The following is a 56,734-nucleotide window of genomic DNA, read 5'->3' as shown; positions in this document are numbered from 1 at the left end:
GATCGAGTGGCTCAACGGCAACGGTGGACTCGACTGGGCGGTCAAGCGGACCGCCGACTCGTCGTCGCGCCTGTATTCCTGGGCCGAGGCAAGCGAATTCGCGACGCCGTTCGCAGCGCCGCAGCACCGTTCGCAGGTCGTCGGAACGATCGATTTCGACGAGTCGGTCGACGCCGCAGCGGTAGCCAAGATTTTGCGGGCAAACGGGATCGTCGACACCGAGCCGTACCGCAAGCTCGGCCGGAACCAGCTTCGCGTGGGAATGTTCCCCGCCATCGATCCAGAGGATGTCAGCCAGCTCACTCGCAGCATCGATTGGGTTGTCTCGCAACTCAGTTGAGCACTTCTGCCGTATAACTAGGCCAGATCGGTGCGGAACCGAGCAGCGTAGCGCGTCCGCACCGAACATGCCCGAAACGCCGCGCCGCGTGTCCTCCCTTACCCAAGATCACGGGTGCATTACTGTCGGCGTTACGGGCAGATATCGCAAGGCCGGCACGAAGGAGGTCGAAGTGCGCGAGCTGGAAGTGATCGGACTGCAGCCCGACGGTAAGCACCTCGTCTGTGCTGACAAGGAAACCGGCGAGAAATTTCGGCTACCTGCCAACGACAAACTGCGCGCGGCATCCCGCGGAGACATCGCTCGATTCGGACAGATTGAGATCGAGATGGAAAGCACGCTGAGGCCCCGAGACATCCAGGCCCGTATTCGGTCCGGCGCATCGATCGAGCAAGTTGCTGCCGAATCTGGCATGCCGCTGCACAAAGTCGAGCGCTATGCGTACCCGGTGCTGTTAGAGCGTTCCCGTGCGGCAGACCTTGCTCAGCTCGGCCATCCGGTCCGAGAGAACGGTCCGGCGGTCCACACGTTGGCAGAAGTCGTAGCGCTCGCTTTTCGTACCCGCGGCCATAGCCTCGAAGACGCTGAGTGGGACGCGTGGCGCGACGAGGACGGCCACTGGATCGCGCAACTGCGTTGGCAGACAGGACGCACCGCAAACGCTGCGCATTGGCGTTTTCAGCGCGACGCTCATGGCGGCAATGTTGTGGCACTCGACGACGCCGCAGCCGACATCGTCGACCCCGACTTCGGTAGGCCCCTTCGTGGGCTAGCTCCTGTGGCGGCCGTTCCCGCGGCGCCGAAAGTTCCGGACAACCAACACACTCTCGACGACTACTACTCGACCGTCCCGATCGAGGACGACAACGACAGCGACAACGAACCGGTTGCACCGGTCGCCCCCAAGCAACCTGCGACGCATGCGAACGGCAAAGACAAGCGCGGCAAACCTGCTATGCCGTCGTGGGAGGACGTGCTGCTCGGCATCCGCAGCTCCGGCCGCTAGTCTTGCTATCTACGCGGACGAAAGGTGGGTGCCGGCAGTGGGGGCCAAGGCTTCAACGATTTGGTACGTCGATGCCCCGGATCCGGTAGCTGTTCTGCGCGATCACCGAGAACCCGACGAGGACGCCGCGCGCGCACTCGCGGGCCGGTTGTTCCCGGGCTCTGTGATCGCTCCCCGTGCTGTCGGTCCGCTGTCGTCGAGTGCAGGCGTCGACGGCCGCGGGGTCTTCATCGGCTGCTATCCGGGCATCACGGTCGTCTGCAGTCCGCAGCTGGCAATCCCCCACCCGTCGGCGTTGCCTGAGGAATGGGTCCGGCCGCTGGCGTCCGAGTACACGCATTTGATCGCCATGGATCCCGACCGCGCGTGGGGCGCTTTCGCGACCTGGGTGCGTGGCACGCTCCGCCGCTCGTTCAGCGCGACGACGATCAACATTCTCGAAGACTCGGGCTTGCCGTTGGTGTGGGAACGCACGTTCTGGGCGGGTGAACGGCCCATCGCGCACCCGCCGGGCATCCTTCCCGATCCGCAGTCGCTGCCGTTCGACCCGCAAGATTTCGCCGACGAAGCAAACAGGCGCAGTCTGGGTTTCCGGTACAGCCATACCCCTGAGACGTCCGGCCTCGATCCGGCCGGGATCGTCGTCTGTGGATTCGAGCTGTTTGCCGAGGGCGAGGAGCCGCCTCGCCGAGCCGCAGCACCCCAGACTCCAGACACCAAGAGCCACTCAATGTTTCGCTGGCGGCGTCGCAAGGCCGAGAGCTGATCGCTACAGCGCGGTGAAGAGCAGACCGACCCAGCCGAGGCCGATCCCGACGACTGCACCGTAGACGACCCAGCGGTAGGTCTGCAGATTTCGCCACCCCCACAGCGTCGGCGCGGACCCACCCGCAGCGACGATGTTGATGATGACGGCGAGAATCGGGTGAATTCGAGCGAGCGCGATCCCGAACGCGAAAACGGCGATAGCGGCCAGGGACGCGCTGATCGCGGCCACGATCAAGCCGGTGGCCCATGGGGTCGGCTCGGGCTCCAAGGTCACTCGGCAATCCTGACACGCTCGTAGAACGCCATGGCAGCCGCGGTTGCGACGTTGAGCGAGTCGGTTCCGGGCGCCATCGGTATTCGGGCACGCACATCGCACGACCGCATGGTGTGCTCGGCGAGCCCGGGACCTTCAGCGCCGAGTAGCAGCGCCACCCGCTTCGCTGTCATCGCCTCGGCGAGCAACGGGGCTTTCGGGTCCGGAGTGAGGGCAATCGTCTGAAAACCTTCTTTTCGCAACAGTTCCAGTCCGCGTGGCCACTCCGGAACTCGCGCGAACGGGATGCGCAACACATGACCCATCGATACCCGGACCGCTCGTCGATACAGCGGATCGGCAGTCCGATCGCCGAAGAGGACTGCGTCGGCACCCAACCCAGCGGCGTTGCGGAAAATGGACCCGATGTTCTCGTGGTCGTTGACCCCTTCGAGGACTGCCACGGTCCGGGCACCGTCGATCACGTCGAACAGATCCAAAGCGGGTGGTCGTTGTGCCGCCGCCAGCACGCCTCGGTTCAGATGAAAGCCGACGACCGCCGCCATCACCTCCGCAGACGTCCGATAGAACGGCGCGTCGGTCGCAACCAGGTCCGCCTCCAGTTCGCCGCGGCGGCGTTCGACTCCGAGAAACGAGATCGGCTCGAACCGGGACGCCAGCATCCGCTGCGCGACGAGCACGCCCTCGGCGATGACAAGGCCTTTGCCTTCGGGCAGGTCCGGGCGGCGATCTGAGGAGTTCAGGTCGCGGAAATCGTCCAGCCTCGGGTCGTCGGGGTCATCGATGTCGACTATTTCTGCCACGCGCCCATTTTGCCCGTGCGCGCGCCTCACCCCCGCAGGGGTAAGAATCGCGCACAGTTCGCGGGCGGAGCCGTGAGTGAAATTCACCCCTGGAGGGGTGAGACGCGCGCACGGGTCAGCGGACCTGCAGGACTATCTCCCGATCCGGGAGCGCGGCGATACCGCGCGGGACCGAGCGCGGCGTCCGTTTGCGTCGTTCGTCGTCGGGCATGACCAAGTCCGCGCCGCCCATGATCGTGGCGACGACGATGGCGAGCTCGTAGTTTGCGAAAGACGCCCCGACACAACGCCGATGACCGCCGCCGAAAGGGGTGTAGTCGAAAGGCGTCGCCTTGCGCTCGAGGAATCGTTCCGGATCGAAGCGGTCCGGGTCCGGCCACCGGTCCTCGTTGAAATGGAGTGCAGGCACAGCGATTCCGACGACATCGCCAGGCTTGCGTTCGACGCCGCGAATTGTCAACGGCGCGTTGAGGCGCCGCAGCACGACCGACACGGTCGGGTGCATACGCAACGTTTCCTGGAGCACCGCACTCAGGTACGGCAGCTTCGAAAGCTGTTCCAGTTCAGTCACTTCACCGAGTTCGACAAGCAGTCGCTCACGGACCTGCGGCTCACGGTGGATGTGGTACAACGCCCAGGCGAGCGAGGTAGCCGTGGTCTCGTGCCCGGCAACGAGGAGCGTGCGCAACTCCTGGCGCAGGTCGTCGTCGCTCAGCGACGTGCCGTCCTCGTAAGTGGCCGACAGCAGCAAGCTCAGCACGTCGTCGTAGCCGTCGACTCCGGTGGCTCGTCGTTGCGCGATCTGTTCGGTCAGCAGGTCGTCGAACTCGGTCCGTAGCCGGACGAACCGCGCCCACGGACCGAGTCCCCCGACGGACCGACGAAGCTCAGGCATGAACATCAGCGGCGCAATGTAGGCGCTCATCATCCCGGTGATCACGCGCGTGTATTCCGCGCGCCGATCCGCGTCGTCGACGCCGAACACGGTGCGAATGATGATCTGCAGTGTGATCTCTTGCGCGGCTTCGCGCATCGAGATCCGGTCGCCGGGCTTCCAGCCGTTCATCTCGTCACGCGCGGCCTTCGCCATCACCCCCGCGTAATTGCGCATTCTTTCGCCGTGGAACGACGGCATCAGCAATTGGCGCTCGCGGCGATGGCGATCGCCGGACAGCAGAATGAGCGAGCCGGACCCGACGAGGGGCTCGATGGGGTTGGGTGTCGGCGCCGAGAGTTCCGTCGCGGGTGCGGTCAGGATGTCTCGGACGCCGTCGGCGCTTCCCGTGAACAAGACGTCGCCGAGCCGCGGGATCGGAACTGTGAACGGATCGGCAGCACGTGCACGCCTGCGAAGGTAACCGTCGGAATCGAACGTCGACGCAACTGCCCGCAGCATCGCGAACCTCTCGCTACCCACTGCCCTCGCCATACTTGCCCTTCGCCGGTTCGCTGATCGCTTCACCATTCGATACGGACCGCGGACGCGTTCGGTTCAGCAGCAGGTACACACCGCTGCTCACACCCGCTGCCAGCGAGATCGCCCCGCCGACGACGAGCGGTGCGCGCGGCGACGTGACGTCGGCCAGCCAGCCGAGCAATGGGCTGCCCAGCGGGGTGCCACCAAGGAAGCAGAGCATGTAGATGCCCATCACTCGACCGCGCATGTCCGCCTTCACCGACATCTGCAGAATGTTCATCGCCGACGTGGTGAACGTCAGCACCGCGGCTCCGGTCGGCACGAGCACGATGGCGACGAGCAAGAAGCTGGGCATCAGTCCGACCGCGATTTCGAACACGCCGAACACCGTGGCGGCGACGATAAACAACTTCATCTGGACGGGCCCGGACCGTCGCGCGGCGAGAGTCGCGCCTGCCAGGGTCCCGACCGCGAGGGTCGTCGACAGTAGGCCGTAAGCGTCTGCGTCGCGGTCGAAAGTGTTGCGCGCCAGCACCGCAAGGCTGATCGGAAAGTTCAGGCCGAACGTGGAGACGACGAACACCGTTGCCAGGAGGTCCCGCAAATCGGCTCGCCCCCAGACATATCGGAATCCGGCACGGATCTGCCCGCGGGCTCGCGCAGCATGCGCCGACGGATGCAGCTCGTCCTGATTCATCGCGAGCATCGCCGCCAGGACGCAACCGAACGACACGAAATTGAGTGCGAACACCCAACCGGTCCCGATGACGACGATCAGCACCCCCGATATCGCCGGACCGATGATTCGCGCCAAGTTAAACGTCATCGAGTTCAACGCGATCGCGTTCGACAGCAGCGACCGGCCGACCATTTCGATCGTGAACGACTGCCGCACCGGCGCATCGATCGCCGACGCACAACCCGCGGCGAACGCGATCAGGTAGACCTGCCACAGAGTGACGACGCCGCCGATGTCGAGTGCTGCGAGCAGCAGGCTGGTGACGGCCATCGCCGTCTGCGTCGCGATCAAAATCCGCCGCTTGTCGTAGCGATCGGCGAGGACGCCGCCCCAGACCGACAGAAACAGCGTCGGACCGAACTGCAGCGCCATGACAATGCCCACTGCCAGCGCACTTCCGCCCGACAGGGTGAGTACCAACCAGTCCTGCGCCACCCGCTGCATCCAGGTACCGATGAGCGACACGATCTGACCCGACGCCCACAGCCTGTAGTTGCGCGCCTTCAGCGCGCGGAACATCGAGCTTTTCGGGGCCACGTATCTATCGTGCCCTTAGCTAACGAGTTACTCCGACTTGGCCACGATGTCGGTGATGATGGCCACGGCATCTTGCAGGACGCGCAGTTGCTCGGGATCGAGACCGGACAACTGCTCGGTCATCCACGCCTCCCGCGCACTGGCCTCGTCGGCGATCAGGGCATTTCCGGCAGCCGACAGCGAGACGATGATCTGACGGCCGTCGGTGGGATGCGGACTGCGCTCGACGAGCCCGAGATCGGTCAGCGATGCGATGACCCGCGTCATCGACGGAGGCTGAACGCGCTCCTTGGCGGCCAGCGCCCCCGGTGTCATAGCGCCTTCCCGCAACAATGTGGCAAGCGCCGACAATTGGGTGAGCGACACTTGCGAATCTGCCCGCCGACCGCGCAAATGCCGCGTGAGACGCACGACGGCAAGCGACAGTTCGCTGGCCAGCGTTCGCAGATCTACGGACGTTGTCACAGTGGCTCACACTACGTGACGACTGCCTGGTTAATCGACTAAATGCAGCGGCTGAGAGGGCGGTAGCGTGAGCAACGTGACCGAGACTCCGCACGTGCCCGAAATTCCTGCCCGACTGACCGATCCGCGGCCAGTTCTGGTTGTCGGCACGGTGCTGTTCGCCTTCGCCTCGCTGGTCGTGTCGATCAGCGGCGACACCGCGCGGCAAGCGTTACCGACGTGTCTCGCCGGCCTCGCGGTCGGTGCGTTGGCCACGACGATCTTCTGGATTCAGCGGCGCGCCGCCCGGCGCGGGAGCAAGGGCGCGCAGTCCGGACTTACCTAGTCGCGGACGCCTGCGCGGCGAGGATGTCAGCAATCCTGTCGAGCAGACTCATGACCGTGTCACTGTCCTCGTCGACGAGCCAGCGCAGGACGATTCCGTCGATTATCGACAGCAGCAACCGACTCATCACCTCGACCGGTTGCGTCCAGGTCGTCGCCGTGAGCGCCGTTGCCTTCTGCAGGATCGCCCCGACCGCCGCGTCGTTGAACGCATACTGTTCGCGTGCGATGCCGAGCCGCTCGGGAACCGATTCGCCTTCGCGCAGTGCGTAAGTGGTGATCTCGTAGGTCAGCAGCTGGCGGTTGCGGGTGCGCTCGATGTCGTACCACATCACCCCGAGTGCGACGCGGATGAAGGAGCGGAGTGCCTCGATACCCTTGTCGTGCCACTCGTTGATATTCGGATCTTCGTCGACGGTATCGCGCAAGTCGGCGGTGAGCGTCTTTACGACCTCGGTCATCAACGCGTCTTTGTTGTCGAAGCAGTAATGCACCACGCCAAGGGACACGCCGGCGGCCTGCGCAACGTCTCGCGTCGTCACCGAAGCGACGCCTTTGCGTTCGGCCAGCCCGATGGCCGCCTCGATCAAGTGCGCACGACGTTCTTCGACGGACAACCTTGTAGCCACGGAAGAAGTTAAGCCTGGTCTACGCCAGGGCGTCAATTCGTTGGATTCTTCACAGTCGAAGCGTTCTTCCTGTGAGGAAAGACACGCGCGAGAGTTACTGGGCTGTTGTCCAATTCGCGCGCACATGCGTCACACCGGCGTCGGTCACCCAAAACGGGACCGAGGCGCATCCATCGACCGCGCCAGAGAAGCGCACCGTCAGTTCGTCATGCACAACGACTTCCCCAACGGGGCAGGGCAGGCCCAATCCGACGAAGAAGAGCACCGCAAGCGGCTCTCGATCCCACGAACTGACCGACCCCTCCCCCACGATTTCGCCGGTGATCGATTCCGAAGCGACCGGCAGATCCAACAGCTGTGCGAGCGATGACGACGTCTCGATACTGCCGACGACGAGCCGGTCCAGCGGCACGACTGCAGCGAACCAGGGCTTGTCGAGTACGAGGGCAGTTGCCGGATCGACCACTGCTCCCGACAAGGTCCGCACACCGTCCGGAAGTCCGACTTGCTCGGCATCCACCACACCGGACGCCACTGCCGCTCCGAGCCGACGGTAGATGTCGGCGACGACGGCCGGGGTCGGGGTCCGAGCAGGCTCGGCCAGTTGGTCCACGATCACCTGAACGAGTTCGGCGTCCAGATCGTCCGCAGCAGCGAGGACGCCGCGCAACTCTTCGGCATGCGGGTGCACGAGAGCATCGAGCACACCGTCGAAGGTGGCATCGCCGACGTAGCGCAACGCGCCGAGGCGCTGGCCGTCCACGCTCGCATGACGGCGCAACCACCAGGCGACATACCCGTCCCGGTCGCGCAACAGGGGCGCCGTCACGCTGTCTTGCGCCAGCAGCGACAACGCCTCCGGCCATCGGTGGTCGTCGACCAGGTCGAGATCGCGGACCGCAACCAAGGTATCGGGGTCGCTGGTCAGAGTCGACCACCAAGACACTTCGTCGTCGAGGTCGTGGTCCGGACCTGTCGGCAATTCGTCACGGATGACGGAAAAGGTCCAGCCGACACCGACCGCGCGCAGGGCTTCGCCACCGAATCGCTCCACCAGCGCTTGATCAATGGTGCCGAACGGCGATTCGTCGACGAGCACATCGTGCAGCGGGGCACCCGGTAGCAACAGTTCGTCCGCCGAACGAAGTTCACCGTCGGTGTCCGGCAACGGCAGCAGCCCCAGCCAGGACGGCAGCGTCGACGGGTCGGAAACCTTTGCCGCAAGCGCCAATACAGCGTCGGCAAGCTCGTCTGCCTCGTCGTCGTGAACATCCTCGATCGCGGACTGCAGGGCTGGATCGGCGAGCAGATCCGCTGCGTCGACGTGGCGCGAGCCGAGCCGCCCCAGCAGTGGATGGCTCGCGGCTGGGTGCACGAGCCGGGCCCAATGCACGGGCAACGTTGTGGTGGAGTCGTTTTCGATCAGCTCGAGGCTGTCCGCGGTGACCGTGGTGCGCGGACCGGTGACGGTACGACCGTCGGCCAACGGTACCGCGATGCTGCCGAGTTCTTCTGCCGCAACAGAATCGATCACCAGACCGTCCAGGGCTGCATACAACTCGTGCCACCACCGCGGTGACCGCTGCAATCCGCTGAGCAGCTCGGCGACCCGGGCGAGTCCGATGCGATGCACATCGACCTGTGCGAGAGCAGCGAGTTGATGCTGGCCGGACACTTCAGGCCGGACCAAGTCCGGAATCACTTCGGCAAGAACACTTGCGAGTTCACTGGTGAGGCCCGGAAGCACGGTTGCGCGGGTGGGGATTGCCACCTCGTCGTCGCCGATGACCGGAACCCAGGCGCTCTCGCGCAATTCCGCGATGATGGCCTCGCGAAGAATGGAATCGACGGCGCTGCGTCCGAGGCTCGGAACTGGAACCATGGCGATCCGGTCCGGCGCGGGCAGCGCTCGCACGAATTCCGAGTAGCCAGCGGCCAATTCGGCAATCCGTGCGCCGGGCAGGACACGACGGCGGTCCGGCTGCATCCGGACATCGGCGATCAGGAGCGCAGGGAGCGAGAGTTCCTCGTCGGAGCGAGTGGGGGCGCGCAGCACGTCGGACCCGACTGGGGAAACACGCTCGCCCACAACAGGAACCAGCCAACGAGCCCGCGGGGTCTGATATTGCAGCCAGTTCTGGTCACCGATCGAGATCTCGTCCACACCGGCCGAAAACGTCCGCTGCGTTCGACGAAAGTCGTCATCGCCGATCCGAATCGATTCCAGCGCAGGCAATTCGAGCAAGAGGTCGACCGCCTCGGACCGCATTGCCGCCAGCAAAGCCACCGCGTCCACGCCGTCGCGCAGCCGCAAGACGATCTCGGTGTCGGCGCCCTCGACCGGACGGTCCAGCGTCGGCCACACCAGCCGCAGGACCGGCACCCGCGAAGCAGCGGGTATGTCACTGCGGGCCAACAGCTCTCGCGTCTGCGCAGCCGAGAAACGAATAGCGCCGGACACCGAGCGCAACTCGATCTCGTCACTGACCGCCAGCACTGCAGTGAACCCGACCCCGAACTGGCCGACGCCCGCATCGGCGGATTTGCCCGACGCACGGAGCGCCGCGAGCGCTTGCACTCCTTCGATGTTCAGTGGCGCACCGGTGTTGGACACATGCAGGTCGCGGCCGTCGAGCCAGACGGCGACGCAGCCTGCCACTCCCGCCTGCGTCGCAGCATCTGCCGCGTTCTGCGCAAGCTCGGTGAGCAGGCGGTCGCGATAACCGGCCGTGACCAGGTCGGCCTCGGTTGCCGTGTCCTCACGAAGTCGAGTCGGCGAACTACCCCAGGCGAGCAGTACCGACTCACGTAACGAAGCGGTCCCGAACGGATCGCTCAGGTGGTCGATGCCGGATCCACGATCTCGACGGAGCCGTCGTCGTACGCCTCGAAGGAGGGTGAGCCGGCCCCGGTCGGCAGCGTCGTATCCGAGTGCGCGCCACAGCCGTACGACACGTGCACCACCTGGCCGTCCGCGGACATCTCGTTGCCGCACACGCCGAATTCGCCGTGCAGCGCACCGGCGAGGGGAAGGTAGAAGCCGCACAGCCCGCACGTCGATGGGGCAGCCTTCGCCATCTCCGAATCCGGGCCCCGATCGCCCTCGTGCCAGCGCTGGGCGGCATCGCTGCGCCCTTCGAGACTCATGACCTGGCTTCGACCGAAACCGAGCTCCAATGCCACGTCGTCGATCTCGGGATCGCCGGTTGCGATGTAACCCGGAACGAGCCGGGGATCGTCCGCAGGAGGGGCGAGCAGATCGCCGGGTGCTAGATCGCCTGGCCGAATGCGCTGATCCCACGGAACCCACTCCGGGGCGACCAGCGCGTCGGGACCGGGCAGCAACGCCGATTCACTCACCGTCGCATGGTCGTAGTCAGGATCTGTCGCGACCACCACAGCCCACTGCCAACCGCGGTAGCCGGGGAGCGTGGCTTCGAAATGATGGGTCGCGGTGCAGCCGTCCTCGGCTGTGACGCCGATGTAGGCGCCGACACCACTCTCCTCCAATTCGACCAATGCACCGCGCGCCAGGTCGGCGGCATCGGCGAGGACAGAGCGAATCTCGGACAGTTCAGGGGTCGACGTAACACTCACAGCTTCATTTTGCCGTATAGCAGCGGTTACTGGGTGCAGCGGGCTGAGATGCTGTGACGATGCGCGCCTCTCGAGTCTGGCTTGCAGCCTTGGTGCTCGCGGCTGGATGCTCGCGAAGTCCCGCCGAAGGGCCACCGGCAACGAGTCTGCGCCTCGAGATCGTCCGGGTGCTTCCCCACGATTCGACCGCTTTCACCGAGGGCCTGGAGGTCGTCGACGGCAGCTTGTACGAGAGCACCGGTCGCGTCGGCACCTCGTATCTGATGCTCAGCGATCTGCATACTCGCGAGCCGCGACAGCGGATCGAACTCGACGCGCACCTGTTCGGCGAAGGTATCGGCATCGCCGAAGGCAAGCTGTGGCAGATCACGTGGCGAGACGGCATCGCAATCGAGCGCGACCCGGTCACCCTGGCGGAGAAGCGCCGCGTGCGCTACGACGGCGAAGGCTGGGGACTGTGTGGTCGCGGCGAACGGCTCGTGATGAGCGACGGTAGCGCGACGCTGACCTTCCGCGACCCGGCCACCTTCGACGCCACCGGCACGGTCGAGCTGACCGACTACCGCAACGCGCGGCTCAACGAACTCGACTGTGCCGACGACGGATTCGTCTATGCCAACGACTGGCCGACGTCGACCATTCTGCGGATCGATCCCGACAACGGACAGGTCGCCACCATCGACGCACGCGGGCTCCTGGACAACGTCCAGATCACCGAGGAGCAGCTGGGCCGACTCGATGTACTGAACGGAATTGCACATCTTCCCGGTACCGACCGTTTTCTGATCACGGGAAAGTACTGGCCAGTGCTGTTCGAAGTTCGCTTCGTTCGATAGCGGCACGCCCACACGCTTCCCGGCATCGCTTCCGGTCCAGCAGTACGACAGAATTGGTGACGTGACCGACCGACGTGAGCCGACCGACCCCGACAGGGGCTGGCCCAGCGCGCCGTCGCAGCATCCCGGCTACGACAACTACCCGCCTCGCCATGTTCCGACGCGGCGTCAGCCGCTGCCGCCGCTGCATCCCATCGAAGCGCCGCCGCCGCAACTTCCCTCGGACTCGTTCGCGCCGGGCGAGCCCGAGCGGGTCGCACCGAAGGCGCCGCGCAAGCTGACCGTGACCCGAGTCGCCGCGATGCGTGGTCGTGAGCTGACGGGTCGCGGCATCGCGACTTTCCAGCGTGCCGCAAAGGCGGATGGCGCGGAGAAGTCCGGGCTCACAGCGTTGACGTATGCCGTGATGGCCAACAACGCCGCCGACGCTGCGCTGGTCGTCGCACTGTCCAACACCCTCTTCTTCTCGGCGGCGACCGGCGAGAGCAAGAGCAAGGTCGCGCTCTACCTGCTGATCACGATCGCGCCGTTCGCCGTCATCGCGCCGCTGATCGGTCCGTTGCTCGACCGCATTCAGCACGGTCGTCGCATCGCACTCGCCGCGTCCTTCGGGTCGCGGGCGGTGCTGGCGATCATCCTGGTTTTCAACTTCGGCAGTTGGGGCTTGTATCCCGCGGCGTTGTTGATGTTGGTGCTGAGCAAGTCGTTCGCGGTCCTGAAGAGCGCGGTCACGCCACGAGTGCTCCCGCCTGACATCGACCTGGTGAAGGTCAATTCGAGGCTCACGGTCTTCGGTCTACTCGGCGGCTCGATAGTCGCGGGCGGTATCGCAGGCGTTGTCGCCGTCATCGCGGGATCCAGCGGAGCCCTGTGGTTGACAGCCGCCTTCTGCGTCGGCGGGGCATATCTGTGTCTGCGAATACCGTCGTGGGTCGAAATCACCGAAGGCGAGGTTCCGGCCACCCTCGGCTACCACGGCGACGACAAACATCGAGCCGTACTCGACGGTGATCGCATGGAAACCGTCAAACCCAGCAAGCGACGGCAGCCACTGGGTCGCGCGGTGGTGACCGGGCTCTGGGGCAACGGCACCATCCGCGCCTTGACGGGCTTTCTCACTCTGTTCACGGCTTTCGTAGCGAAGGCGACCGAACACGATGCCGTCCATCAAGCTGCGATGCTCGGCTTGGTCGGCGTCGCGGCTGGGCTTGGAAACTTCGCAGGCAACGCCGCGGGCGCCAGGCTGGAACTGGGCCACCCGTCGCGTCTCGTCCTGGGTTGCACGATCGCCGTGCTCGTCGTCAGCCTTATCGCCGCGTTTGCCGGCAATATCTACGGCGCCGCGATTGTCGGACTGGTCGGCTCGGCCGCGAGCGCGCTGGCGAAGGTGTCGCTCGACGCGTCGATCCAAGACGACCTACCACCCGAATCCGTAGCGTCCGGCTTCGGTCGCTCGGAGACCGTCCTGCAGCTGAGCTGGGTCCTCGGCGGCGCATTGGGCGTGTTGCTGCCGACCCAGTTCTGGCTCGGTTTCACCGTCATATCCGGCGTGCTGGCAATCGGCTTGGTGCAGACGATCGCCAGCTACACCGGTCACTCGCTCCTGCCCGGCCTCGGTGGTAACCGCCCGGACCACGCCGACCAAGAGGTCAAGCGCTACGAACAGACGACGAGGTATCAGTGAGGCTGCAGCCCCGCACGATCAAGATTCTGGCTCTGCTCGCAACGTTGGTCGCCGTGGTGGCCGTCGCGTTCGTCGCGGTCCTTGTCGTCGCAGTCGACAAGGCAGACCCACGCGAGCCCGTCATCTCGGCCTTTGCCGACGGCAAGGCCATCAAGGTCGCGCCGCTGTCCTACTGCTCGGCAGAACTCGACGACTGCACCACCGGGGAGATCGCCCAACTGGACGTTCCGGCCGGGACCGCCCTCCAACTGTCGCTGCCACATGAGATCAGCGACGGGAAGTGGCGGCTCGTCATGACGTTCCAGGGACCGAACGGTCCGGAGTTCTGGCACGTCGAATACGGACCGGGCGAGCGAACCACCGCAACGGTGGAGTCGAAGGCGACCCCACCGCAGCAGCTGCTCGGTATCGAAATTCAGTGGCCGCCCGCGATTCTCGACAACGCTGGCCGACCGATCACGCGCGCGATCTGGTCGATCAAGACGGCGTAGCTCGGCCCGACTAGCTGTCGAGCTCGCGAGCGACGCCTCGAACGACCTCGGAGATGCGCTGCGCCGTCTTGCGGTCCGGGTACTTGCCTTTGCGCAGGTCCGGCTGAACGGTCGCCTCCAGCAGCGTGATCATGTCCTCGATCATGCCGTGCAGCTCGTCGGGCGTGTGCTTGCGCGCGACCGGTTCCTTGCGCTCGGCACCGCGGCCGGCGCTGCGCAGCGTCGGCGCCGGCTCGAGGACCTTCAGGCTCAACGCCTGCGGACCACGACGACCCGCAGCCATGCCGAACTCGACCCGTTGGCCGGGCTTGAGCGCCTCAACGCCTTGCGGCAGCGCAGAGGACCGGACGTAGACGTCCTCCCCCTCGTCCTGGGAAAGGAAGCCGAAGCCCTTCTCGACGTCGTACCACTTCACCTTGCCGGTCGGCACCGCGTTCATCCGTTCGTTAGTCAGTTCGAAAGCAAAAGAACGCGCCCCGCCGATTGCGCAGGACGCGATTAACAAAACTCTACTCGCCAGGCACGGTACATCACACCGGATATTTGCCCCGAGCCGCGCAGTAGGCTCGTAGCGTGCGACTGCTGCTGAACATCATCTGGCTCGTCTTCGGCGGGCTCTGGTTTGCGATCGGCTATTTCCTCGCAGGCATCCTCTGCTTCATCTTCATCATCACCATTCCGTTCGGCTTTGCCGCGTTCCGCATCGGCATCTATGCGCTCTGGCCGTTCGGCAAGACGATTGTCGCGAAGCCCACCTCGGGCGTCGGATCGTTCGTCGGCAACATCATCTGGGTCGTGATCGCAGGAATCTGGCTCGCAATCGGGCATTTGCTGTCCGCCATCGCCATGGCGCTGACCATCATCGGCATCCCGCTCGCGCTGGCCAACCTCAAACTGATCCCGGTTTCCCTGATGCCGCTCGGCAAGGAAATCGTCGATGCCGACGCCGTGAATTTCGGCCGTTGAGCATCGCCGATATCACGTAGAACGTGTCGCAGGCGCGACTGTGATATTCATCACATCACGGCGAGGTCACGTCGGGGTGAGGTCGCGAGACCAATCCGAGACACGCCGATCTAGCTGCGAAGAGCCCGAATGCCCTATTTTCCCGCTCGAAGTTGTGTTAGGCGGCGCGCGGGTTACCAAATAGTGATTTTTGACGCTCGAAGACGTACGGTCGTGACCGGCCGGAAGTTCGGCCAACCTCCGGCCCGCCGCGCCAAACCCCGTCTCGCGGGTACCGGAACCGACGACTTACACGAGAGACGGGGGCGGGGGACCCACGTTCCCCAGAGGAATTACTGGAAGGCCTCGACAGAGACCTTCCTTGGGGTGAAGCCAGAAACGCTCTCACAGAGCGCCGAGGCCGGGCGACCTCTCAGCCCGAACCCGACAGCTGACCTCGTAGGCGCGGGCGGAGAGGATACAAAGATCATGAGTGGACGGCACCGCAAACCCTCAACCACCGGGCGCACCGTTGCAAAGGTCGCAGTTACCGGCGCCATCGTAGGCACCGCGGGCGTCGCTTTCGCTGGCACCGCGCAGGCAGCCCCTGACAGCGACTGGGACCGGCTCGCCTCTTGTGAATCGGGCGGCAACTGGGCCATCAACACCGGCAACGGCTTCCAGGGCGGCCTGCAGTTCTCCCCGAGCACGTGGACCTCGCACGGTGGCGGCCAGTACGCAGCCACCGCCAACCAGGCAACCCGTGAGCAGCAGATCGCAGTTGCAGAGAACGTCCTTGCAACGCAGGGCTGGGGCGCATGGCCGTCCTGCTCGGCGAAGTTCGGACTGAACAGCTCGCCGACGCCACGCACTGCTCCCGAGACGTCGCCGAAGTGGAACACACCGGAACTGCCGGCACTGCCGCAGGTCGACCCGATGGAAGCCACCAGCCAGGTCTTCGAGGGCATCAACAACACCATCGAAGCCGTCCAGCAGCAGGGCACGAACATTCCCGCCCCGGTTCTCGACGCATTTGCCGCCGTCCAGAACTCCGGCCTGAAGCTCGATCCCGCGATCGTCAACTTCTACCAGGCGAACAGCGGCCTGCTCCCCCACTGAGCAGCAGCAGACAACAAAAAGAGCGGGCCCGAGAGGGCCCGCTCTTTTGGTGCTGGGGTGGACGGGTTAGCGGTTGATCACCGTGTACGGATGAACGTAGGGAAGTGACTCTGCGGGCAGGGGGAACTCGAGGCTCTCACCGAAAGGTGACAAGCCACCGGAACGGGTCGAGGACAGTTCTGTGACGGCTTCCTCGCCGTACGGAATGTCCGGCCAACCTGGATCCACATATTTCTTCGATTTGTTAACCACGCGCTCATTTTGACACCGAGCGTGCACTGCGTACAGCCCGAATCTCTAATCTTGTAAGCGATGACTGCCACAGACAGTGCCGAGCGCAATTCCGACACCGAGAGCTTGGCCCAGTGGCTGACCTCCCGGAGCGACGATGCGCTCGTGGAACTGCTCGCCCTCAGGCCCGATCTGACCGTCCCTTTGCCGAGTTCGATGAACGTGTTGGCAAACCGGGCGCAGCAACGTGCATCGGTCATGCGGGCGGCAGACGATCTCGACACGCTCGCGCTCGCAGTGATCGAAGCGCTTGCCATGGCAGGCGCCCAGAACGCAGCGGTCCGCCGGGAAGTGGTGACCGACACGATCGGCGACCGCGCGCCTGCGAAGGCCGTCGACGCCGCCTTGGAGCAGTTGCGCCTACGCGGCCTGGTGTGGGGCGACAAGGTGCTGCGAATGCTCCCTGCAGCGGTAGACGCCGTGCCATGGCCGATCGGCCGGTCCATCGAGCCGATCGAGTCGCTCACCCCTGAGCAGATCACGGCAGCGCTCGCCGATCTCCGACCCGCCGAGCGCGCGTTGCTCGACCGACTGTCCACGACCGCGCCGATCGGCCGGACCAAGGACGCCGCGCCCGGCACCCCCAGCGACCGACCGGTCCAGCGGCTGCTGGCGGCCGGACTTCTCACCTGGGTCGACGAACAGACGGTCGAACTCCCGCACCAGGTCGGCCAGGTGTTGCGTGGCGAGCCCGTGACCGATCCCTCGTCGCTTGCCCCTCCGGTCCTGCGGGCCAACAAGATCAAGTTGGCCGAGATCAACGGCGTCGCCGCCGGTGAAGCGCTCGAATTGCTCAGGCACTGTGCCGATGTCATCGTCGCACTTGGCGACCTTCCTGCACCGGCCCTCAAGGCAGGCGGCATGGGTGTCCGCGAAATTCGCCGAATCGCGAAGCGACTCGGCGTCGACGAGGACCGCGCGAGTTTGATCGTCGAATTACTGGCGGCTGCCGGCCTCCTGACCAGTGGCCGCCCCGAGCCGGCGCCCGTCACCGATATGGCCGACGATTACTGGGCGCCCACCCCGGCGGCGGATGCATGGCTGGAAGCGCCGCCTGCGCGACGCTGGGCGGTACTGGCAGGCGCGTGGCTCGACCTGGCGCGTCGACCGTGGCTTATCGGGATGCGAGACGCGAACGACAAGCCGATCGCGGCGCTGTCGGACGAAGTGCGCAGCGCGTTTGCCGGTCGCGATCGGCGGATCATCCTCGACGGGGTCGCCGAACTCGGCCGCGGCGAATCGATCGACGCCGGCGACCTCGCGCGAATGCTCGCGTGGCGCCGACCCCGGTGGGCGAACCGCTTCACTCTCGGTGCAGTCGACAAAACGTTGACCGAGGCAGAGGCACTCGGCGTGATCGGTCGCGGCGCGCTCAGCTCACCCGGTCGAGCGTTGCTGCACGGCGGCGATGCCGAGGCGGAGATGGAGTCGGCGCTGCCTGCGCCGGTCGACTACGTGCTCCTCCAGGCGGACCTCACGGTCGTCGCTCCCGGCCCACTGACGCCGGACCTGCAGAGCACGCTGGCCCTCGCCGCAGACCTCGAATCCGCAGGCGGTGCAACGGTGTACCGAATCAGCGAGACCAGCATGCGACGGGCGCTCGATGCCGGGATGACGGCGTCCGAGCTGCACTCGTGGTTCGCCACCCGATCGAGAACGCCAGTCCCCCAATCGCTCACGTATCTGATCGACGACATTGCGCGACGGCACGGCCAGCTTCGGGTCGGCGTCGCCGAATCGTTCATTCGCTGCGACGACCCGGCGCTGCTTGCGCAGGTGCTCGCGTCTCCTGCGGCGGCCAATCTTGCGCTGCGGGCACTGGCCTCGACGGTCGCGATCTCGCATGCTCCACTCGCCGACGTGCTGAGCCAGCTACGCGAAGCGGGTTTCGCGCCCGCCGGTGAAGATTCCTCGGGCGTCATCATCGATCTGCGGCCGCATGGAGCCAGGATCGGGGGGCGGCGCGTGCGATCGCAGCTTCGCGTGCCCGCGACCCCGACGGAAGAGCAGTTGCTCGGTTTGGTGCGCGAACTCCGGGCCGGCGATCGAGCGTCGCGGACGGACAAGACCAACGGCGTCCGTTCGGACGGAACCCGCGCGACAGGAGCTGCGACGATGGCGCTGCTGCAACTGGCGGTCCGGGTCGGGCGAAGCGTGAACATCGGTTACGTCGATGCCTCGGGCGTCGCCACTCAGCGAATTGTGGAACCGGTGAAAGTCGGTGGCGGACAACTCGATGCGATCGATCCCGCAACCGGAGTGGTCCGCCATTTCACCTTGCACCGAGTCTCCTCGGTGGCATTGGTCGACTAACCCTTGTGAGTCTTTTCGGAGTCCCTGGACTCCGAAAAGACTCACAGCAGTGGGTTATGCCGTGGGGTCGCCGAAGCAGTAGGTGAGCTTCGGGTCGGAGAAGGCGAGCGCGTTGGCTTCACCCTCGGGGCACACTGTCGGGTCGTCGGAACCATCGATCTTCTGCGTCACCTTGAACTTGGCGGAAGGATCGGTGCAGGCGATGTGTTCGAAAACGTTCGTAGCGGCGTCCTGCTTGTAGCAGTTGTCCTGCTTCAGGTTCTCGTACAAGCACAGGTAGGCGACGGTGTCTTTACCCGAGGTCTCGGTGTACGTCGTGTACTGCTCCGACGGGCAGTCCGTCTTCTTGTCGTTGGTCGAGTAGATCTTGTAGACAGCTTCGTCCTTCGAGCAATCGATCGGCTCGGTGTCCGCGTTGGTCGCGGATGCTTTGTTGATCTTGATGCACGTTCCGGCTTCCGCTTTTGCAGTGTCCGACTTGGTCGAACAGCCGATCGCAAAAAACGCGATCGCCAGCAACGACAGAGTCGCGACGACGAGCCGCTTGAGAAGCCCGGATCCCTGATGTGACATGTGAGCCCTTCGCTGAGTTGGACAAATGATCGAACGCTCGGCGGCAGAATATCGCGGCAGGGGCTCATATGCGATCGCGAAGTGCCGTTTACGTCCCCACGAGGCGCTGTTTAGGTTGGCGATGTCGGCAACTACCTGGAGAATGGGTTGATTAACCACCTACAGGAGGCCGCGTGACCGACGGACCGCTCATCGTCCAGTCCGACAAAACCCTCCTTTTGGAGGTCGATCACGAGTCCGCACCGGCAGCACGGGCTGCGATCGCACCTTTCGCCGAGCTCGAACGCGCACCGGAACACGTCCATACCTACCGCGTGACGCCGTTGGCGTTGTGGAATGCGCGAGCCGCCGGGCACGACGCCGAACAGGTCGTCGATGCGCTGGTCAATTTCTCGCGCTACGCGGTCCCGCAGCCGCTGCTGGTCGATATCGTCGACACGATGGCCCGCTACGGCCGGCTGCAGCTGGTCAAGAACCCCGCGCACGGTCTCACCTTGGTCAGCCTCGACCGCGCGGTGCTCGAAGAAGTGTTGCGACACAAGAAGATCGCGCCGATGCTCGGTGCGCGGATCGATCCCGATACCGTCCTCGTGCATCCGAGCGAGCGCGGCAGGCTCAAGCAGATGCTGCTCAAGATCGGCTGGCCCGCCGAGGACCTCGCAGGTTATGTCGACGGCGAAGCGCACCAGATCGACCTCGACTTCACTACGCACGCGTGGCACCTCCGCGACTACCAGGAGATGGCGGCCGACTCGTTCTGGGCCGGAGGGTCCGGCGTGATCGTGCTCCCCTGCGGCGCTGGCAAGACCATGGTCGGCGCGGCCGCGATGGCCAAAGCGAAAGCGACGACGCTGATTCTGGTGACCAACACCGTCGCAGGCCGCCAGTGGAAGCGCGAACTCCTCGCCCGAACCTCCCTCACGGAGGAAGAGATCGGCGAGTACTCCGGCGAGCGCAAAGAAGTGCGTCCGGTCACTATCGCGACCTATCAGGTCATCACCCGGCGCACCAAAGGCGAATACAAGCACCTCGAGCTGTTCGATTCCCGTGACTGGGGCCTGGTGATCTACGACGAGGTGCATCTGCTGCCCGCGCCGGTGTTCCGCATGACAGCGGACCTCCAGTCCCGGCGTCGGCTCGGGCTCACGGCAACCTTGGTTCGCGAGGACGGCCGGGAAGGCGACGTGTTCTCGCTCATCGGCCCCAAGCGGTACGACGCACCGTGGAAGGACATCGAAGCCCAAGGCTGGATCGCACCGGCCGAGTGCGTCGAGGTCCGGGTGACGTTGACCGACAACGAACGCATGACGTACGCGGTCGCCGAACCCGAGGAGCGCTACAAACTCTGCTCGACGGCGCATACGAAAATCGCCGTGGTCAAGTCGATCCTCGCTCGTCACCCGGACGCACCGTCCCTCGTGATCGGCGCCTATCTCGACCAGCTCGACGAGCTCGGGACCGCGTTGAACGCGCCCGTGATTCAGGGTTCGACGAAGACGAAGGAGCGCGAGGAGCTGTTCGAGGCGTTCCGCAAGGGTGAGATCCCGGTGCTCGTGGTCAGCAAGGTGGCGAACTTCTCGATCGACCTTCCCGAGGCCTCTGTTGCGGTCCAGGTGTCCGGGACGTTCGGGTCACGGCAAGAGGAAGCGCAGCGGCTCGGGCGGCTGTTGCGGCCGAAACATGATGGCGGGCAAGCGCACTTCTATTCGGTGGTCTCCCGCGACACCCTCGACGCCGAGTACGCGGCCCACCGGCAGCGTTTTCTCGCCGAACAGGGCTACGCGTACCGCATCACCGACGCAGACGACCTCTTGGGCCCCACGATCGCCTAGAGCAGGGCTGTCTGTTCCCCGTGCTAGGAATGAAGTGTGCGACGCTTCGAATTCCCTGTGGATCGGGCACACGCCAAAGCGGTGAACGAGACAATCGCCGACCTACGCCGCGTAGCCGTGACGTCGATCGTGCTTGCGCTCGTACTCGGTGGGGGTGCGGTGTGGTTGATATCTGTGATGCATCCGTGGGCTTACATTCTCGCGGTTGTTCTGGCTCTCGGTGCCGCGACGGCGTTGTGGGTGGCAATCTGGGCGCCGCGTCGGCTCGGCGGAATAGAGCAGCTCTACACCGATGGCGCACTCGTGCCGGCGGTGGTTACCGGAACGCGTAAGCGCGGACTGATCTTGCTCGCGTTGATCGACGTCGGCAAGCCAGGCACGGCGCCGCAGTTTGCGCTAGTCACTCGCAAGGTCAAGAGCCTGCCGGGCCACAAGACCGAACCGGGCGAACGGGTGCCGTCGGTGTCGGTCCGGGCCGATCGGTCGCCGCGCCCGTCCACGGACTCGCCGCAGCAGTTCATTCCGATGCCGATTGCCTGGGCGACGACGGACGCTGACGTCCTCGCTCGCGCAGTCGCAGCGATCGCCGAATCCGAATGGAAACTGCTCAGCGACAACATCGCCTTGGCGGATCGGGTTCGCCAAGCCACCAACAAGCGAGTGATTCTGGATCCGAAGACGTTGCCGCGTAACCTTCAGTAGATGGTCTCCACTGGTCATCTGCTGGCATTCGCAGCCGCCTCGTTCGTGATCATCGTGATCCCGGGTCCGAGCGTGCTGTTCGCTGTCGGCCGTGCACTCGCGCTCGGTCGTCGGCCTGCGCTGCTGACGGTTCTGGGTAACACGGCAGGCTCCGCGGTCCCGCTCGCCGGCGTCGCGGTCGGGCTGGGCGCGGTCCTCGCGGCGTCGGCGGTCGCATTGACGATCATCAAGCTGGCCGGTGCTGCATATCTGATTTATCTTGGCGTACAAGCATTTCGCGAGCGGCGGTCGCTCGTCACAGCATTGGGTGCCGAGGTCACAGCCACGTCGGGTCGTCGCGCCTTCCGGCAAGGATTCATCGTCGGCATGACCAACCCCAAGACCATCGTCTTCTTCGCCGCGGTCCTCCCCCAGTTCGCCGATCCGGAGTCCGGCGCCGTGCCGCCACAACTGCTCATCCTCGGCGCGATCTTCCTGGCTATCGCGGTCTTGTCCGATGCAACGTGGGCGATGCTGGCGGGAACGGTCCGCGAGTGGTTCGCCCGCTCCCCTAAGCGGCTCGAAGCAGTCGGCGGCACGGGTGGCGTGATGATCATCGGTGTCGGCGCTGCTCTCGCATTCAGCGGCACCACCGACTAACCCGTGCGCGCGTCTCACCCACCCAGGGGTGAAATTCACGCACGGTTTCGAGAAGGCAAGGTCCGCCGAGCCTGCCACATCAAACCCGGCACTGTTCTCGCCAAATCCGGTCGGCTCCCTGCATGTTCGCGCATAGCGCGATAACGGAACTGATCGACTTCTCGTCTGTTGCGCGCCCACAGTGCGACGTGGTTGATGCCAGTCGCCTGCTCGGTGTGCGCCAACTTCTGCCCGCTACGGGCGGGCTGGATGCCAATGTAACTGTGCGCGTTAATGAACCGCGTCATGTAGTAGTCCGCGAACTCCACATGGCTAACGCCGCGCGAACGCATCATGGCCCCCTCAGGATCGATTACTACACAATGTAGTACTAGTCAGTCCAGGTCGTCCAGAATCCGCTTGACCTTCGTCTCCCAGGCGACCGCGCGTTCGAGATCACGCTCGGCCCGCTTGACCGATTCGGCGGTGGCTTTGGCTGCGCTGCGGGCAAATTGGCGCTCCTGCTCTGCCGACTCGAGTTCGGCACGGAGGTCCGCGATCCGCGCTTCGACGTCCTCGACCGCCGAGGTCGCGTCTTCCGCCTCGGACTTGGCCGCCTCGGCAGCACTCTCTGCCTCCCGAACCGCGGCCGTCGCCTCGGCCAGCTCCTCCCGGGCGGCCGCGGCCAGTGCACCTTGGTCGCGCTTCTTCGGCGCGGGCTCGGCTCGCTCCGGGGCCTTCCCGCCGACGACCGAGAGGCCTGCCGGACCGAAGCCACTGTAGGACGCGGCCGTCACGATCCGCCCCAGCCGGACCTGCTCGCCGATCTCCGGGTCGGCCATCGCCGCGTTGAGGGTCTGAGCGACTTCGGTGATCGCCGACTCCGGGACCTCCCGGCCGCGATCGGCTGCCAGTTCACCGGCGCGGCGCGCAAGCGCCCGGACCACTTGCTGTCGTTGCCGGGTCAGCCTGCGCAGGTCCTCGCCGGACAGGTGGCGTTGCGCGTCGCGCAACGCATCACCGAGTTTCAAGACCGATTCGACCTCGTCCGGCATCTCCCGCGCCAGCAGGTTGACCAGCCACCCGACGACTGTCGGTTTGCGGAGCTTTGCAATCTCCGCCGCGAGTGGCCGGTTGCCAGAGGTGCGCGCTTCGGTCACCCGAGCCTTGCGCACCTCGATGAACTCGCCCGGATCGACGCTATACAGTTCGTCTGCAATTTCGTCGAGGTCCACAGCCCAATCCTGTCAGCGCAGTTCGCGCAGCACCGCTCGTTCGAAAAGTTCGATTCCAGAGGTGTCGTAGGCAGCTTCCGGGAAGTAGCAGATCGCATAGCGAAGCCCCAGATCGCCCAACGCCGCGATGTTGTCGCGGACCCGCTCAGCAGTACCGACCCCGGCGGATTCCCTGATCTGATTCATCGCTCGCTCGGCAAGGTCGGCGGGCACGTGCTTGTGCAGGCGCTCGTCGATCCGGGCCAGGCGGTCGGCGACGTCGGATTCCGAGGACCCGACAACGACCGTGTAGTTCAACGACCGAACGATCGCGTCGAAATCGGTTCCGAGATCGGCGCAGTGCTGCTGCAGGACCTGGGACTTCCGGACGAACACATCGGGCTCGCCGCCGAAGTTCGTGTACTGCGCATATTGGGCAGCGATTTTCAGCGTGACCTTCTCGCCGCCGCCGGCGATCCAGATCGGAATCCCACCGTCCTGCAACGGAAGTGGTCGAACGATCGCGCCATCGACCTGGTAGTACTTGCCGTCCAGCGTCGCCGACCCGGTCGTCCAGGCCTGCCGAAAGATCTCGACGCCTTCCCTGAGCCGACCCAAACGCTCACTCGCAGGCGGGAATCCGTAGCCGTACGCGCGCCACTCGTGCTCGTACCAGCCTGCGCCGATCCCCATCTCGACGCGGCCACCGGAGATCACATCAACTGTCGCAGCGACTTTGGCGAGATAGGGCGGGTTGCGATAGCTCATCGCCGTACACATCTGACCGAGCCGCACACGGTGTGTCGATGCCGCAAGGGCCGACATGAGCGTCCAAGCCTCGTGCGTCGCTTCGTCGGTCGGCCCTGGGTCGGTGTGGAAGTGGTCGTACACCCACACCGATTCCCAGTCGTCACCCGCATCGGCGCGCTCGGCGAGACCACGCATCACCGACCACTGCCGCTCAGGCTCGATTCCTACGAGATCCAAACGCCAGCCCTGCGGAATGAACATTCCGAATCGCATGGCATTCAGCCTACTTTGGCGACCGATCGTTCGTCGCTGCCCTCGAACCGATTGGCCGGTGCCGCCAGGCCGTAATGTCCGCGCAGCGTCGTCGCGGTGTAGTTCGTCCGGAAAAGGCCGCGCCGCTGCAAAATCGGCACTACATGGGCGACGAAATCCTCGAGACCACCCGGCAGATACGGCGGCATGACGTTGAATCCGTCGGCAGCGCCCGCGGTGAACCACGACTCGAGTTCGTCGGCGATCTGGTCCGGCGTTCCCGCGAACGTGCGGTGCCCGCGACCGCCACCTAGGCGCCCGATCAACGACCGAACTGTCAGGTCTTCCTTCGCCGCCAGCTCCTTGACCAGGCGATATCGGCTCTTGTTGCCCTGAATCTCGGCTTCGGGCGGAAGCGGTGGCAGTGGCGCGTCCAGTGCATGCGCCGTCAGATCTATGCCGAGCATGTTCGACAGCTGACGCAAGGCATAGTCGGGCGAAATGAGGTCGGTGAACTCCTGCTCCAACGCCTGAGCCTCGGCTTCGGTCGATCCGATGAACGGGACGATTCCCGGGAGCACCTTGAGCTCGTCCGGCCTGCGACCGTACCGAGCGAGCCTGCCCTTGAGGTCGGTGTAGAACGCCTTGCCCTCATCGAGAGTCCGCTGCGCGGTGAACACGGCCTCGGCGTAGCGCGCTGCGAAGTCCTTCCCACTTTCCGACGAGCCGGCCTGCACCAGCAGGGGTCGTCCCTGCGACGAGCGTGGCGTGTTCAACGGTCCGCGGACGGTGAAGTGCTCGCCGCTGTGATCGATCCGGTGCACCTTCGTCGGGTCCGCGAAAACGCCCGTACCGGAATCCAATACGACGGCCTCATCCTCCCAGCTGTCCCACAGCGCCAGCGCCACCTCGAGGTACTCGGTTGCGCGTTCGTAGCGGCCGCTGTGCAACGGGATGCCGTCCAGACCGAAATTCGCGGCCTCGTCGGCGCCTGCGGAGGTGACGATGTTCCAACCCGCGCGACCCTTGCTGATGTGATCGAGCGAGGCGAACTTGCGGGCTGTGTTGTAGGGATCCGAATACGTCGTCGATGCCGTGGCGATGAGGCCGACATGCTCGGTGGCGACGGCCATGGCCGACAACAGCGTGACTGGTTCGAAAATCGACTGCGTGTTTCGCTCGACGCGCGGTCCGACTGCGAGCCCGTCGGCGAAGAACACCGAATCGAGTTTGCCTCGCTCGGCAATTCGGGCCAGCTCCTGAAAGTGACCGACGTCGAGGATGCGACGCGCATCGGTTCTCGGGTGACGCCACGCAGCTTCGTGGTGACCGACGCCCATGAGGAACGCATTGAGATGGAGTTGCTTCGATGACACGGAGGTCCTTAGTTGGTTGGGCGCCAGCGCGACAACCGGCGCTCGATGAGGACGAGGACGCCGTTGAAGGTGAGACCGAGCAGCGCGATCGCCACGATGCCTGCGTACATGTTCGGGATCTGAAAGCTCAGCTGCGACGCGGTGATGAGATAGCCGAGTCCAGCTCTCGCCCCTACCATTTCCGCGGCAATGAGCACCAAGATCGACGACGCCGCAGCCATGCGGATACCGGTGAAGATGGTCGGCACCGCCGACGGCAGGACCACCTTCTGGAACAGCCGAATGGGCGAAAGACCCAGCGATGCAGCCGACTTGATCAGCAGCGGGTCGACGGTCCGTACGCCTGAAATGGTGTTCAGCAGAATCGGGAAGGTGCTCGCGTAGACCACGAGTGCCACCTTCGATTCTTCGCCGATGCCGAGAATCAACACGAAGACCGGAAGCAAAGCCAACGCCGCCGTGTTGCGCGCCAACTCCAGAATCGGACCGAGGAATTCGGCGACAGGCCGATACCACGCGATGGCCAGACCGAGCGGGATCGCGACGACGATGGCGATCGAGAACCCGGTCAGCGAGCGGTCCAGGCTGGCAGAAACGTGGTTCCACATTTCGCCCGACTGCACGAGTTTGCCGAACGCGCGGGCTACCTCGGAGAACGGTGGCAGGAAGACTCGGTCCACCAATCCGAGGCGGGGTGCTGCCTCCCAGATCGCAAGGAACAGCCCGATTGCCAATGACGGCTTGACGATTCGCCACGCCACGCGAGCAAGCACGGTGGCGACGCCGCCGAACCTCGCGTAGACAGGCTCTATCGCAGCCGGACGGGCGAGGACGACGCTAGACATGAGCTGCCTCCAACTCCTGGTCCTGCGCTCGAGCAACCTCGGTGCGCAGCTGTGTCCAGATGAAGTGGCGATACTGACGGAAGCGCGCATCCGAGCGGGGATCCTCGATCTCGTCGACGTTGATATCGATGTCGACGATGGTCTTGATCCTGCCGGGCCGCGACGTGAGGATTGCGGCTCGCTGCCCGAGATACACCGCTTCGTCGATGCCGTGCGTGATGAACAGGATCGTCTTGCCGGTCGCGCGCCAGATTCGAAGTAGTTCGTCCTGCAACGACTCCCGCGTCTGCGCGTCGAGCGCCGCAAACGGCTCGTCCATCAACAGCACCTCGGGATCGAAGGCGAGGCTGCGCGCAATCGCAACTCGTTGCTTCATCCCACCGGACAGTTCGTGCGGATACCGATCACCGAACCCCTGCAACCCGACAAGTTCGAGGTACTCGTCGGCAAGCGCGCGACGTTCTTTGCGCCGCAAACCTTTCTCTTCGAGTCCGAATTCGATGTTCCGCCGTGCGGTGCGCCACGGCAGCAGCGCGTACTGCTGGAAGACGATGCCGCGGTCGAGACCTGGTCCACTGATCGGCTTGCCGTCCAACAGGATCCGGCCGGACGTCGGCTTGGTCAGTCCGCCGAGCAGGTCGAGCAGGGTCGACTTGCCGCAGCCACTCGGCCCGACGATGACGACGAACTCACCGTCGGCGACATCGAGCGAGATATTCTCCAGCGCAACGAAGTCCGCCTTGGACCCACGGATCGCGAACCGCTTGCTGACGTTCTCCACCCGCAACTTCGGTTCGGCACTCACTTCGCCGGCCCCAGCGCTTGGCCGTTCGAACCACTGTCGCTCGGATAGGTCCCGTTGGAGTACGGATTGAATTCGTTCGTGTAGAGGTCCGTCGACTTCAACGCACCCTGTGCGAGCTCACCGTTGCGGACCAGCCAGTCGATCCACAACTGAATTTCCTTGTCCGCGATCACTCCACCCGGTCCGGCGACGCTCGTCGACTTCCAGTACTTGGTGAGTTCGGTGTTCTCGTTACGACCGCGACCGTTGATGATCGATTTGAACTTCTCGATCACTTCGGCGCGTGGCGTGGTCTGCGCCCAGCGGAGCGCACGCGCGGTGCCCTGCACGAAGTCTGCGACGGCGTCTTTGTGCTTGTCGATGAAGTCGTTGCGGAATACGTAGCTGCCGTACGTGAATGCGCCGAACAGCGATTCGTCGGTGAACAGCGGCCGGATTCCGCCACGATCGACTGCCCTGTCGCGGAATACCTTCTGCAGCGCGCCCACATCGATCTGACCCGACCGGAGCGCCTGTTCGGTGTTGACCGGTGGCACGACGATCAGCTCGACCTGCTTGATCTCGTCGGCGGTGAGACCTTGCTGCGAAAGCCACTCACGAACCACGAACTCATGATGCGCACCAAGGGTATTCATGCCGACCTTCTTGCCGATGAGGTCGCGCGCGCTGCGAATCGGGCTGCCGTCCAACACGTAATAGCCCGTGTATGTCTCCGGGTCGGCGCCGTAATAGCCGGTGACCGCCTTGATCGGCGAATTCGCTGCCGCCAGTTTGACTATTGCGCCGTTGAACGCGCCGCCGTACTCGGTCTGCCCGGTCGCGGCGGACTGAATGTCCTGCGGTCCGCTGGTGGTATCACCCACCCACTTCAGCGAGACCTTCTGGAAGTAGCCGAGATTCTCTGCGAGTTCGGGGTAGGTGACCTCGCTGGCCCAGCCCTGGTAGCGCAGTACCGTCTTGCCGTCGGAGGTGGTTTCGGTGTCGGAAGAGCCGCACGCGGCGGCACCGGAGACCAGTGCAATGGCAGCCGAAGCTGCCGCCAGAATGCGCAGACCGCGCGGTGTTGGCCGCCCGTTTCGTCTATTGGACATCACAAATCCCCTGCTCGTTTGTCGGTGTGGCAAGACTTCCAAGCACCCCGACCAGGGTCAACAGTTCGAAACAGGGCGGATCTTAAGTTCGACCCAGCACTCTCGGTAAGCTCGACGACGTGGTTGCAACAGCGTTAGCGGATACCTTCGAGTCTCACCGAAGCCATCTACTGGCCGTCGGCTACCGGCTGACCGGCAGCGTTACCGACGCCGAGGACGCCGTGCAGGAAAGCTGGCTCCGGCTCGCAACAACCGATCAGGACAGCATCCGCGACCTACGCGGCTGGTTGACGACCGTCGTGGGCCGAATCTGTCTGGACCGCCTACGTTCGGCTGCCGTCCGCCGGGAAAGCTATATCGGACAATGGCTTCCGGAGCCGATCGTGCTGTCGGCAGGTCCTTCGCGTGAGCCGGACCCACTGGACTTCGTCGTCGCAGGCGAGGAGAACCGGCTTGCCGCCCTGGTCGTTCTCGATACGCTGACTCCGCAACAACGTGTGGCATTCGTTCTGCACGATGGCTTTTCGGTGCCGTTCGACGAGGTCGCCGAGATCCTCGACATCAGTGTCGCGTCCGCTCGCAAGCTCGCATCACGCGCTCGCAGCGCCGTGTCCGCTACGCCGCCACCGGTTCCCACCGACGAGCACGACAAGGCAGTGGCGGCATTCGTCGAGGCGATGGCTACGGGTGACATCGATGCGATCGTTGCGTCGCTGCTCTCGGACGCAAGGATCATCGGCGATGCCAACGGTACGACCACAACGGCGATCAACGTGATCACTGGCGCAACCAAGATCGCGCGCTTCTTCGTCGGCCTCACCCGCAAGTACGGGCCGGATCGATTCGAGGCCTTCTACCCCGTCACCGTCAACGGCGAACTCGGCCTCTACCAGCCCGCCGGACCCGATTACCCGGCCCGCGTCTTGGGCTTCACCGTCGTCGACGGCCGCGTTGCCGCGGCCTACGACATGGCCAACCCGGAGAAGCTCGTCGGCGTGCGGCTCTAGGCGTCCACCGCCCACGGAACCTTGCAGGCGTCACCGGTGTTGAAGCCCTGCTCGGTGATTCCGAGCGCCGAGTTCATGCGTGCCCGTTGGTTTTCGAGTGCGATCTGGAAGGTCAGCTCGACAAGTCCGTCGCGCCCGAATCGCTGTTCCAGGTCAGCGACCTGCTCGTCGGTGACCTCGGTCGGCGTCGACGTCATCGCGTCGGAGTAGGCAATCGCAGCGCGCTCGTCCTCGCTGAACAGCGGCGAGGTGGCGTAGTCGCCGATCTCCTTCAACTTGTCGATGTCGAGCCCGTCGAGGCGCATGAGCATTGCACCGAAGTCGACACACCACGAACAACCGACGGTCCACGCAGTGCGATACACGGCGAGCTCCCGAATATTCGCGGGTAGGACGGTCGACGCCTTCTGCGCTGCGGTCTCGGCGACGGCAATCGCGAAGAACAGCTTCTTGTGATTGGCGGCGACCGCGAACGGCTCCGGAACCTCACCGAATTGCTTGCTCGCGTATTTGTACGCGAGCTTGACCATCGGGCTGGCTTCTTGCGGGCTGACGGCGGCGATGCGGGCCATGTCGATCTCCTAGGTTGATCGGCCGCCCTGTTGCGGCCTTCGAAGACTGGACGAGACAGCCTCGAAAAACGTGACATCGATTAGCCTGCGGGTATGGCAGACAGTTCGCGGCGTCGCACAGTCCAGCGATTGCGACCGTTCGAATCGACGATTTTCGCCGAGATGACCGAACTCGCGATTGCCCACAACGCCGTCAATCTCGGTCAAGGATTTCCAGACTCGGACGGTCCGGCGTCGATGCTCGCGGCTGCACAGCAGGCCATTGCGGACGGGTTCAACCAGTACCCACCCGGGCGAGGGATGCCGGTGCTCCGCAACGCCATCGCCGCGGACCGAGCAAGGCGCTACGGCACCGAGTACGACCCGGACACACAGGTCCTGGTCACCGTCGGCGCGAGTGAAGCGATCAGCGCAGCTGTCCTCGGGCTAGTGGAGCCTGGTGAAGAGATCATCCTGATCGAGCCGTATTTCGACCTTTACGCCGCTGCCGTCGCGCTTGCGGGCGCGGTTCGGCGAACAGCAACGTTGGTCCCGGACGGGGACGGCTTCGCCTTGGACGTCGACAGCCTGCGTCGTGCGATCACGGCGAAGACGGCGATGCTGATCATCAACTCCCCGCACAATCCGACGGGGTCGCTACTGAGTCGCGAGGAACTCACGGCCGTAGCGGACCTTGCTATCGAGCACGACCTGATCGTCCTGACGGACGAGGTCTACGAACACCTCACCTTCGACGGGCGTGAGCACATCTCGATCTCGACACTGCCGGGCATGTACGAGCGCACCGTCGTGGTGTCCAGCGCCAGCAAGACGTTCAGCGTCACCGGTTGGAAGACCGGGTGGGCATGCGCACCTGCACCACTCATCGATGGGATCCGAGCCGCAAAGCAGTGGATGACCTTCGTCGCAGGCGGACCGTTCCAGCCCGCAGTGGCACACGCGATCGAACACGAACAGGCGTGGATCGCAGGGCTGCGGGACGACCTGCAGAAGCGGAACGCGCTGCTGTCCACTGCGTTGTCCGAGATCGGGTTCGACGTCCGGCGTAGTGAAGGAACGTATTACGTCTGCGCCGATATCGCGCCGCTCTATGACGGCGATGCGATGTCGTTCTGCCGCGCGATCCCTGAGCGGCTCGGCGTTGCCGCGGTACCGGTCAGCGTGTTCACCGACCATCCGGCCGACTGGGATCGCCTGGTGCGCTTCACTTTTTGCAAGCGCGACGAAACACTGCACGCCGCGATCGATCGACTGAGGAGGATTCATGAAGCAGCAGCTGAATTTCCTGACTTTCGCCACGGCTGATCTCGACGCCGCACGACGCTTCTACCGCGACGGCCTCGGCTGGACGCCGCTGATGGACGTCGAAGGTGAAATCTTGTTCTTCCAGGTGGCACCCGGCCTGCTGCTCGGATTGTTCGACGCCGACAAGTTCAACGAGGACCTCGCCACCGGCACCGACCACTCGCAGATCTCGGGGGTCACCCTGTCCCACAACGTCGACAGCCGCGCCGAGGTCGAAGAATTGGTCCGTGCCGTCACCGCCGCGGGCGGCGCCGTGGTCAAGAGTCCGCGCGAAAGTGCATTCGGCGGCATCTTCCACGCGCACCTGCAAGATCCCAACGGCATCATCTGGGAGATCGCCCACAACCCTGGCTGGCATGTCGACGACGACGGGACCGTCAGCCTGTGACGTGGTTTCAGATCGCCCCCGCGAACGGCACAACGGGTCTGCAGAGCGGTTCGACCGCATGCGCGGGATCGAGCGCATTCAGCACGTACTGCGTGGCGATCGGATCGTAGGGCAGCTGGAAATGATCGGTGTTGTCGAGCGAGCATCGTTCTTGTACAACGATGTTGGTGACATTCGGTCCGTCTAGATAGCCCGTTGTGTACGGCGTCGCGATTTCCTCGTTGCGCGTCATGATGTTGGTGAACGAGATTCCCGGTGCCACGGCAGCGTTCGCGTTGAGCGTCGCGATGAACGGCGACCCGACCAGGGCTTGATCGCAGACGCCACATTGTTGCAGTACCGCAGGACCGATGACGGGCAATCCCATGAGCGCCAACAACGTTGGTGCTGCGCCGAGTTGCGTCGTTCCGCGATACCAGGGTGCAAGTCCGACATGATGCCGGACCTTCGCCGCTCCGCCGAGGTAGTTGTAGTAGTAGAACGGCAGGGTCGCACCGATCGAGTGACCGACAAGATCGACTTGGTCCGCGCCGGTAGCAGCGCGGACTTGGTCGACGAATTGCCCGACCTCGGCCGCGCTGCGTTCGATCGGCGCCATCGCACCGACCTGATCGCTGGCCGTCACCCCATAGGTCAGCGCGAAGACGCAGAATCCACTGTTCGCCAACAACGGCGACAGCGTCTGCCACGCACTGGTCATCGTTCCGAGGAATCCGTGCAGTAGCACAACGGGATTCGGGTGGTCGGCGGTCGGTTTGCAGGACCAGTCGTTGGATCCGGGCGGTGCGGCACCGGGATTTGTCAGCGACGCGTTGACACCAGCAAGGTAGCTGTACGGCACTGGCAGTGGCTCGTCTGCCGCACTTGGACCGACTCCGGACGCCAGCGTCAATCCCACCGCGGCGAGCAGAATTGCGATACGCCTGATCATGATCGCCCTTCCGCGAGCGAGGAGAGTCGGCAGCTGCGATTGGACGTCCATGAGGTGAAAGTACCGTTGACCGACCAGTCGGTCAACCGTCGCCATCGTATGCTTGACACGAATCGAGGAGACATAGATGGCGCGACCAGCAGAGCCGGGACGGAACAACCTGCTCAACGCCGGCATGTCCGTCGTCGACGAGCACGGTTTGCGTGGCCTCTCGGTGAACGCGGTGGTAAGCGAAGCCGACATGTCGAAAGGCGGCTTCTACCAACACTTCCCCGACCGACGTAGCTATGTCGTCGCGCTGCACCGCCGGTACCACGACGAGCTGGCAGCCCTCGTCGTCGCCGCTGTCGGCGATCGAGAGCCTGGGCTCGACCGGCTCCGGACAGGCCTGTTCGCCTTCCTCGATGCGACGTTGAAGACCAGAGGAACGAAAGCCTTCATCGTCCAAGCCCGGACCGAGGCAGACCTGCTCGACGAGGTCCAGCAACGCAATGCGATGTTCTCAGAACTCATATCAGCAGACCTCGAGGTGCTGGGCTGGCCTGACGTCCGCGCGGTTGCGCACCTAGTCATCGCGATGGGTGCCGACATCAGCCTCCAAGAGCTGTACGCGGGTGGCCCCCGCCCGGACCTCCGACAAGCCCTGCTGGACTTGGTAACTCGCTAGATCAGGCGACGCAGAACTCGTTGCCCTCCGGGTCGGCGAGAGTGATCCACTCGCTCGGCCCCTGCCTGCCGCGATGCAGGAACGTTGCGCCCGCAGCGATGAGGCGCTCGGCGACTGCCTCTCGTTCGTCGCCGGTCCGGATGTCCAAATGCAGCCGATTCTTGACCGCCTTCGATTCGGGAACCAGCTGGAAGAGCACCCGAGGCCGACCCGGGTGCTCAGGATCGCGGATTGCCTGACCTTCCCGCCAGACGAGCACGCCCTCCCACACCGTCGTGTCCGATTCCTTCGCGTGGCCAGCGTCGACCATCTTGCGAATGAATGCCTCGTCGCTGGGCTCGAACTGCCACCCGAGCGCCTCTGCCCACCACTTCGCCTGCGCGTGCGGATCGGCCGAATCGACGACAACCTGAAACTCGAAATTGCTCATGGCAAGACCGTACGAGTCGGCACCGACATCTAGGCAGACACCGGCCTGGCGTGGTCGGTGGCCAGCTTCACGGCCAAGGCTCCGAGGACGGTCCCCATCGCGAATCGCTGCGTCCGCAGCCACAAGGGGCGCTGTGCAAGGAACGTCGAGATGCCGCCCGCACCGATCACGATGACGCTGTTGACCGATAGCGCGACGCCGATCTGGACCGCACCGAGCAACAGACTCTGCAGCCAGATGTGACCAGCGTCGACATCGATGAACTGTGGAATCAACGCCAGGTACATGATGGCGATCTTCGGGTTCAGCAGGTTCGTCACTAGGCCCATCGCAAACAGCCGTCGGTTCGAATCGGCAGGCAAGGCGACCGGCGCGAAGACCGACACGGCTCCGGGACGAAGGGCCTGCCAGGCGAGCCAGAGCAGATATGCAGCGCCCATGAGCTTCACTGCGAGGTACAGCTCCGGCACCGCAACGAACACGGCGGTGACGCCGGCCGCGGCGGCGATCACGTAGACCACGAACCCCACGGCCACTCCGCCGAGCGACACCAACCCCGCCCGTCGTCCCTGCGTCACGCTTCGGGAGACGATGTACATCATGTTCGGCCCGGGCGTGAGGACCATTCCGAGGGCGACGGCCGCCACCCCGAAAAATGCGGTGCTACTGATCATGGTTCGAGGTTCCCACGATGTGGCCTTACCGTCGCGGGCCAGTTGAACACGACTGGTTATATGGTTGCGACCGGCCGAACGCCGATCTAGCATCGAACACATGTTCGTAGCTCATCAAGCGTCGCTGTTCGACGTCGATGTGTCAGGTCTGCACATGGGCGATCTACCTTCCGAGCTGCAGCGCAATCACCTCGCCGATGGCGCGTGGGTCGATTTCGCTCCGGGTTGGGTCCGCGGGTCCGACGAACTGTTCAACGACCTGGTCGAGACCGTGCCGTGGCGCGCCGATCGCCGCCCGATGTACGACCGGGTGGTGGATGTCCCTCGGCTGCAATGCTTTTACGACGAGAACGACGCGCTGCCGAGTCCGCTGCTCGACCACGCCCGCACCGCCCTCGGTGACCACTACGCCGACGAACTCGGCGAGCCGTTCACCACTGCGGGCCTCTGCTACTACCGCGACGGTTCGGACAGCGTCGCGTGGCATGGCGACACAATCGGGCGCAGCCGCACCGAGGACACAATGGTCGCCATCGTGTCGCTCGGCGAAGCGCGGTCGCTGTTGCTGCGGCCGCGCGGCGGCGGGGAGTCCATTCGTTACCAGGTCGGGCATGGCGATCTCCTGGTCATGGGCGGTAGCTGCCAACGCACCTGGGAGCACGCGGTACCGAAAACCGCGCGCCCCGTCGGTCCACGGATCAGCGTGCAGTTCCGCCCGCACAACGTGCGCTGACCGCATCGGCCAACGTGTCGAGTTGTCGCGCTGTCGTCGCCCAGTCCAGGCACGCGTCGGTGATCGACTGGCCGTACACCAGATCGCTCGCCCGACCGAGAGTCAGGTCCTGTCGGCCCGCCTCCAGGAAGCTCTCCAACATCATGCCGACGATCCCCCGCTCGCCCGCAGCGATTCGCGCCGCGACGCTCTCGACCACGTCCACCTGCTTGTTGTGGTCCTTGTTGCTGTTGCCATGGCTGGCGTCGACGACGACACGCTCTGGTAGGCCAGCCTTGCGCAGCCGCGCCATCGTGTCGGCAACGGACGCGCTGTCGTAGTTCGTCCCGCCGCTGCCGCCACGCAGAATCACGTGACAGTCGGGATTGCCTGCGGTACGAATCAGCGCTGCGCGACCTTCGAGGTCGGTACCAGGGAATACGTGGCTTGCACCGGCTGCACGAACCCCGTCGACCGCAACCTGGACGTCGCCGTCGGTGCCGTTCTTGATCCCCACCGGCATCGACAGCGCGCTGCTCAACTGCCGATGCACCTGGCTCGCCGCCGTGCGGGCGCCGATCGCGCCGTAGCTGACCAGGTCCGCGATGTGCTGGGGGGTGATCGGATCCAGGAACTCGCACGCGACGGGCAATCCCAGCGACGAGATGTCGCACAGCAGTTGGCGGCCGATGCCGAGTCCGGTGTTCACGTCGAACGTTCCGTCCAGGTGGGGGTCGTTGATCAGACCCTTCCACCCCAGCGTCGTACGTGGCTTTTCGAAGTACACACGCATTACGACGAGCAGCCGATCGTCGAGGTCAGCGGCCTTCGCCGCGAGAAGCCGCGCGTAGTCGAGTGCTGCGACGGGGTCGTGCACCGAGCACGGACCCACGATCACGAGCAGCCGGTCGTCGGCGCCATCGAGGACGTCGACGGTCGCGCGGCGGCCGTTTCGGACGGTTGCTGCCGCGAGCGCATCGACGCCATGGCGCCGCCGCAGTTCGGCGGGAGCAATCAGGGGACTCACACTGAGGGTGCGTCGATTGTCGAGGTCGCTGGTCGAATCCAGTGCCACAGTCATCTTCGGGTTCCTGTTCTCAGGCCGGCCCGATGAGATGTTCGCTACCCAGCGAGCCGGTCTGTAATCCGGCTCGGGGTGAAAAGGTCAGCGCAGCGTATGTGACGACGCGGCTACGCGGACCGACCCACCTAGGGCCGGCTCGCTAAACCAATATGCACGCTGCATACCGAAGACCGTACCAGCTAGAACGCGAACTTCACTCCAGTGAGTTTCTCGGAGAGGTCCCACAGCTTCGCGGCGACCTCTTCGTCCTTGGACTTCTTCGTCGAACCGACGACCGTCGGGTACCCACGCTGGCCTTGGAAACCGTCCGGACCGATGTAGCGACCGGCCGGCGCGTCCGGCGCAGTGGCGGCGTACAACTCCGGCAGCGCACCCATCTCAGCCGACTGCGCGAGGACGCGGTTACCGATCGCCAGCAGCCGATCCTGGAAGGTCTCGGTTTTGCCTTGCAAGCCGGTCGCCGCGTAACCCGGATGGGCGGCGAGCGATTTCAGCGGCGACCCCGCCGCCGTGAGCCGACGTTGCAATTCGTAAGCGAACATCAGGTTCGCGAGCTTCGACTGGTTGTAGGCGGTCCAGCGCTCGTACTTGCGCCTTTCGAAATTCGGATCGTCGAGATCGATCGACCCGAACTGGTGCATCCCACTCGACAACGTGACGACTCGGTCGGTCAACTTGCCGAGCAGCAGACCGGTGAGCGCGAAGTGCCCCAAATGGTTTGTGCCGAACTGCATCTCGAAGCCGTCGACGGTCTTCGCCTGCGGGATCGCCATGACGCCCGCGTTGTTGATCAAGACGTCCACGCTGTCGACCGAGGCCGCGAACTTGCGGACCGACGACAGGTCGGACAGATCGAGGTGGGCGACAACGGCGCGCGTCCCGATCGAGCGCGCAACCGTATCGGCTTTGTCGGTGTTGCGGCAGGCGAGCACGACGGTGGCTCCCGCACCGACGAGTGCGCGCGCCGCGACCTCACCGAGACCGCTGTTCGCGCCCGTGACGATGAACGTGCGGCCTTCCTGATCAGCGATGTTCTTTTCGGTCCACTTCGACTCGATTGTTGTCACGTTCGAATTCTAGCGGCGTCACTCACCGATTCATTGCGCTTGTTAATGTCAGCTATTGGGAGCGAGGAGTCCGAGGGTGAAGCAGCGCATTTCGGTATTCGTAGCAGCGATCGCACTACTGCTCGCAGGGTGTGAGGCCATCACGGGTAGCGACGATACTGCGCGTCAGGTGAACGTCGGCCATTCGCTGGGCACGGCGACGATTTACGGAATCCCTCAGCGAATCGTCGCGATGGGAACGCAATGGCTCGATGCCGCACAGGTTTTGCAGATCCAGCCGGTGGGTTATGTGGACGACGTCGCGATTGCGACCGGTCACCCCGCACCATGGGAACCTGCGCTGCCGAACTCCAAGCCCATCGACATCAATGGCGACATAGTCGCGCAAGTCCGCGATCTGCACCCTGATCTGATTCTCACTCCATCGTTCGGGGGAAACAAAGACCTGTACGACCGGCTGCACGACATCGCCCCCACACTGGCGAATCTTCGCAACAGTCAATTGGATTCGTGGGAGTCCGAGGTCGATGGTCTCGGCAAGATTCTCGACAAACAGGGCCAGGCGCAAAGCCAGATCGCCAATCTCAACGGTCGGATCCAGGCGGCGGCGGACCGCAATCCAGGCTTGAAAGACAAGACATTCGTGGCCGCGGCAATCGACACGCCGACGGAACTGGCGATGATCACCGACGCCAACAGTGGCACCACCGAGCTGTTCACCCGGCTCGGGCTGAAGATCCCCGAGAACTTGATTCAAGAGGGCGGCCCAACGGGTCGGATCCCGTTGCCGCTGGACAAATTGCCCGACTTCTCGACCGACCTGCTTGTCGTTTTCGGAACACCCGAATTGCAGAACGTCCTCACCGCGTTGCCCGCATATGCGAATCTGCCGTCCGTCCAGCGCGGCAGCATCCTGTTCCCAGACAACAACGTCCGACTCGGGCTCGACCTACTCTCCCCTGGATCGATTCCGTACGTGCTCGACCGGCTGCAATCAACGCTGGCGAACGCGGCCAAGTAGCCCAGCCAACACTCCGATCGCGGCCACTTGGACAGCGATCACTGTCGCGATCAGAATCGGAACAGACACCTCGTACAGCCAGCCGGTCAGGGCACCGCCGACCGCGGTACCGACGCCGATCGCGCCCGCATACAACCCGTACGCCGTCGCCCGGCGTTGCGGTGCAACAAGATCGGCCACGACCGCGCGCAGCGTCGATTCCTGCACGCCGACCGCGCAACCCCAAATCAGCACGCCTGCAGCGACCATCGCGATGTTGTGGGAGAACGCGAGCAGCGGGACCAGTGCCGACAACACCGGAAGCACGACGAGCACTCGGGCACCGGTCCGGTCGTAGCCGAAGCCGAGCGCCAGCGCCGCGACTGCATCTGCCGCCATCGCAGCGATATACAACACGGGGACCATCGGTGCCGAGACGACGTCAGCGACGACCAGATGGAACGAGATGAGACCGAAGGTCGCGAACCCGAGCATCGTCATCGCGGTGAAGATCGAATAGATCCAGAATTCGCGGGGCAACCGATCGCCTACGCCGCTGACCGTGGGCCGTTCTTTCGGCGCGAGGGTGGGTTCGTAGATCGACGGGTCCGGCACGCGCCCCCGCAGCCAGACCAGCATCGCGACGACGGCAACACCCGGTAGCGCAAGCACGCCCAGCGTCGGACCGTAATCACCGCCGGTGACGGCGAGCATCACCGCGACGACGAGCGGGCCGGTCACGGCGCCGATCTGATCCATAGCCTCGTGGACGCCGAACCCACGACCTCGGCCGGCGACCGCCGACGCGTACGAAAGCAACGTGTCTTTCGCCGGACTGCGGACTGCTTTGCCGACCCGTTCGGCGATCACCAACGCCGATGCGACCCACAACGTACCTGCGATGCCGAGCACCGGAACAGTGATGACGGTGAGCGCGTAGCCGGCGATCGTCCACGCCCAGAAGGCGCGCGTGCGGTCGGTGAGCGGACCGGAGACCAGTCGCAGCAACAGCGCAGACGCCTCGCCGATTCCGGTCACGACGCCGACCACCAACCCCGTCGCACCCAACGATGCGAGCAGGGGTCCGGTGATCGACCGGGCGCCTTCGTAGACGAGATCGGCCAGCAAGCTGACGGTGCCGAATCCGACGATGAACCGCCACGGCGTCAGCGGAATTGCTTTCACGCGTCAGCGGTGGCCAAAGCGGCTGCCCGCTCCACGGTCAGGAGGCTCTCGGCGCTGTGTTCGGCGTGGTAAGCCTCGCCACCGCCGCGGACACCGAACAGTCGCTTACTCCAGATCAACCAGACGACCGCCGCTATGTTCACCAGGAGCGCACCGATCCGCAGCGCGGTGATCTTCTCCGACAGTTCATAGATCTCCAGCGGCAGGAAGATGCTGGTCGCGATGACGGCAAAATACTCACCCCAGCGCTTCACCATCCACAACCCGACAGCCTCGATGATCTGCAGCGCTGCGTAGGCGCAGATAGCGAGGCCGATCCACAGCAGCGCCGTGTCGGAGAGGTCCAAAGCCTTTTCGAAGAGGTGGATGATCTTCGAGTCGTCGATGTTCCAGCCGATCTGGTCGGCCAGTTGCCGCAGCAGGGGCAAATCGGCGTCGTACGCGGTCTTGAAATCAGTTCGTCCTGCCCGAAACTTGAACACGCCGTACGCCACTCCGAGTAGCACGAGCGCACGAAGGAAACGCTCGATCGCGAGCGCCCGCATCAACCAACGGTCGCGCAGCAGTCTGCCGTGCGGCACTTCGGGCGCTTCGTCGGCCGGGCCGCTGCCCGCAGGTTCACCGGGAACGAAGGTTCCGCACCGAAGGCAACGCCAGGCATCGCCCACCGGGGTATCGACGTGTAACCGCGCGCGAAGCGGTACTTCGTCTGGGTTGTATGTTTCGTGACCCCGCCATGCACACGACCGCAGTGCCCAGTCCATCGTCGAAGCTTAGTCATGCCAGACGCGGCCTAACGTCGGAAGTTGCAAAGGTACGACGGGAACGGACACGCGTCAGGAGAATGATCTTTATGCCGGACATGCAGCCACAGACCACCGTTGTGCTCGCGGAGGCGTCGACCCCCGTCGAACGCGAGGTAATCGCGCAGTGGCTTGCAGCCGATGGACTCGAACTCGGACCGGGCGGGCGGGCACCTATTCAGCTGGAACTGGCCGTCGACGACATCGTCGACAAACTGGTCAGCCGCAGCGATGATCCAAATGTCGTTCCGGTCCGAGTGCTGTGGTTGCCGAAGGAACGCGACGGCGTTCGCCGCTCGTCGATCAGAGACCTTGCGACGCTGTCGAATCCGCGCAACCCGCATCGGCTGGCGCAGAAGTGGATAGTCAAGCGCTCCCCCGATCGGCATCGTGTCCTCACTGGAGAGCCGGCGCTGCTGAGCGAGCTACGCGCCCGACATCTGGAAGCCAGCGGCGATCCGGCGCCACGTTCGTTGGCGCGCTACATAGTTCGTAGTGCGGTGCTTGCGTTGGCGCGGGCGGAACGGTCCGTGATCGGTGACCGTTACAAGGTGCCGCGACTCGTCGTCGAAGAAATCCTCGACACTCCGGCCTTCCAAAAACAGCTGAACGACATCGCCGATCGCACCGACATTTCGCGCGACGACGCCTACGACCGCGCCGAGGACGCCTTGCGCGAACTCGTGGCGACGCAGAGCCGCCTCGTATCGGATCTGTTCAGCCAGGCGATGGCGCCGATCCACAAGCGCGCCTGGACGGTCCACTCGGACGAGACCGGCTTGGAGGACCTCCGCAAACTCAATCGCAAATATCCGCTCGTCTTCCTACCGTCGCACCGATCCTATGTCGATGCGTTCGTGCTCGGTGATGTGCTGGCACAGAACGACTTTCCGCCTAACCATCTGATCGGTGGCGCGAACCTCAATTTCTGGCCGATCGGATCGATCGCCCGCAAGACCGGCACTGTGTTCATCCGACGCAGCTTCGGCGAAGACGAGATCTACAAGGCCGTCGTCGAAGAATACTTCGCCTACTTGCTGGCGAAACGGTTCAACATGGAGTGGTACTTCGAGGGCGGGCGCACGCGCACCGGCAAGTTGCGGCCACCGAAGTACGGGCTACTGAACTACCTGGCCCAAGCGGTCCGTAGCGGTCGCGTCGACGACGCACTCCTGGTTCCCGTGTCGATCACCTACGAGCGCCTCAACGAACTCGGCGCGATCGCCGAAGAACAGTTGGGCGGCAAGAAGAAAGCCGAAGGCCTGGCGTGGATGGCGCAGTACATCCGTAACCAGCAGAACTCCGCGGGGCACGTCTACGTCCGCATCGGCAGCCCCCTGTCGGCACGCGATCGGCTGACCGCGCATGGCGATGTCATGGCAAGCTCGGGTGAGGCACCCGATGAGGCTCGCTCGCGACTGGCTGTGCAGAAGGTCGCGTTCGAGGTGGCCGTCGGCATCAACCGAATCACTCCCATCGCCGCGAACGCCCTGGTGACGCTTGCGCTGCTCGGCGTTCGGGGTCGAGCCCTGACCATCCCCGAAATCCAGGCGATCTTGGATCCGGTTCTGAAATACATCGAGGAGCGCAAGATTCCGCAAGGTGAGCTGCAGGTCCTCCGTGACCGTCTCGGTCTCATCGGAGTGCTGACCCGGCTCGCCGACGCGAAGGTCGTCACGTCGTACACCGCGGGCGAGCAACCCGTGTACTCGATCGAACCCGGCCAGCACCTGATCGCAGCGTTCTATCGCAACAGCGCAATTCACTGGTTCGTCAATCGTTCGCTGCTCGAACTGTCGATCCTCACCGCGGCCGATAGCGACTCGACCGACCCACTCGCCGAGGGCTGGGCCGAAGCCATGCGGCTTCGTGATCTGTTGAAGTTCGAGTTCTTCTTCCCGGACCGCAAGGGGTTCGCGCTCGAGATGGAGAACGAGGTGCTCCTGGTCGACCCGGAATGGCGGAACCGGACGCCCACCCCGGCCGAACTGCTCGACAAGCTCACCGCGACCGGATTCATCATGGTGCACCGCACCTTACGGTCGTTCCTCGACGCCCAACTGGTCGTCGTGGAGCGGTTGGCGTTGCGAGATCCGAACAAGGAAATCGATCGCGAGGAATTCCTCGACGAGTGTGTGCGCGTCGGGCAACAGATGCTACTGCAAGCGCGTCTGCACAGCCCCGAGTCGGTGTCATCCGAATTGTTCACCTCCGCACTGAAACTCGCCGAGAACCGCAACCTCGTCAAACCTGGCGGTAGCGAACTCAGCACGCGGCGTGCGGAATTCGCGGAAGAGCTGCGCTCCTTGAGCGCCCGGATCGACCGCGCCGAATCGCTCGACGCCTCGAACCGCAAGGTCTGAGCGTGGAGCTGGACGAAGCGGTCGCCCGGATACGAAGCGGTCCAACGGGTCCGAGGATCGGTGCGTTCTTCGACTTCGACGGAACGCTCGTGCACGGATTCAGCGGCATACCGTTCTTTCGTCATTTCGTGCGCGCAGGAAAGCTGACACCGCGCGAAATTGCGGCGACCATGCTGTCGGGTGTGCGCGGCGGGAAGACCGAAGCCGAGTTCCAACGCTTCATCGACCTCGCCTTGAGCGGGTGGGCGGGCCACACCGAGGAGCAGTTGGAGGCAATCGGTCAGCGACTGTTCGACCAGCGCATCGCTGGCCATCTCTACCCCGAAGCGTGGCGGCTCATTCGTGCACACGAGGCGGCTGGGCATGAGTTGGTGATCGCGTCGTCGGCAACCCGATTTCAAATCGAGCCTGCCGCAAGCGCTCTCGGCGTCGAGACGGTGTTGTGCACGCAGCTCGAAGTGATCGACGGCGTCGTCACCGGAGCCGTCGACGGGAATCCGTTGTGGCGTGGCGGTAAGGCCCGAGCGGTCCGAAACTTTGCTGCCGACAAGGGGATCGATCTCAGTAACAGCTACGCGTACTCGAACGGCGGTGAAGACGCGGACTTTCTCGCCCTCGTCGGGGCGCCTCTTGCAGTCAACCCAGACCGGACGCTCACGGTCGTGGCTGGTGAACGGCGTTGGCCGATAATCCGATTCCGTTCTCGCGCCCCTCAAGGTCCGTTGGGTGCTGCCCGAACGGCTGGTGCACTAGGCGGATTCGCCGGCGCGGTCGCGACGGGCGTCGGTGCCGGGTTGGCCAGCCGCAATCAGGTCCGCGGCCGAAACGGAGTCATCTCCCGTTCCGGCGACTTCACCCTCAAGTTGGCTGGAATCGACGTTCGAGTGGTGGGTGCGCACAACGCTGAGTCGCCTCGGCCAGCGGTGTTCATCTTCAATCACCAGAGCGCCCTCGACATGTTCGTCCTCGCAAAGGTGTTGCGAGAAGGGTTCACCGGGATCAGCAAACAGGAAATCGCGAGTCACCCGTTCATGGGACCGGTCTTTCGCTACATGGGCGCGACGTTCCTGGACCGGCGCAACTCGGCCAAAGCGGTCGAGCAGCTGGGACCTGTGGTCGACACACTTCGCGGCGGGCTCTCGATCATCATCGCCCCGGAGGGCACGCGATCGGTCACACCGACCGTCGGACCGTTCAAGAAGGGCGCTTTTCATATCGCGATGCAGGCAGGTGTCCCAATCATTCCTGTCGTCATCCGAAATGCCGGCGAGCTGATGTGGCGCAACAGCAACATGGTCCGATCCGGCACGGTCGACGTGGCAGTGCTCGACCCGATCGATGTCAGCGACTGGACCACCGACGATCTCGACAAGCGAATCGCGGCGGTGCGCCAAATGTTCGTCGACGCGCTGGTCGCGTGGCCGAAAGGCTGACGCATGCTTCCGGTCCGCGACGGACTGAACCCCACCAGACTGCGACTGCCCCAAGGAGATTGGGCAACCGTCGTCGACTATCTGCTTGCACGGTTTCCCGACGACGCAGTCCGGCTGCACGAGAAGATTGCCGAACGCGAAGTCGTCGACGAGTCGGGGACGCCGATCACCACGGAAACCCCTTATGCAGCAGTTCGTTTCGTCTACCTCTACCGCGACCCACCCGTCGAACCGCGGGTCCCTTTCGAGATCGACATCCTGCACCGCGACGACAACCTCCTCGTCGTCGACAAACCCCATTTCCTCGCAAGCACGCCGCGCGGCGGCTTCATCGTCGAATCGGCACTGGTCCGGCTGCGGCGCGACCTCGATCTGCCAGAACTCAGTCCGGCGCATCGCCTCGATCGGCTGACCGCAGGGGTCCTGGTGTTCACGATGCGGCCCGCCGTAAGGCGGGCGTACCAGATGTTGTTCGCCGAGCGGTCCGTGCGCAAAACCTACGAAGCGGTCGCGGGGTTCGATCCGGCCTTGCAGTTTCCCCGTACGGTCCGTAGCCGGATCATCAAGGAGCGGAGCGTCCTTCAAGCCCAGGAAGTTCCGGGCGAGCCGAATGCTGAAACGCGGATAGCGTTGGTCGAGCGCGTCGGCGACAACGCGCGATACGCATTGGAGCCGAAAACCGGTAAGACGCACCAACTCCGCGTCCATCTGAGTTCGCTCGGCATTCCGATCGTCGGCGATTCGCTGTACCCGACTGTCCGGGATGTGGCGCCCGACGACTATTCCCAGCCGCTTCGGCTGCTCGCCAGATCGATCGAGTTCGACGACCCGTTCAGCGGACTTCACCGCCGATTCGAAAGCCGCCGAATCCTCCACTCCCCCTTACTCTCGTGAGTCTTTTCGGAGTCTATAGACTCCGAAAAGACTCACGAGGGTATGGAGCTACACCGACGCAGGCTCGTCTTCTTCGATGTCGGCGAGTTGCGAGTTCGGCGAGAAATCCGAGACCTCGGGCCAGCGAATCTCGTCGGGCATCGTGAGGTTCTCTCGCATCATCTCGGTCAGGCGAGTGTGCAGCCGAGCGCGTTCGAATTCGGATTCGGGCGTGCTGTGCTTCGCGTGCGCCAGGTTCTTCATTTCCAGCGGATCGTTTGTGAGGTCGTACATTTCGTACTCGATCGGAGCGCCGCCGTACGGATCGAAGTACACCGCGTACTTCCACCCCTTCTCGACGATCGCTCGAATGAATCGTGCTCCCTCGACCGGAAAGACGTCGTCCTCGTAGGTGAAGTGGAGCGCGTCCTGCACGGTCGTTGTCGGATCCAACAGGATCGGAGTCAGGTCGCGCCCCTTGAAGCCGTACGTGTCAGCGTCGGGCACGTCGGCGATGGTGGCAAGCGTCGGCAGAATATCTATCAGGCTCGCAAACGCGTCGGTCTGCTGGGGCTGCGGGAAAGCCCGCGGGTTCGAGAAGATCAATGGGACGCTGAGCGTTTCGCGGTAAGCGTTGTAGAACTTCTGTCGCCCGCGCCCGTGCGCCATGCCCAGTTCGCCGTGGTCGCTCATGCGCACGATGAGCGTGTCGTTGGTGAGGTTGTTGGCGTCGAGCGCGTCGAGCAACTTCATGATCTGCTGATCGACTTGTTGGTGCAGGTAGGCGTAGAACCGCGCGTACGTCAGCTGTCTTTCGCGCGTCCGGACGTGTCCGGTACCGATGGCGAGGAATTTGCGGAATGCCGCGTGGGCGCTCGGCTTCGTAGAGAGATCGTCGTCGACGCTCGGCGGCAGGTCGATCGGCAGATCCTTGAAATCCTCCAGGTGATAACCGCCTTGACCGAATGTCGGCTTCAGGTGTCCGCCCTTGAGCCCCCGCAGGCCGCGTCCGGGGTACTCCTGTACGTCGTGGGGGTTCACCAAACCCACGAACAGACAGAATGGCTTGTCGCCGTCGTAGGTGTTGAGGAAGTTGACCGCGCTTTCGCGGAAAAGCTCGTCGCGTGGGACGACTTCTCCCGCAGCAGTACCGCTACCGTCGACGAACCGGCCGTCGTTGTTGATCGACCCGCCGCCGAGGTCGGTCAGGCTGGTGGGATCGCTCATGTCCGGCGGATTCCACTCGTGGAAGCCGTAGCGGTCGGCGAGATGTTCCTTGTCTGCGGCGGACCAGTAGAAACGCTTGCGCTCGGCGTTGTACTCGACCGGGCGCGTGAGATGCAGCTTTCCCTTGAGCACGACGTGATATCCGGCGGTCGCCATCACATTTGCCAGGTTCGGCAATCGGCTCGGCAGCACTTGAAGGTGCCGTTGCACTTCACTTTTCGGGTCGTCGCTGGTGACCAGGTTCTTGACGCCATGTTCGGTCGGATACCGACCAGTCATCAGCGTCGCGCGGCTCGCCGAACACGCGGCAGCGTTGCATTGCGCGCTGGTGAATTGCAGACCGTTGGCCAGGAGGCGATTGCGAGCCGGGAGGTTCTCTTCGGCCCACCCTTCCGGCCAATGCATCACCTCGCGCTCTTGGTCGGTGATGACGATGAGAATGTTGGGCCGTTTGGGCAGATCGCCGAAGGTCATGATGCCTCGCTGATTCGACAGAGCAATTTGTGCAAACATCGCAAAACGAACGCGATGATTCTATCGAGGCGACGACGATTAAGGTCAGGATCGATGACTCCCATCCCGCCTTCGCCGGATGCCGACATGGTGTGGATACCTGGCGGCGAATACCTCATGGGCTCGGACCGCCACTACCCGGAAGAAGCGCCTGTACATCGCGTTTCGGTCGGTGGGTTCTGGATCGATCGATTCCAGGTGACAAATGCGCAGTATCGGAAGTTCGTGCGGGAGACCGGCTACGTGACCGTTGCCCAGCGCGCGCCCGACCCCGCCGACTACCCGGGAGCACAACCGGAAATGTTGGTCCCGGCGTCTACGGTTTTCGTCCAGCCCGCGCAGCCCGTCGACCTTCGCAACCACTACAACTGGTGGCGGTTCGTGCCAGGCGCCGATTGGTTGCATCCGCGCGGTCCGGAGTCGACGATTCGCGGCCATGCCACTCACCCGGTCGTGCACGTCGCATGGGACGACGTCGAGGCGTATGCGGCGTGGGCCGGTAAGGAATTGCCGACCGAAGCCGAGTGGGAATTCGCTGCCCGTGGCGGTCTGGACGGTGCTGAATATGCCTGGGGCGGCGACGAGTTGACGCCGGACGGTCGATTCATGGCCAACACGTGGCACGGCCAGTTCCCGACGCGCAACGACATGCCGGACGGCTACAAGTGGACTGCACCCGTCGGCTCGTTTCCGCCGAACGGTTACGACTTGTACGACATGATCGGCAACGTCTGGGAGTGGACGTCCGATTGGTTCCAGAATCACGACAAGGTCCAGCACGCCTGCTGCGTAGCACCTGATCCGATTGGTGGGGAGCGTGATTCGAGCTACGACCCAGCGGAGGTGGCCCAAGGCATCCGCATCCCGCGTCGGGTGATCAAAGGCGGCTCGCACCTGTGCGCACCCAATTATTGCCAGCGGTACCGCCCCGCAGCGCGCATGCCGCAGACCGTCGACACGGCTACGTCGCACCTCGGGTTCCGTTGCATTGTTCGGTCTTGACGCCGTCTTTGCCGTCGCTTGACCTCGAGCTGGGTTGGGGTTGCAGAATTGCGGCATGACAACAACCAAGATCACCCAACCCCCCGCATTGAGTCGTACCAAGGCAATTGCTTTCACAATCGTCGGAGCGCTCGTCGTCAACGTCGTCATCTGGCTGATCGGTTTGGTCGCCGGCGGCTCGTTCGAGTTCGCTCAAGACGGCAAAGTGAACTCTGCAGCACCGGGTGGCGTGATCATGTTGACCATCGTCCCGGCACTTATCGGAATGACGGTCGCGGCACTGCTGGTTCCGTACTGGTCCAGCGTGATTCGGGTTGCGCAGGTGATCGGGCCGGTGCTCGCGCTGGGCACGATCTATCTCACGATCGACGCCGCTTTCGACGGCGTAAGCACCATCGCCCTGGCCGCGATGCACGTAGTCTTGGCAATTGCGATCTTCGTCGGGCTGGAATCCATGCAGCGCGGTCGGACGGCCTGACCTCGCGCACATAGAGGAGAGTGCATGTCCACCATCAACGGCCTGCCAGCTCATCCGCTCCTCGTTCATTTCGTTGTGGTGCTCGCGCCGTTGACCGCTCTCCTTGTGATTCTGTGCGCGGTCTGGCCCGGCGCCCGAAGACGGTTCGTGTGGCTCTTGCTCCCCGCCGCGCTGTTCGTTCTGGTGCTGACGCCGTTGACGACCGACGCAGGCGAATCGCTCAATGACCGGCTCGGCAATCCACCGCTGCTCGACCATCACGCCGAACTCGGCGACACAATGCTGTGGTTCGCCATCGCCTTGGCCGTCGGCGCCGCCGGGGTGACGGCAATACACGCAGCCGAGGTCAAGTCGAGGTCGCTCAAACCGGTTGTCGTGTATGCCATCGCGGCGGTCAGCATCCTCGTCAGCGTCGCGACGATCGTGCAGACCGTTCGCGTCGGCGACTCCGGCGCCCAGGCCGTCTGGGGCGGGCAGCCCTAGTAACTGTGCGTGAATTTAGCCCCCAGAGGGGCCAAACTCACGCACGGGGGTTGGGTGTAGGTACGGACGTAGGCGAGCGAGCACCGGCAACGCAAGGACCGCCGCGATAGCGGCGATGAAGAAGGCCGGCCCTGGATGGTGGACCAGCAGCCCGACCACCGTTGCGACGACCAGCCCACCGAGATTGCCGGACATCCAGATGAGGCCGGCAGCAGTGCCCTCAGCGGCGCCGGATCTGCGTTCGGTCAGTTCGAGAACAATCGGGAGCGCGGGCAAGAGCAGGAACCCGATCAGCACCAGAGCGACGCCCGCGACCACCGCACCTGGAGCCAACGCCATGGCAACGCATCCCATCGCGGCGGCCAACCCGCCGACCGCGGGAATGCTCAGCTCCCACCCACGCTTGGCTGCAACAATCGGCAACACCGCGCAGCCGACGACGCCCGCGACGACGTTCAGCAGCAAGACCACACTCGTCGTCGACGAACTGACACCGGCGGGCTCGAGCAACGGCTGCGCGAAGGTTGTCAGGGCGACGAAGGTACCGAACGGAAAGAACACAAGAAGGCACAGCCGTCTGATGAACGGGTCGCTCCACGCAATTCGCAACGCGCCCAATCCGGCCGGTGGCCGCGCATGGTGATGTTGGCCGGGCGTACGCAACGCAAGCACCAACACGACAGCAGCAACCACCGCGAAGATGGCGCCGATCGCGATCAAAGTCGGCAGTTGATCGCCGTCCGGCAAGATGGCGCCGAGTAAGAATGCCAGGATCATTCCGCCGAACGTGCTGGCAGAACCGACGGCGATGCCGGCGGCGCGGTATTGCTCGGCGAGATACCGACCGGTGATTCCGGTGATCGCATTGAGCACCAGCGGTTGCGCGACGGCGATGAGCGTCTGTCCGATCAGCACCCACGCGAAGTCGTCACCGACCAAGCGGATGACCCCGCCCACAGCGGTCAGAATTGCCCCCGCCGACAATGCCAAGCTGAACCAGCGGTCGAGCAATAGACCCGCGGGGATCGCCAACACGACGTAGAGCAGCGGAAAGACGTTTGCCAGCCAGCCGATCGCCGATTCCGAGACGCCGTAGTGCTCGGCAGCGGCCGTGGTGACGGGAGCAAAGGTGAGCCATAGCAATTGCGTCGCGGCGCCGACGAAGGCGAAAGCGATCACTGCCGACCAGCGGCTCGTGCGTTGGTTCACCGCGTCAAACCTAGACATCAACCAACCGATTGTGAAACAGCGTTTCCACCCACGACTTACAACGCACCGGTGTAGGTCGAATGGGCCGGCTCACACTTATCGGCCGATGTGACGAGCCCGTCGATGCGACTTCTGCCGATCCCGGCTAGCGTAGAGAGTTGGCCCACGGAAGGTACGTCGATGCTCGAGCTCTCAGCTGCTGCAATGCTTTTCGATATGGACGGCACGCTCGTCGATTCGACTGCTGTGGTGGAGCGGGCATGGATCGACTTCGCCGTCAGGCATGGTCTTCGCGCCGAAGAAGTCATTGCGTTCTCGCACGGCAGGCCGGCAATTGCGACAGTCCGTCGGTTCGTCGCGAGCAAGTCCGACATCGAGCAGGAGGCCGCGCGCATTCGTGCAATCGATGAGCGCGCCACCGACGTCATCGCCCCGATCGTCGGCGCCCCAGAGTTTGTGCACAGCTTGCCGAGCGACCGATGGGCGATTGTCACGTCGGCACATCGGAATCTGGCCTTGAAGCGGCTCGTTGCGGCCGGAATACCTGTTCCCGAGGTCCTCGTGACCGTCGAAGACGTCACGATCGGCAAGCCCGATCCCCAAGGCTACCGCCGCGCCGCAGCCACGCTCGGTGTCGACATCACCGACTGTGTTGTCTTCGAAGATTCGCTCGCCGGGGTCCAGGCGGGTGTCGCGAGTGGTGCTTCGACCGTCGTGGTCGGTGGCTTGACGTACTTCGACGGCCGGTTGCCGAGAATCGTCGACTTCGACGAACTCAACACCGACCCGGACGGCGATCAGATCCACATCTCGCCGCGCTTCGACCCCGCAGCGGTCCGCACCTGCCGCTGAAACGCGCACTCATTGTGAGTCTTTTTGGAGTCCAGGGACTCCGAAAAGACTCACAAGCGTCGGCGTTGCACCGGTTCGCGCCGGACTCTTGCCAGAGGCATTAATCGGCCCTAGTGTGATTCGAGTCACATCGATTTAGTTCCCGTCTGTTGAATTTGCTCTTCAACTCCGAGTGTCGCTGTGTAGCAGGCCTTTTCGGCCAGCGTCCGGAGTGAGGAGAAATCTATGAACGGCAAGGTCCCGGTATGACTACTACCGAAACGTCGCCGAAAGAAACCAAAGGTACGACGCGACTTGTTTATCCAAAAATGGGCATGTTGTTTATTGTTCTTATCTGTTGTTTTTTGTTGTGGGGCGTCGCTGCCGACCTGACAACGCCCATGGTCGCTGGGTTCAAGAATATTTTCGACATGTCCACTTTCCAGGCATCCCTGGTGCAGTTGGCGTATTTCGGTGCTTACTTCCTATTGGCACTTCCTGCCGCGTTCATCAATGAACGTTTCGGCTACAAAGTGGGGCTGCTGAGCGGACTCGGTCTGGCGGCGATCGGCGCGTTCGCGTTCTATCCGGCGAGCAAGATCATGACCTACGAGGCGTTCCTCGTCGCGCTGTTCGCGATGGCCGCCGGCTGCTCGATCCTGGAAACGTCTGCCAACCCGTACGTCATCTCGCTCGGCCCGGAGGCGACGGCGACCCGGCGACTGAACTTCGCCCAGGCCTTCAACCCACTCGGAACGAATATCGGGGTGCTGTTGGCCGCGACGTTGATCTTGCCCAAGCTCGGCGAGCCCGTGGACCTAGCGTCGCTCTCCCCCGAGCAAGTCCGGACGATCCGGGCGGGCGAACTCGGCGCCGTGATGGGTCCGTACATCGGCCTCGCGTCGGTGCTCGTCATCGTCTGGTTGATCGTGGCAATCAACAAGGCACCCAAGATCAAAGAAGAGTTCCCCGACAGCGCGGGCACCGGCGCACGCGCGGCCTTCCGGATCCTCGCAAAGAATCGCCGCTATAAATTCGGCGTCGTCGCACAGTTCTTCAATGTTGCGGCACAGGTCTGTACCTGGACTTATCTCATTCAGTACACCCAGCAAGCCGTCGACGGCAGCTTGTCACTGGGCGGTCTCGTCCTGCAGATCAGTCTCATCGTCTTCCTGATCTCCCGGTTCATCATGACCTGGGTGATCGGCAAGATTCGAGCGACCAAGGTGCTCGCTGCACTGGGTTTGCTTGCCATTCTGTTGTGTCTGTTTGCGATGGTTTCGCCGAACATCGCGGGCCTCGTGGCGCTGGTCGCTGTGTCGTTCTGCCTTTCGCTGATGTTCCCGACCATCTACGGCGTCGCGCTGCAGGGCCTCGGACCGGCGACGAAGTTCGGCGCGGCCGGACTGGTCATGGCCATTGTCGGCGGCGCAATCATGCCCCTCGTTCAGGGTGCGGTGCTCGACGCGACCACTCCGGCGATTTCGTTCATCGTGCCTGCCGTCTGCTTTGCGGTGGTGACGGCGTTCGCCGCCTACGACCTACGAGCGGCGGCACACGATGTTGATGCAGAGACGAAGGCGGTGGCGGCATGAACAGCTCGAGCCGCTGGATTGCGATAACGGCAGCACTAATTCTCGTGCTGGGTGGTTGCTCGCGTACGGGATCGGATGCAAAACCGCCGTCGACGGACAAAACCAATCATCTCGACGTGCTGTCCTGGTGGACCTCGGGGTCGGAAGCAAAAGCGCTGACAATTCTGTTCGATGATTTCCGTGCCACCCACCCAGGCGTGGAAGTCGTGAACAGTGCGGTCAGCGGTGGCGCGGGGAGCAACGCGGTTGTTGCCTTGGCCGAGCGACTGCGCAGCGGTAATCCGCCCGATGTCTGGCAGACATTCATCGGAAAGTCGCTCGAAGAATATGTCGACCGGAACCGAATTGCCGACGTCAGTGGCGCATTTCAGAAGGACGGACTCGGTTCCGCACTTCCCGCGGTCATCATGGACGCCGTCACGGTGGACGGCAAACAGTTCGGTGTGCCGTCGGGAGCCCATCGCAGCAACATGCTCTGGTTCAACACAGCGGTCCTGGAGAAGGCCGGGATCAAAGCGCCCGAGAGCGGATATTCGAGCGCCACATTCCTCGCCGATCTCGAGACCTTGAAGAAGGCAGGGGTGACACCGCTGTGCCTGGGCAGCAAGGACAACTTCACCACGGCAGAGCTCTTCGAGAACATCTTGCTGAGCAAGATCGGCAGCGACGGCTGGGCCGCAATCATCAAAGACCGGTTCAAGTGGGACAGCGACGCTGTGAAGGCGGCGTTGCAGGAGTTGAACACCGTTCTCGACCACGCGGACCCTGCCGCTCACACGTTGACGTGGGACCAGGCGACAAAGAAACTCGCCAGCGGCGGCTGCGGCTTCTTGGTCATGAACGACTCGGTCTACGGCGAGCTGCGGGCCGACGGTGCCGAGGAGGGTAAGGATTTCGGTTACGTCGCCTACCCCGAGACCGCTGACCAGTTCCTCGCAGTCGTCGATACGTTCGTCGTCGCCCAGAACACCTCGAACGGTCAGAATGCGCTCGACTTCCTGGCCGTAGTCGGTTCGCCCAAAACAACACTCGCGTTCAACGCGGTCAAGGGTTCCGTACCGCTACGGACCGATGTTCCGCTGGATTCGTTGTCGCCTTATCAACAACAAACCGCCCGCGTGCTCCGCGACAGCAATGTGCTGTTGTCCATCGTGCACGGGGAAGCAATGAGCACCACATTCGAGCAAGGCTTCTACGACGGTGTGTCGGCGTTTGCCGACAGCCGCGACACCGGAGTGTTCGTCACGGCTCTCGAAGACGCCGTCAGTGGTCGGATCCCGCCTCCATAACCCCTCGATCAAAGGTCACTATCAATGCCTTCCAACCCCCGAGCCGGAACCCGCGCGACTGCCGAGGATCTCATCGACGTCGAGGCGCTGCTCGCCGCATATCACGACGGGCACCCCGATCCGGCGATACCCGTGCAGCGGGTCGCTTTCGGCACCTCGGGCCACCGCGGCTCGTCGTTCGACACCACGTTCAACGACGACCACATCGCTGCGACCAGCCAGGCGATCTGCGAGTACCGGGCCCAACAAGGCACTACCGGACCGCTTTTCGTCGGGCGCGACACGCATGCGTTGTCGGAGCCGGCTTGGCGCACCGCTATCGAAGTGTTCGCGGCGAACGACGTCACCATCGTCGACGACGACGCGGGCGGCTACACGCCGACGCCCGCGGTGTCGCATGCGATTCTGCGGCACAACGCGAACAACTCGGGACCGCTCGCCGACGGCGTGGTGATCACCCCGTCGCACAATCCGCCTCGTGACGGCGGCTTCAAATACAACGGACCCGATGGTGGGCCTGCCAACGTCGACGCGACTTCCTGGATCGCCGGCCGGGCTAATGAACTCCTCGTCGCGAAACTGGCCGGTGTCAAGCGAATTCCGTTCGAACGTGCAGAAACTCAAGCGTATGACTTCACCGGTCACTACGTCGACGACCTGCCTGCCATGATCAACTTCGCCGCGATTCGCGACGCGGGCGTGCGGATCGGCGCGGACCCGTTGGGTGGTGCGTCGGTTGCCTACTGGGGCGTCATTGCTGAGCGGCACGGCCTCGATCTCACGGTCGTCAACGACGTCGTCGACCCGCAGTTCGGGTTCATGACTCTCGACTGGGACGGCAAGATCCGCATGGACTGCTCCTCCCCCTACGCGATGGCATCACTGGTACAACGGAAGTCGGAGTTCGACATCGCGACCGGCAACGACGCCGACTCCGACCGGCACGGCATCGTGACCGCCGATCACGGGCTGATGAACCCCAATCATTTTCTCGCCGTTGCCATCGACTACCTCTACCGCAACAGGCCGGGGTGGTCGCCGGACGCGGCTGTCGGCAAAACGATGGTCAGCTCGTCAATGATCGACAGAGTGGCCGCCGATCTAGGTCGGCGACTGTTGGAGGTGCCCGTCGGCTTCAAATGGTTCGTGCCCGGTTTGGTCAGCGGCGACCTAGGCTTCGGCGGTGAAGAAAGCGCCGGAGCGTCGTACCTGCGCTCCGACGGAAAAGTGTGGACAACGGATAAGGACGGCATCATCTTGGCGCTCCTCGCTTCGGAAATTCAGGCGGTCACGGGCGAAAGCCCTTCGCAGCACTACGAAAAGCTCACCGGAAAGTTCGGCACCCCTGCCTATGCGCGTATCGACGTCGCCTCCACGCGGGAGGACAAGGCGCTACTCGGCAAGCTCTCCGGAAATGACGTGACGGCGACCGAGTTGGCGGGCGAGCCGATCGTCGCCAGACTGACCGCTGCGCCGGGCAACAACGAGGCACTCGGCGGGGTGAAGGTGATCACCGAATCCGGCTGGTTCGCCGCCAGGCCATCGGGAACCGAGGATGCCTACAAGATCTACGCCGAGAGCTTCCGCGGTCCCGAACATCTGAGCCAGATCCAAAGCGAGGCACGCGAGGTCGTGGCCACAGCGTTGGGCGGCGCCTCATGAAGGTCGGGTTGCTGACTCGCGAGTACCCGCCGGACGTCTACGGCGGCGCAGGCGTGCACGTCGACTTTCTTTCTCGCGAACTGCGGTCGTTGGTCGACCTCGCGGTCCATGCGTGGGGTGCCGATCGGGTGTCGGAGACCGCCCCGGCGCATGGTCACGTGCCTGCGACGGCGACCAAGGGTGCGAATCCGGCGTTGTCGACGCTGTCGGTCGACCTGTCGATGGCCGCCGCCGTGGCCGATCGCGACCTGGTCCACAGCCACACCTGGTACGCCAATCTCGCTGGTCACATAGCCAAACTGCTGTACGACATTCCGCATGTCGTGACGACGCATTCGCTGGAGCCGTTGCGGCCGTGGAAAGTCGAGCAACTCGGTGGCGGCTACGCGTTGTCGTGCTGGGCGGAGAAGACGGCGATCGACAACGCCGACGCGATCATCGCAGTCAGCCATGCGATGCGGTCCGACATCGTCCGCCTCTACCCGGAGGTGCACCCGGACCGCGTGACCGTCATCCCGAACGGCATCGACTCGCAGCTCTACCAGCCGACCGACGACCGATCGGCCTGGGCCAAGCACGGCATCGACCCCAACCGGCCGACCGTGCTGTTCGTCGGACGGGTGACGAGGCAGAAAGGCGTCGCGCATCTGGTCCGTGCGGCCGCCGGGTTCCGCCCGGACGCTCAGCTTGTGCTGTGCGCGGGCGAGCCTGACACTGCCGAGCTGAAGGCGGAGTTCACCGGATTGGTCACCGAGCTGCAGGCCAATCGCGATGGGGTGCATTGGATTCCGGGCATGCTGCCGCAGAACGAGATCATCCAGCTGCTCTCCGGATCGACCGTTTTCGCGTGTCCATCGGTGTACGAGCCGCAGGGAATTGTGAACCTCGAGGCGATGGCATGCGAGACCGCTGTGGTCGCCAGCGAGGTAGGCGGAATCCCGGATGTGGTTATCAATGGCTCAACCGGGCTACTCGTGCCATATGACAGTGCCGACCCGCGGGCGTTCGAAGCGAAATTCACCGAAAAGGTGAACGAACTGCTGGACGACCCCGAACGCACGACCGGAATGGGCCTTGCCGGGCGCAGACGCGCGATCGAAGAGTACGGATGGGACGCGATCGCAGCGCGAACTCTCTCGGTTTACAACAGAGCCATCGACAACAGACTGGGGAATCGGTAATGACGAAAAGGCCTCGGGTACTGGGCATCGTCCTGGCAGGCGGGGAAGGTAAGCGGCTCATGCCGTTGACTCTCGACCGATCCAAGCCTGCGGTGCCGTTCGGCGGCGGGCATCGAATGATCGACTTCGTGCTG

General features: G+C 64.0%; 58 protein-coding genes and 1 riboswitch (2 of these 59 only partly in view). Of the genes, 31 read left to right on the top strand and 27 right to left on the bottom strand.

Annotated features, from left to right (window positions below):
* From serC to FGL95_RS15660, 3 genes are all read left to right on the top strand, one after another.
* Nucleotides 1-340 carry the 3' portion of a phosphoserine transaminase gene (gene serC / locus FGL95_RS15670; protein ID WP_169588427.1) on the top strand. 785 nt of this gene lie to the left of the window's left edge, so only the last 340 of its 1,125 coding nucleotides appear in the window; its start codon lies off the left edge, out of view; its stop codon occupies nt 338-340.
* A 172-nt stretch (nt 341-512) separates the two neighbouring features.
* A complete protein-coding gene (sepH, locus tag FGL95_RS15665) occupies nt 513-1,346 on the top strand; it encodes a septation protein SepH (protein WP_169588424.1) in 834 nt (277 codons plus the stop codon).
* Nucleotides 1,347-1,383: 37 nt separating this feature from the next.
* Nucleotides 1,384-2,112 (top strand): DUF6928 family protein, encoded by a 729-nt coding sequence (locus FGL95_RS15660; protein ID WP_169588422.1) that lies wholly within the window; start codon nt 1,384-1,386, stop codon nt 2,110-2,112.
* 3 nt (nt 2,113-2,115) lie between these two features.
* Here the strand turns inward: FGL95_RS15660 and FGL95_RS15655 are convergent, their stop codons facing one another.
* From FGL95_RS15655 to FGL95_RS15635, 5 genes are all read right to left on the bottom strand, one after another.
* On the bottom strand, nt 2,116-2,388 hold the full coding sequence (locus FGL95_RS15655) for a DUF2537 domain-containing protein (RefSeq protein WP_169588420.1): 273 nt from the start codon (nt 2,386-2,388) through the stop codon (nt 2,116-2,118).
* On the bottom strand, nt 2,385-3,191 hold the full coding sequence (locus FGL95_RS15650) for a TrmH family RNA methyltransferase (RefSeq protein WP_169588418.1): 807 nt from the start codon (nt 3,189-3,191) through the stop codon (nt 2,385-2,387). The genes FGL95_RS15655 and FGL95_RS15650 overlap by 4 nt, the downstream gene beginning before the upstream one ends.
* 115 nt (nt 3,192-3,306) lie before the next feature.
* Nucleotides 3,307-4,608 carry a cytochrome P450 gene (locus FGL95_RS15645; protein WP_338079876.1) on the bottom strand — a complete coding sequence of 434 codons (1,302 nt, stop codon included), beginning with the start codon at nt 4,606-4,608 and terminating at the stop codon, nt 3,307-3,309.
* Nucleotides 4,601-5,866, bottom strand: a complete 1,266-nt coding sequence (locus FGL95_RS15640; protein ID WP_169589087.1) for an MFS transporter — start codon at nt 5,864-5,866, stop codon at nt 4,601-4,603. The genes FGL95_RS15645 and FGL95_RS15640 overlap by 8 nt, the downstream gene beginning before the upstream one ends.
* Nucleotides 5,867-5,911: 45 nt before the next feature.
* Nucleotides 5,912-6,349 (bottom strand): Rv0880 family HTH-type transcriptional regulator, encoded by a 438-nt coding sequence (locus tag FGL95_RS15635; RefSeq protein WP_169588414.1) that lies wholly within the window; start codon nt 6,347-6,349, stop codon nt 5,912-5,914.
* A 76-nt stretch (nt 6,350-6,425) separates the two neighbouring features.
* Between FGL95_RS15635 and FGL95_RS15630 the strand changes: the two genes are divergently transcribed.
* On the top strand, nt 6,426-6,674 hold the full coding sequence (locus tag FGL95_RS15630; protein ID WP_169588412.1) for a DUF2530 domain-containing protein: 249 nt from the start codon (nt 6,426-6,428) through the stop codon (nt 6,672-6,674).
* Here the strand turns inward: FGL95_RS15630 and FGL95_RS15625 are convergent.
* From FGL95_RS15625 to FGL95_RS15615, 3 genes are all read right to left on the bottom strand, one after another.
* Nucleotides 6,667-7,302 carry a TetR/AcrR family transcriptional regulator gene (locus FGL95_RS15625; RefSeq protein WP_338079875.1) on the bottom strand — a complete coding sequence of 212 codons (636 nt, stop codon included), beginning with the start codon at nt 7,300-7,302 and terminating at the stop codon, nt 6,667-6,669. The two genes, FGL95_RS15630 and FGL95_RS15625, sit on opposite strands and share 8 nt — an antisense overlap.
* 94 nt (nt 7,303-7,396) lie before the next feature.
* On the bottom strand, nt 7,397-10,141 hold the full coding sequence (locus FGL95_RS15620) for a sacsin N-terminal ATP-binding-like domain-containing protein (protein WP_169589085.1): 2,745 nt from the start codon (nt 10,139-10,141) through the stop codon (nt 7,397-7,399).
* Nucleotides 10,138-10,899 (bottom strand): DUF3027 domain-containing protein, encoded by a 762-nt coding sequence (locus FGL95_RS15615; protein WP_338079874.1) that lies wholly within the window; start codon nt 10,897-10,899, stop codon nt 10,138-10,140. Before FGL95_RS15615 ends, FGL95_RS15620 begins: the two co-directional genes overlap by 4 nt.
* A gap of 59 nt (nt 10,900-10,958) precedes the next feature.
* Here FGL95_RS15615 and FGL95_RS15610 point away from each other — a divergent pair, with 59 nt between their 5' ends.
* From FGL95_RS15610 to FGL95_RS15600, 3 genes are all read left to right on the top strand, one after another.
* Nucleotides 10,959-11,735: a glutaminyl-peptide cyclotransferase gene (locus FGL95_RS15610; RefSeq protein ID WP_169588408.1), complete on the top strand. Its 777-nt coding sequence runs from the start codon at nt 10,959-10,961 to the stop codon at nt 11,733-11,735.
* Between the two features lie 61 nt (nt 11,736-11,796).
* Complete coding sequence (locus tag FGL95_RS15605; protein WP_169588406.1) at nt 11,797-13,419, top strand: MFS transporter; 1,623 nt, start codon at nt 11,797-11,799, stop codon at nt 13,417-13,419.
* Nucleotides 13,416-13,910, top strand: a complete 495-nt coding sequence (locus FGL95_RS15600; protein ID WP_169588404.1) for a DUF2771 family protein — start codon at nt 13,416-13,418, stop codon at nt 13,908-13,910. The genes FGL95_RS15605 and FGL95_RS15600 overlap by 4 nt, the downstream gene beginning before the upstream one ends.
* Nucleotides 13,911-13,920: 10 nt before the next feature.
* Here the strand turns inward: FGL95_RS15600 and FGL95_RS15595 are convergent, their stop codons facing one another.
* Nucleotides 13,921-14,340, bottom strand: coding sequence for a cold shock domain-containing protein (locus tag FGL95_RS15595; RefSeq protein ID WP_169589081.1), 420 nt, complete (start codon nt 14,338-14,340; stop codon nt 13,921-13,923).
* Nucleotides 14,341-14,483: 143 nt separating this feature from the next.
* Between FGL95_RS15595 and FGL95_RS15590 the strand changes: the two genes are divergently transcribed.
* Nucleotides 14,484-14,876 carry a YccF domain-containing protein gene (locus FGL95_RS15590; RefSeq protein WP_169588402.1) on the top strand — a complete coding sequence of 131 codons (393 nt, stop codon included), beginning with the start codon at nt 14,484-14,486 and terminating at the stop codon, nt 14,874-14,876.
* A gap of 271 nt (nt 14,877-15,147) precedes the next feature.
* A riboswitch (cyclic di-AMP (ydaO/yuaA leader) is annotated at nt 15,148-15,337 on the top strand.
* A gap of 7 nt (nt 15,338-15,344) precedes the next feature.
* Entirely contained in the window at nt 15,345-15,974 is a 630-nt protein-coding gene (locus FGL95_RS15585) for a resuscitation-promoting factor Rpf1 domain-containing protein (protein ID WP_169588400.1), read from the top strand.
* Between the two features lie 66 nt (nt 15,975-16,040).
* Here the strand turns inward: FGL95_RS15585 and FGL95_RS15580 are convergent, their stop codons facing one another.
* Nucleotides 16,041-16,226 (bottom strand): hypothetical protein, encoded by a 186-nt coding sequence (locus tag FGL95_RS15580; RefSeq protein WP_169588398.1) that lies wholly within the window; start codon nt 16,224-16,226, stop codon nt 16,041-16,043.
* A gap of 60 nt (nt 16,227-16,286) precedes the next feature.
* Here FGL95_RS15580 and FGL95_RS15575 point away from each other — a divergent pair, with 60 nt between their 5' ends.
* The gene (locus tag FGL95_RS15575; protein ID WP_169588396.1) at nt 16,287-18,578 is read left to right on the top strand and encodes a helicase-associated domain-containing protein; all 2,292 of its coding nucleotides are present in this window, start codon (nt 16,287-16,289) and stop codon (nt 18,576-18,578) included.
* Between the two features lie 54 nt (nt 18,579-18,632).
* On the opposite strand, the gene FGL95_RS15570 is transcribed toward FGL95_RS15575, so the two are convergent.
* Complete coding sequence (locus FGL95_RS15570) at nt 18,633-19,151, bottom strand: LppU/SCO3897 family protein (RefSeq protein WP_169588394.1); 519 nt, start codon at nt 19,149-19,151, stop codon at nt 18,633-18,635.
* A 173-nt stretch (nt 19,152-19,324) separates the two neighbouring features.
* Between FGL95_RS15570 and FGL95_RS15565 the strand changes: the two genes are divergently transcribed.
* The 3 genes from FGL95_RS15565 to FGL95_RS32010 are packed head-to-tail and all read left to right on the top strand — an operon-like array spanning nt 19,325 to nt 22,324.
* Nucleotides 19,325-20,983, top strand: coding sequence for a DNA repair helicase XPB (locus tag FGL95_RS15565; protein ID WP_169588392.1), 1,659 nt, complete (start codon nt 19,325-19,327; stop codon nt 20,981-20,983).
* Between the two features lie 36 nt (nt 20,984-21,019).
* The gene (locus FGL95_RS32015) at nt 21,020-21,685 is read left to right on the top strand and encodes a DUF3239 domain-containing protein (protein ID WP_338079873.1); all 666 of its coding nucleotides are present in this window, start codon (nt 21,020-21,022) and stop codon (nt 21,683-21,685) included.
* Entirely contained in the window at nt 21,686-22,324 is a 639-nt protein-coding gene (locus FGL95_RS32010; RefSeq protein WP_206071937.1) for a LysE family translocator, read from the top strand.
* 374 nt (nt 22,325-22,698) lie between these two features.
* Here the strand turns inward: FGL95_RS32010 and FGL95_RS15550 are convergent, their stop codons facing one another.
* Genes FGL95_RS15550 through FGL95_RS15525 form a run of 6 tightly spaced genes read right to left on the bottom strand, consistent with a single transcriptional unit; the run spans nt 22,699 to nt 28,636 of the window.
* Nucleotides 22,699-23,538 carry a hypothetical protein gene (locus FGL95_RS15550; protein ID WP_169588388.1) on the bottom strand — a complete coding sequence of 280 codons (840 nt, stop codon included), beginning with the start codon at nt 23,536-23,538 and terminating at the stop codon, nt 22,699-22,701.
* A gap of 12 nt (nt 23,539-23,550) precedes the next feature.
* A complete protein-coding gene (locus FGL95_RS15545; protein ID WP_169588386.1) occupies nt 23,551-24,540 on the bottom strand; it encodes an LLM class F420-dependent oxidoreductase in 990 nt (329 codons plus the stop codon).
* Between the two features lie 5 nt (nt 24,541-24,545).
* Complete coding sequence (locus tag FGL95_RS15540; RefSeq protein WP_338079872.1) at nt 24,546-25,895, bottom strand: LLM class flavin-dependent oxidoreductase; 1,350 nt, start codon at nt 25,893-25,895, stop codon at nt 24,546-24,548.
* 8 nt (nt 25,896-25,903) lie between these two features.
* Nucleotides 25,904-26,740 carry an ABC transporter permease gene (locus FGL95_RS15535; protein WP_169588384.1) on the bottom strand — a complete coding sequence of 279 codons (837 nt, stop codon included), beginning with the start codon at nt 26,738-26,740 and terminating at the stop codon, nt 25,904-25,906.
* Nucleotides 26,733-27,545, bottom strand: a complete 813-nt coding sequence (locus FGL95_RS15530; RefSeq protein ID WP_169588382.1) for an ATP-binding cassette domain-containing protein — start codon at nt 27,543-27,545, stop codon at nt 26,733-26,735. The genes FGL95_RS15535 and FGL95_RS15530 overlap by 8 nt, the downstream gene beginning before the upstream one ends.
* A complete protein-coding gene (locus tag FGL95_RS15525; protein ID WP_169588380.1) occupies nt 27,542-28,636 on the bottom strand; it encodes an ABC transporter substrate-binding protein in 1,095 nt (364 codons plus the stop codon). The genes FGL95_RS15530 and FGL95_RS15525 overlap by 4 nt, the downstream gene beginning before the upstream one ends.
* A gap of 119 nt (nt 28,637-28,755) precedes the next feature.
* Here FGL95_RS15525 and FGL95_RS15520 point away from each other — a divergent pair, with 119 nt between their 5' ends.
* Nucleotides 28,756-29,643: an RNA polymerase sigma factor SigJ gene (locus tag FGL95_RS15520; protein WP_169588378.1), complete on the top strand. Its 888-nt coding sequence runs from the start codon at nt 28,756-28,758 to the stop codon at nt 29,641-29,643.
* Here the strand turns inward: FGL95_RS15520 and FGL95_RS15515 are convergent.
* A complete protein-coding gene (locus tag FGL95_RS15515; protein ID WP_169588376.1) occupies nt 29,640-30,215 on the bottom strand; it encodes a carboxymuconolactone decarboxylase family protein in 576 nt (191 codons plus the stop codon). The genes FGL95_RS15520 and FGL95_RS15515 overlap by 4 nt on opposite strands.
* A 93-nt stretch (nt 30,216-30,308) precedes the next feature.
* On the opposite strand from FGL95_RS15515, the gene FGL95_RS15510 reads away from it, so the two are divergent.
* Nucleotides 30,309-31,520 (top strand): pyridoxal phosphate-dependent aminotransferase, encoded by a 1,212-nt coding sequence (locus FGL95_RS15510; RefSeq protein ID WP_169588374.1) that lies wholly within the window; start codon nt 30,309-30,311, stop codon nt 31,518-31,520.
* The gene (locus FGL95_RS15505) at nt 31,480-31,908 is read left to right on the top strand and encodes a VOC family protein (protein ID WP_169588372.1); all 429 of its coding nucleotides are present in this window, start codon (nt 31,480-31,482) and stop codon (nt 31,906-31,908) included. The genes FGL95_RS15510 and FGL95_RS15505 overlap by 41 nt, the downstream gene beginning before the upstream one ends.
* 7 nt (nt 31,909-31,915) lie before the next feature.
* Here FGL95_RS15505 and FGL95_RS15500 read toward each other — a convergent pair whose 3' ends face one another.
* Nucleotides 31,916-32,890, bottom strand: a complete 975-nt coding sequence (locus FGL95_RS15500; RefSeq protein ID WP_240963055.1) for a lipase family alpha/beta hydrolase — start codon at nt 32,888-32,890, stop codon at nt 31,916-31,918.
* 76 nt (nt 32,891-32,966) lie between these two features.
* Here FGL95_RS15500 and FGL95_RS15495 point away from each other — a divergent pair, with 76 nt between their 5' ends.
* Nucleotides 32,967-33,506 (top strand): TetR/AcrR family transcriptional regulator, encoded by a 540-nt coding sequence (locus tag FGL95_RS15495; RefSeq protein WP_169588370.1) that lies wholly within the window; start codon nt 32,967-32,969, stop codon nt 33,504-33,506.
* Nucleotide 33,507: 1 nt separating this feature from the next.
* Here FGL95_RS15495 and FGL95_RS15490 read toward each other — a convergent pair whose 3' ends face one another.
* Nucleotides 33,508-33,936 (bottom strand): VOC family protein, encoded by a 429-nt coding sequence (locus tag FGL95_RS15490; protein ID WP_169588368.1) that lies wholly within the window; start codon nt 33,934-33,936, stop codon nt 33,508-33,510.
* A 29-nt stretch (nt 33,937-33,965) separates the two neighbouring features.
* Nucleotides 33,966-34,610 (bottom strand): LysE family translocator, encoded by a 645-nt coding sequence (locus FGL95_RS15485; RefSeq protein ID WP_169588366.1) that lies wholly within the window; start codon nt 34,608-34,610, stop codon nt 33,966-33,968.
* Between the two features lie 100 nt (nt 34,611-34,710).
* Between FGL95_RS15485 and FGL95_RS15480 the strand changes: the two genes are divergently transcribed.
* Complete coding sequence (locus FGL95_RS15480) at nt 34,711-35,343, top strand: alpha-ketoglutarate-dependent dioxygenase AlkB (protein ID WP_169588364.1); 633 nt, start codon at nt 34,711-34,713, stop codon at nt 35,341-35,343.
* Here the strand turns inward: FGL95_RS15480 and FGL95_RS15475 are convergent.
* Both FGL95_RS15475 and FGL95_RS15470 read right to left on the bottom strand, forming a co-directional pair.
* Complete coding sequence (locus FGL95_RS15475; RefSeq protein ID WP_169588362.1) at nt 35,309-36,403, bottom strand: 3-deoxy-7-phosphoheptulonate synthase; 1,095 nt, start codon at nt 36,401-36,403, stop codon at nt 35,309-35,311. The genes FGL95_RS15480 and FGL95_RS15475 overlap by 35 nt on opposite strands.
* 182 nt (nt 36,404-36,585) lie before the next feature.
* The gene (locus FGL95_RS15470) at nt 36,586-37,473 is read right to left on the bottom strand and encodes an oxidoreductase (protein ID WP_338079871.1); all 888 of its coding nucleotides are present in this window, start codon (nt 37,471-37,473) and stop codon (nt 36,586-36,588) included.
* Nucleotides 37,474-37,549: 76 nt separating this feature from the next.
* Here FGL95_RS15470 and FGL95_RS15465 point away from each other — a divergent pair, with 76 nt between their 5' ends.
* Nucleotides 37,550-38,494, top strand: coding sequence for an ABC transporter substrate-binding protein (locus FGL95_RS15465; RefSeq protein WP_169588360.1), 945 nt, complete (start codon nt 37,550-37,552; stop codon nt 38,492-38,494).
* Here the strand turns inward: FGL95_RS15465 and FGL95_RS15460 are convergent.
* Both FGL95_RS15460 and FGL95_RS15455 read right to left on the bottom strand, forming a co-directional pair.
* Nucleotides 38,468-39,658 (bottom strand): MFS transporter, encoded by a 1,191-nt coding sequence (locus tag FGL95_RS15460; protein ID WP_420838052.1) that lies wholly within the window; start codon nt 39,656-39,658, stop codon nt 38,468-38,470. The genes FGL95_RS15465 and FGL95_RS15460 overlap by 27 nt on opposite strands.
* Nucleotides 39,655-40,422 (bottom strand): DUF2127 domain-containing protein, encoded by a 768-nt coding sequence (locus tag FGL95_RS15455; protein WP_169588358.1) that lies wholly within the window; start codon nt 40,420-40,422, stop codon nt 39,655-39,657. Before FGL95_RS15455 ends, FGL95_RS15460 begins: the two co-directional genes overlap by 4 nt.
* 98 nt (nt 40,423-40,520) lie before the next feature.
* Here FGL95_RS15455 and FGL95_RS15450 point away from each other — a divergent pair, with 98 nt between their 5' ends.
* From FGL95_RS15450 to FGL95_RS15440, 3 genes are read left to right on the top strand one after another with little or no spacing between them, the layout of a single operon-like run.
* Entirely contained in the window at nt 40,521-42,824 is a 2,304-nt protein-coding gene (locus tag FGL95_RS15450) for a glycerol-3-phosphate 1-O-acyltransferase (RefSeq protein WP_169589071.1), read from the top strand.
* A gap of 2 nt (nt 42,825-42,826) precedes the next feature.
* Nucleotides 42,827-44,257 (top strand): HAD-IB family hydrolase, encoded by a 1,431-nt coding sequence (locus FGL95_RS15445; protein WP_169588356.1) that lies wholly within the window; start codon nt 42,827-42,829, stop codon nt 44,255-44,257.
* Between the two features lie 3 nt (nt 44,258-44,260).
* Nucleotides 44,261-45,151, top strand: a complete 891-nt coding sequence (locus FGL95_RS15440) for a pseudouridine synthase (RefSeq protein WP_169588354.1) — start codon at nt 44,261-44,263, stop codon at nt 45,149-45,151.
* Between the two features lie 48 nt (nt 45,152-45,199).
* Here FGL95_RS15440 and FGL95_RS15435 read toward each other — a convergent pair whose 3' ends face one another.
* Entirely contained in the window at nt 45,200-46,831 is a 1,632-nt protein-coding gene (locus FGL95_RS15435; protein WP_169588352.1) for a sulfatase family protein, read from the bottom strand.
* A gap of 93 nt (nt 46,832-46,924) precedes the next feature.
* On the opposite strand from FGL95_RS15435, the gene FGL95_RS15430 reads away from it, so the two are divergent.
* The 3 genes from FGL95_RS15430 to FGL95_RS15420 are packed head-to-tail and all read left to right on the top strand — an operon-like array spanning nt 46,925 to nt 48,833.
* Nucleotides 46,925-47,872 (top strand): formylglycine-generating enzyme family protein, encoded by a 948-nt coding sequence (locus FGL95_RS15430; protein ID WP_420838051.1) that lies wholly within the window; start codon nt 46,925-46,927, stop codon nt 47,870-47,872.
* Between the two features lie 55 nt (nt 47,873-47,927).
* Entirely contained in the window at nt 47,928-48,350 is a 423-nt protein-coding gene (locus tag FGL95_RS15425; RefSeq protein ID WP_169588350.1) for a DUF6069 family protein, read from the top strand.
* A 24-nt stretch (nt 48,351-48,374) separates the two neighbouring features.
* Entirely contained in the window at nt 48,375-48,833 is a 459-nt protein-coding gene (locus tag FGL95_RS15420) for a DUF2231 domain-containing protein (protein WP_169588348.1), read from the top strand.
* 15 nt (nt 48,834-48,848) lie between these two features.
* On the opposite strand, the gene FGL95_RS15415 is transcribed toward FGL95_RS15420, so the two are convergent.
* Nucleotides 48,849-50,042, bottom strand: a complete 1,194-nt coding sequence (locus FGL95_RS15415; RefSeq protein WP_338079870.1) for an MFS transporter — start codon at nt 50,040-50,042, stop codon at nt 48,849-48,851.
* A gap of 180 nt (nt 50,043-50,222) precedes the next feature.
* Here FGL95_RS15415 and FGL95_RS15410 point away from each other — a divergent pair, with 180 nt between their 5' ends.
* The 6 genes from FGL95_RS15410 to glgC form a co-directional block, all read left to right on the top strand.
* A complete protein-coding gene (locus FGL95_RS15410; protein ID WP_169588344.1) occupies nt 50,223-50,894 on the top strand; it encodes an HAD-IA family hydrolase in 672 nt (223 codons plus the stop codon).
* Nucleotides 50,895-51,139: 245 nt separating this feature from the next.
* Nucleotides 51,140-52,468 (top strand): L-fucose:H+ symporter permease, encoded by a 1,329-nt coding sequence (gene fucP, locus FGL95_RS15405; RefSeq protein ID WP_169588342.1) that lies wholly within the window; start codon nt 51,140-51,142, stop codon nt 52,466-52,468.
* Entirely contained in the window at nt 52,465-53,757 is a 1,293-nt protein-coding gene (locus FGL95_RS15400; RefSeq protein WP_169588340.1) for an ABC transporter substrate-binding protein, read from the top strand. The genes fucP and FGL95_RS15400 overlap by 4 nt, the downstream gene beginning before the upstream one ends.
* 24 nt (nt 53,758-53,781) lie before the next feature.
* Nucleotides 53,782-55,419 carry a phosphoglucomutase (alpha-D-glucose-1,6-bisphosphate-dependent) gene (pgm, locus tag FGL95_RS15395; protein ID WP_169588338.1) on the top strand — a complete coding sequence of 546 codons (1,638 nt, stop codon included), beginning with the start codon at nt 53,782-53,784 and terminating at the stop codon, nt 55,417-55,419.
* Nucleotides 55,416-56,600 (top strand): glycogen synthase, encoded by a 1,185-nt coding sequence (glgA, locus tag FGL95_RS15390; RefSeq protein WP_169588336.1) that lies wholly within the window; start codon nt 55,416-55,418, stop codon nt 56,598-56,600. The genes pgm and glgA overlap by 4 nt, the downstream gene beginning before the upstream one ends.
* On the top strand, nt 56,600-56,734 hold the 5' end (the start) of the coding sequence (glgC, locus tag FGL95_RS15385; protein ID WP_169588334.1) for a glucose-1-phosphate adenylyltransferase. Its footprint extends 1,086 nt past the window's final position; the window shows 135 of its 1,221 coding nt (coding positions 1-135); the start codon lies at nt 56,600-56,602; the stop codon falls past the right edge of the window. The genes glgA and glgC overlap by 1 nt, the downstream gene beginning before the upstream one ends.

Source organism: Antrihabitans stalactiti (genome assembly GCF_012932915.1).
GTDB lineage: Bacteria > Actinomycetota > Actinomycetes > Mycobacteriales > Mycobacteriaceae > Antrihabitans > Antrihabitans stalactiti.
Note: the sequence above shows the minus strand (reverse complement) of the source record. Positions and strands in the feature narration are given on the sequence as shown.

What these genes read in the sequence shown, in the direction of transcription:
- FGL95_RS15500 (WP_240963055.1), bottom strand. Translation starts at nt 32,890, where the DNA reads ATGGACGTCCAATCGCAGCTGCCGACTCTCCTCGCTCGCGGAAGGGCG.
- fucP (WP_169588342.1), top strand. Translation starts at nt 51,140, where the DNA reads ATGACTACTACCGAAACGTCGCCGAAAGAAACCAAAGGTACGACGCGA.
- FGL95_RS15435 (WP_169588352.1), bottom strand. Translation starts at nt 46,831, where the DNA reads ATGACCTTCGGCGATCTGCCCAAACGGCCCAACATTCTCATCGTCATC.
- FGL95_RS15475 (WP_169588362.1), bottom strand. Translation starts at nt 36,403, where the DNA reads ATGACTGTGGCACTGGATTCGACCAGCGACCTCGACAATCGACGCACC.
- FGL95_RS15485 (WP_169588366.1), bottom strand. Translation starts at nt 34,610, where the DNA reads ATGATCAGTAGCACCGCATTTTTCGGGGTGGCGGCCGTCGCCCTCGGA.
- FGL95_RS15515 (WP_169588376.1), bottom strand. Translation starts at nt 30,215, where the DNA reads ATGGCCCGCATCGCCGCCGTCAGCCCGCAAGAAGCCAGCCCGATGGTC.
- glgA (WP_169588336.1), top strand. Translation starts at nt 55,416, where the DNA reads ATGAAGGTCGGGTTGCTGACTCGCGAGTACCCGCCGGACGTCTACGGC.
- FGL95_RS15440 (WP_169588354.1), top strand. Translation starts at nt 44,261, where the DNA reads ATGCTTCCGGTCCGCGACGGACTGAACCCCACCAGACTGCGACTGCCC.
- FGL95_RS15400 (WP_169588340.1), top strand. Translation starts at nt 52,465, where the DNA reads ATGAACAGCTCGAGCCGCTGGATTGCGATAACGGCAGCACTAATTCTC.
- FGL95_RS15410 (WP_169588344.1), top strand. Translation starts at nt 50,223, where the DNA reads ATGCTCGAGCTCTCAGCTGCTGCAATGCTTTTCGATATGGACGGCACG.
- FGL95_RS15575 (WP_169588396.1), top strand. Translation starts at nt 16,287, where the DNA reads ATGACTGCCACAGACAGTGCCGAGCGCAATTCCGACACCGAGAGCTTG.
- FGL95_RS15505 (WP_169588372.1), top strand. Translation starts at nt 31,480, where the DNA reads ATGAAGCAGCAGCTGAATTTCCTGACTTTCGCCACGGCTGATCTCGAC.
- FGL95_RS15455 (WP_169588358.1), bottom strand. Translation starts at nt 40,422, where the DNA reads ATGGACTGGGCACTGCGGTCGTGTGCATGGCGGGGTCACGAAACATAC.
- FGL95_RS15510 (WP_169588374.1), top strand. Translation starts at nt 30,309, where the DNA reads ATGGCAGACAGTTCGCGGCGTCGCACAGTCCAGCGATTGCGACCGTTC.
- FGL95_RS15535 (WP_169588384.1), bottom strand. Translation starts at nt 26,740, where the DNA reads ATGTCTAGCGTCGTCCTCGCCCGTCCGGCTGCGATAGAGCCTGTCTAC.
- FGL95_RS15450 (WP_169589071.1), top strand. Translation starts at nt 40,521, where the DNA reads ATGCAGCCACAGACCACCGTTGTGCTCGCGGAGGCGTCGACCCCCGTC.
- FGL95_RS15545 (WP_169588386.1), bottom strand. Translation starts at nt 24,540, where the DNA reads ATGCGATTCGGAATGTTCATTCCGCAGGGCTGGCGTTTGGATCTCGTA.
- pgm (WP_169588338.1), top strand. Translation starts at nt 53,782, where the DNA reads ATGCCTTCCAACCCCCGAGCCGGAACCCGCGCGACTGCCGAGGATCTC.
- FGL95_RS15420 (WP_169588348.1), top strand. Translation starts at nt 48,375, where the DNA reads ATGTCCACCATCAACGGCCTGCCAGCTCATCCGCTCCTCGTTCATTTC.
- FGL95_RS32010 (WP_206071937.1), top strand. Translation starts at nt 21,686, where the DNA reads ATGGTCTCCACTGGTCATCTGCTGGCATTCGCAGCCGCCTCGTTCGTG.
- FGL95_RS15480 (WP_169588364.1), top strand. Translation starts at nt 34,711, where the DNA reads ATGTTCGTAGCTCATCAAGCGTCGCTGTTCGACGTCGATGTGTCAGGT.
- FGL95_RS15425 (WP_169588350.1), top strand. Translation starts at nt 47,928, where the DNA reads ATGACAACAACCAAGATCACCCAACCCCCCGCATTGAGTCGTACCAAG.
- FGL95_RS15585 (WP_169588400.1), top strand. Translation starts at nt 15,345, where the DNA reads ATGAGTGGACGGCACCGCAAACCCTCAACCACCGGGCGCACCGTTGCA.
- FGL95_RS15495 (WP_169588370.1), top strand. Translation starts at nt 32,967, where the DNA reads ATGGCGCGACCAGCAGAGCCGGGACGGAACAACCTGCTCAACGCCGGC.
- FGL95_RS15430 (WP_420838051.1), top strand. Translation starts at nt 46,925, where the DNA reads ATGACTCCCATCCCGCCTTCGCCGGATGCCGACATGGTGTGGATACCT.
- FGL95_RS15610 (WP_169588408.1), top strand. Translation starts at nt 10,959, where the DNA reads ATGCGCGCCTCTCGAGTCTGGCTTGCAGCCTTGGTGCTCGCGGCTGGA.
- FGL95_RS15490 (WP_169588368.1), bottom strand. Translation starts at nt 33,936, where the DNA reads ATGAGCAATTTCGAGTTTCAGGTTGTCGTCGATTCGGCCGATCCGCAC.
- FGL95_RS15570 (WP_169588394.1), bottom strand. Translation starts at nt 19,151, where the DNA reads ATGTCACATCAGGGATCCGGGCTTCTCAAGCGGCTCGTCGTCGCGACT.
- FGL95_RS15640 (WP_169589087.1), bottom strand. Translation starts at nt 5,866, where the DNA reads ATGTTCCGCGCGCTGAAGGCGCGCAACTACAGGCTGTGGGCGTCGGGT.
- FGL95_RS15525 (WP_169588380.1), bottom strand. Translation starts at nt 28,636, where the DNA reads ATGTCCAATAGACGAAACGGGCGGCCAACACCGCGCGGTCTGCGCATT.